Here is a 57,223-nt window from a genome sequence, read left to right as displayed (position 1 = left end):
CCCAGAGACCCGTCAAAAGCACGCCACACCCCGGGCGTGTCGGGCCGTGTGACCGACTTTCGCGCGTTTTATGACTCGAAACTCGGCCAGGCGAGATAAGGCCCGGTGGCGCGCGATATGCGCGGCACCAGGGGCAGTTCGACGCGCCGGGCTGCGCCGCACCACACCGCGAATCGACTAGTGATTCTCGCCGGGCGGAACGGAACGCACTCTCGCGCTCCCCCGCGGGAACCCACACTCACCGCGCCCGCTATCGCCTGGGGCGCCCGCTACAGCGGGCGCGATTCGCCACAGCGGGCGCGGCAAACGACGTGGCGAATGGTGCTGAGCGATTAAAGCGAAACGAGCGCCGCCGTGGAAACGGCGACGCTCGGTCGTTGTGGTTCAGGCCACGGCACACTGGGCACCGTGGCGCGAGGGTTACTCCACGAAGATGCCGGCGAGGGTCTTCTTGCCGCGGCGCAGCACGGCGTAACCGCCGGGAAGCACGGAACCCTCAACTGTCGCGTCGTCGGCGGTCACCTTCGCGTTGTTCAGGTAGACGCCACCCTGGGCAATGGACCGGCGCGCTTCGCTGAGGCTCGCGGTCAGGCCGGTGTCAACCAGGAGCTGGGCGATCGGTGCATTCGGCGCGGTCGTCGTGTTCGGCAGCTCCCGCAGGGCAGCTTCGAGCGTTGCAGGGTCAAGTTCGCTCAGTTCACCCTGGCCGAACAGTGCCTGGGCGGCGTTGATGGCGGCATCCGTTGCCTCTGTACCGTGCACGAGACTCGTGACCTCCCACGCGAGCGTGCGCTGGGCTTCACGACGGAACGGCTCGGAGGCGACCAGCGCCTCGAGGCGTTCGATCTCTGCGCGGCTCAGGAACGTGAAGACCTTGAGGCGCGAAATCACGTCTGAATCGTCGGTGTTCAGCCAGAACTGGTAGAAGGCGTACGGGCTGGTGAGCTTCGAGTCGAGCCAGACGGCGTTGCCCTCGCTCTTACCGAACTTGGTGCCGTCGCTGTTGGTGATGAGCGGAGTACCAATGGCGTGCACACTGGTTCCCTCTGCGCGGCGCACCAGGTCGGTGCCGCTGGTGAGGTTGCCCCACTGGTCACTGCCACCGGTCTGCAGCACGCAGCCGTAGGTGCGGAACAGCTCGAGGAAGTCGAGCCCCTGCAACACCTGGTAGCTGAACTCGGTGTAGCTGATGCCGGCATCCGAGTTGAGCCTGGCGCTGACGGCATCCTTCTTCAGCATGGTGCCGACACGGAAGTACTTACCGATGTCGCGCAGGAAGTCGATGGCAGACAGCGGTGCCGTCCAGTCGAGGTTGTTCACCAGGGTCACTGCGTTGTCACCCTCCGAGCTGAGGAAGCGCGAGACCTGCGCCTGCAGGTATCCCACCCACTCCGCGACAACATCCTTGGTGTTCAGGGTGCGCTCTGCGCTCGGGCGCGGGTCGCCGATCAGACCGGTCGAACCGCCGACGAGGCCGAGCGGGTGGTGTCCGGCCAGCTGCAAGCGGCGCATCAGCAGCAGCTGCACCAGGTTGCCGAGGTGCAGGCTGGGCGCCGTCGGGTCAAAGCCGCAGTAATAGGTGATCGGCTCCCCCGCGAGCAGGTCGCGTAGTTCGGTGGCGTCGGTGGAGACATGCACGAGGCCACGCCACGTGATTTCGTCCCACACACCATCGAAGGTCGGGTCGTTTGTTTGCTGGGCAATGATTACGGGGTCAGACACGTTGCCAGATTACCAGCGGAGCCCCGCCGCATCGGTGCGCAGGCCTGTGTGCTTCAGTGGGCCAATTAGACGCCGGCATTAATTTAGGCTTGAACCTAAGTAAGCATTGATTTAGTCTGTGGTCTAAATTAGAGTTCATGCAGGAGGGAGCCTGAACCCATGTTTGTCATCACCGCAGACCAGATCAACAGCCGCAACGACCGCGACCGCGCCGGCGAGCTCATCGCCGCCCTCGAAAGCGCGCACGGATCAGCCTTCGCGCTGCCGGCAGACCAGACGGCAGGCGACGAGATCCAGGTGATGGTGACGGATGCCGCCTCCGCACTCGACGCCATCTTCCTCATTCATCGCACCGGCTCCTGGAACACGGGGCTCGGCCTCGGGCCCGTGCGGTTCCCGCTGGCTGCGTCCACCCGGCAGTCGGCCGGCCCCGCGTTCATCGCCGCGCGCGATGCCGTCATCCGTTCGAAGAAAGCGGATGCCGGATTCGCGCTCGAGGTGCCAGCGGGCAGCGACACCGAGGCCAGCTCACCCCACGCGATCAGTGCCGCCGAGCTGGAGGCGCTCATCACCCTGACGCTTGCGATCCGGCAACGGCGAAGTCCGGCGGGGTGGGAGGTCATCGACCTGCTGACGGCCGGCCTCTCCCAGGTCGACATCGCGGCACGCCTCGGCATCTCAAGCGGCGCGGTGAGCCAGCGTCTGAAGACCACGCTCTGGAGGGTCGAAGAGTCGGCCAAGCCCGCACTCGTTAGGCTCATGGAGTCCCTCGAACGCGCAACAAGCGAAACGGAAGCTAGAAAATGACCTACACGGACGTCGTGACCTACCTCTACTGGATGCTGTTGTTGGTGGTCACCGCCGGCTCACTGGTCTGCGCAATCCTGGCATTCCGCCAGCAGAAGCGCGTCTACGCGATCGCGTCCGCCGGTGCACTTGCCGCCGCGCTCTTCATCGCAGCGGTGTCGTCTGGCGAGGTTCCCCCGGCGTTCGCCGTGCTGCTCGCCATGCTCGCTCTGGCCCTGGCCGTCATCGGCGGAGCGCCCATGGCCACCCTCGCGCTCAACCTGGCCATGAAGAACTCGTCGCCCGGCCAGAACGGCGGCATCCTGATCGCTGCCAACGCTGCGAACCCCGCCGCACCGAACGATCCGGCCACCGGAGCGCCCGTCACCTCGCCCGCGCTCGAAGTACTGCGGGGCGGCCTGACCATCGGAATTCTGGAACGGTTCGCCGCTGCCGGCGCGATTCTGCTCGGTTTCCCCGAGGCCATCGCCGTCGTCGTCGCCATCAAGGGCGTCGGCCGTTTCACGGAGCTGTCTGCACCGGAGTCCCGCGAGCGATTCATCATCGGCACGTTCGCCAGCCTCATCTGGGCGTGCGCCTGCGGCGCGCTGCTGCACATCGCCGTTTCGTAGCGGTTTCAGCGTCGCCAAAAAGTTTCATCGTCGCCAAAACAGGAACGTCGCCCGCAGAGAGCGCGATCCGTCCTGTTTTCGCTGACAAACGGTCGATTCATCCTGTTTTCGCGACGGAACGCCCGGCGCGGTTTCCGAGCGGACAACTTTCCAGCCTTCGGACCACACCATCACGCAGGTCCCTAAGCTGACCTCCATGCGTGCATTCGAGACAGTTCATGCGGAACCGCGCGACTCTGTTGAGTCGCCTGACTATCGCGTGAATTTTTGGCAGAAGTCTGGACAGGCATGGGCCCTGGACGCGTTCGTTCTGACTGACGTGGACGACCTCACCGAGGTACTCCGCTGGGTGGACGAGAACGCGCGCGGACGCCGGTTTGAAGTGTTCGCCGAAATGGACACGGAACCCGTCGGGCCTTTCCAGACCCCAAGAACGAGCGGTCTTGTTCGACTGCTCGGACGTAACCCCAACGAAGGTGTATCCGTTGTGATCGGCCTCTTCACTACAGACTAGGCAGGCCGTCTCGAGATCTGGCTCGTGCGGATTTCGAGACACTCGCTGGCGCTCGTTCCTCAATCAACGAGGTGGGGCATTTGCCTCGCAGACGCTCGCTAGCGCTTGCTCCTCGACCACCGGGAGGGATCCGCTAGGTGGTTAGTGGCGGCTGACGCTTCGGCGCGCTCTTCCGGTACGGGGAAACGGATGGCTCGCCAGGGATCCAGAATCGCCACGGGAACGCGGCCTCTCCCCCGGCGCCGCTGACGCCGGTGCGCGGGCCAGTCTCGTAGGCCACCGGCTGTGCGGGGAACGTGAAGTCGAACGGCGGCGCGTTCAGGTCGGCGCCGTCATCAGCCAGTGAGATGCCGAGCGCAACCGTGAGCCGAGCTGGTCCGCGGGCCAGGTCATGGTCGGAGCGCGATGTGGTGCGCCGACGCCTGGCCAGCTCGATCCCCTCGACGACCTCGCCGCCGCGAAGCAAGAGCCCGGAGGCGACGCCCGCCGGAGAGCAAACCATGTTGGCGCAGGTGTGCATGCCATACGTGAAGTAGGCGTACAGGTGACCGGGCTCGCCATACATGCTGGCGTTGCGGGCGGTGCGCCCGCGGAACGCATGGGAGCCGGGGTCAACGCCATCGCCGATGTACGCCTCCACCTCGGTGAGGCGAATCGAGACGCCAGCGTGGGTGAAGACCCCGCCGAGAACGACCGGGGCAAGCTCGAGCGAAGATCGCTCGAACCTGGCCCGGTCGAAACTCATTTCGTGAGGGTGTTCGCCAACGTGTTGGCGAGTCCACGCACGCGCTCAACCAGCGCTGCGCGCTGTTCAGCAACACGCACAGGAGCGGTTCCGCCCTGGCCGTCCCTGGCCTCGACCGATCCGCGGATGGTGAGAACTTCACGGACTGCCGGGGTGAGGTGCGGCGACAGCGCGGCCAGCGCAGCGTCGTCGACCTCATGCAGCTCGAGATCGTGGTCTTCGGCGTACTTCACCAGCGAACCGGTGATCTCGTGAGCGTCACGGAAGGTGACGTGCTGCTTGACGAGCCACTCTGCGACATCCGTTGCCAGCGAGAAGCCCTGTGGGGCCAGCTCTGCCATGCGGTCGGTGTGGAAACGGAGCGTCGCGATCATGCCGGTGAACGCCGGCAGCAGGATTTCGAGCGTCTCGATCGAGTCGAAGACGGGCTCTTTGTCCTCCTGCAGGTCGCGGTTGTACGCGAGCGGCAGGCCCTTGAGCGTGGCCAGCAGGCCAGCCAGGTTTCCGATCAACCGGCCAGACTTACCGCGAGCGAGCTCGGCGATGTCTGGGTTCTTCTTCTGCGGCATGATCGACGAACCCGTTGAGTACGCGTCATCGATGGTGATGAACCCGAATTCCTTCGTGTTCCACAGGATGATCTCCTCGGCCAGCCGCGAGATATCGATGCCCAGCTGGGCGGTGATGTACGCGAACTCCGCGGTGATGTCCCTGCTCGACGTACCGTCGATCGAGTTCTCCACCACAGCACCGAAACCGAGGTCGTCTGCGACGAGCCTGGCGTCGAGGCCGAGCGTGTTGCCGGCGAGAGCACCTGAGCCATAGGGCGAGAAGTTGGCGCGCTTCGACCAGTCGGCGAAGCGTTCCAGGTCGCGCACGAGCGGCCAGCAGTGCGCGAGCAGGTGGTGCGCGAGCAGCACCGGCTGGGCGTGCTGCAGGTGGGTGCGGCCGGGCATGATGGCGTCGGCGTGTGCCTCTGCCTGCGCGGCCAGCGCGTCGATCAGGTCGATGACGAGAGCCGAGATCGTGCTGGCGTGGTCACGGAGCAACAAGCGGATGAGCGTGGCGATCTGGTCGTTGCGGCTGCGACCAGCGCGCAACTTGCCACCGAGCTCTGCACCGGCGATGTCGATGAGACCGCGTTCGAGCGCTGAGTGCACGTCTTCGTCGCTGACCGCAGGAGCGAATCGTCCGTCGAGAACGGCCTGCTCCAGCGTGTTGAGCGCTGCGATCATGTCGGCGAGCTCGGCATCCGTCAAATAACCGGCAGCAGCCAGCGCCTTCGCGTGGGCACGAGACCCACGGATGTCGTACTCGGCCAGCTGCCAGTCGAAGTGAGTCGACTTGCTGAGACGCGCCAGCTCTGGCGAAGGCCCGCCGGCGAAGCGGCCACCCCAGAGGGCCCCAGCTTCACCGGCACGGTTTGCGACGTCGTCGCCAGACATACGGATACCTACTCGCCCGCGAGGTCGCGACGTGCCGAGATCTTGCTCGGCAGCGACCACAGGTCGATGAAGCCCTTGGCCAGCGACTGGTCGAAAGTGTCACCGGTGTCGTAGGTGGCGAGGCTGAAGTCGTACAGGCTCTGCGCCGACTTGCGGCCGGTGACGACAGCGGTGCCGCCCTGCAGCTTCAAGCGGATGTCGCCCGTGACGTACTTCTGCGAGTGGTCGATGAACGCATCGAGCGAACGCTTGAGACCGGAGAACCACAGGCCGTCGTAGACGAGCTCTGACCACTTGGACTCGATGGTGCGCTTGTAGCGGTTCTGGTCGCGCTCCAGGGTGAGGTTTTCGAGCTCTTCGTGCGCGGCGATCAGTGCGATGCCGGCCGGAGCCTCGTAGACCTCGCGGCTCTTGATGCCGATGAGGCGGTCTTCGACCATGTCGATGCGGCCAACGCCGTGCTTGCCGGCCAGCGCGTTCATCGCGACGACCATTTCGAGCGGCGTGTGAGCGACACCGTCGATGGCGACGGGAACACCCTGGTCGAACGTGATGGTGACCTCGTCGGCCTCGCGGTGCACGCTCGGGTCCTGGGTGTATTCGTACAGGTCTTCAATCGGTGCGTTCCACGGGTCTTCGAGGAAACCGGTCTCGACGGCGCGTCCCCAGACGTTCTTGTCGATCGAGTACGGGTTCTTCTTCGACTGCTGGATCGGCAGGTTGTGCTGCTCGGCGTAGATGATCGCCTTGTCGCGGGTGAGCGCGAGGTCGCGGACGGGCGCAATGCTGGTCAGGTCGGGTGCGAGGGCTGCAACAGCTGCCTCGAAACGGACCTGGTCGTTGCCCTTGCCGGTGCAACCGTGTGCGACGGAGTCTGCGCCGAGTTCCTTGGCGGTGGATGCCAGGTACTTGGCGATCAGTGGACGGCTGAGGGCCGAGACCAGCGGGTAGCGCTTCTGGTACAGGGCGTTGGCCTTGAGCGCCGGCACGATGTAGTCGTCGGCGAATTCGTTCTTGGCGTCAACGACGATGGACTCGACAGCGCCGCAGTCCAGGGCGCGCTGACGGATGTCGTCCATGTTCTCGCCCCCCTGTCCAACGTCAACGGCGAGGGCGACGACCTCTTTGCCGGTTGCATCCTTGAGCCAGCCGATGCCGACAGAGGTATCGAGTCCGCCCGAGTAGGCGAGGACGATGCGTTCAGCCATGGAATTTCTCCTTGAATCTTTCAGTTCCGAAAATTTGTTGTTGTGCAGCAGATCAGCGCCGGGGCGGCAATTACTGGTGTGCGGGTGCCGTGTTCTGCTTCAGCAGCCACACGAGAAGTGCCTTCTGGGCGTGCAGGCGGTTCTCCGCCTCGTCCCAGATGATGCTCTGCGGTCCGTCGATGACCTCGGCGGTGACCTCGTAGCCGCGGTCGGCTGGGAGGCAGTGCATGAACAGTGCGTCTGACTTGGCCTTGGCCATCAGGTTCTGGTCGACGCGGTACTCGCCGAAGGTGACCAGGCGTTCAGCCTTCTCGTCTTCCTTGCCCATCGACACCCAGGTGTCGGTGACGACGATGTCAACGCCGGCCACAGCCGCGACCGGGTCGGTGAAGACCTCGACGGATCCACCGGTTTCCGCGGCAATCGCGGCGGCATCCGCTACGACCTGCGCGTCTGGTGCGTACTCGGCGGGAGCTGCGACACGCACGTGCATGCCTGCTGTCGCGCCGGCGAGCAGGTACGAGTGCGCCATGTTGCACGCGCCGTCGCCCAGGAAGGTGAGGGTGAGGCCGGCCAGCTCGCCGCGGTGCTCACGAATGGTGAGCAGGTCGGCGAGCAGCTGGCAGGGGTGGAACTCGTCTGACAGGGCGTTGACGACGGGAACCGTGGTTCCATTCGCCATCTCTTCGAGGCCTGACTGCGCGAACGTGCGCCACACGATGGCCGCAACCTGACGCTCCATCACGCGCGCGGTGTCGGAGGCTGTCTCCTTACCGCCCAGCTGGCTGTTTGCCGTGGTGATGATGAGGGGGCTGCCACCGAGGTCGGCGATGCCGACGGCGAAGGACAACCGGGTGCGGGTGGACGACTTGTCGAAGATAACCGCGACGGTCTGCGGACCGGCGAGGGGCTTTGCCTGGAATCGGTCTCGCTTCAGTTCCAATGCCAGATCGAGGATCTCGGCCTGTTCGGCTGGAGAGAGGTCATCGTCGCGCAGGAAATGGCGGGTCACGGTATCACTTTCGCTTTCTTGTATGGTCTCTATAACTCTAGATGCTGGCGATGGCTGCCCCGAATCGGCGCCTGAACTCGGCCAATTCGTCGTCGCCGATGATGAGTGGGGGCGCGATCCGGATGGTGGATTCGTTCGCGGCGTTGATGATCAGGCCGGCCTCCATCGCGGCGGCGGCAAGTTTGAGTGCAACGGGTTCGGTCAAGCCGATTCCAATCAGGAGTCCGAGGCCGCGCACCTCCTCCACAAGCGGAGAGTTGAAGCTCTCGATGATGGCGCGCAGCTCGGCCCCGCGACGGGCCGCGTTCTCGACGAGATTCTCGTCTTCGATCACGGACAGCACCGCGTTCGACGTTGCCGTGACGAGGGGGTTGCCGCCGTAGGTTGAACCATGCTGGCCCCGCGTGAATAGATCGGATGCCGCGCCGAAGGTGACCAGCGCGCCGATAGGCACACCGCCGCCCAACCCCTTGGCCAGGGTGAGGGCATCCGGAACGATGCCGGCGTGCTCGTATGCGAACCAGCGGCCAGTGCGGCCAACGCCGGTCTGGATCTCGTCGAGGATGAGCAGCACACCGAACTCTGTGCAGAGCTCACGGGCACGGGCCAGGTAGCCCTGCGGCAGATCGAGCACTCCGGCTTCGCCCTTGACCGGTTCAAGGAACAGCGCAGCGACGGTGTGGTCGATGGCGGCTTCCAGCGCCTCAATGGTGCTGTCGATGTGTTCGACACCACCGGCGACGGGCTCGAACGGATCGCGCATGTGCGGCTTGCCGGTCAGCGCCAGCGCTCCCATGGTGCGGCCGTGGAACGCGTCGGTCAGTGCGAGGACGCGGGTGCGGGAGCCGTCGCCCTTGTTCAGCCTGGCGAGTTTGAGTGCGGCTTCGTTGGCTTCTGCCCCTGAGTTGCAGAAGTACACCCGGCCGGCGTCCCCCGCGCCGGTGAGGCGCTTGAGTCGCTCGGCAAGTTCGATCTGTGGAGCGGTGGCGAAGTAGTTGGAGACGTGCGCGAGCGTGCTGATCTGCTTCGTGACGGCGCCGACGATGGCTGGGTGCGCATGACCGAGGGAGTTGACGGCGATACCGGACAGGAAGTCGAGGTACTGCTTCCCCTCGTCGTCCCACACGTAGCAGCCCTCGCCGCGCTCCAGCAGGGCGAGCGGGGTGCCGAGAGTGCGCATCATTGCTGCGCCGTAGCGATCTTGCCAGGTTGTCATGCGGGTACTACCTCCGTGCCAATGCCGCTCTGCGTGAAGATCTCGAGCAGGATCGAGTGCGGCACTCGTCCGTCGATGATGGCGGCTTTCGCCACTCCCCCCTGGACGGCATCCAGGCAGGCGTTCATTTTGGGGATCATCCCTGATTCGAGCGTGGGCAGCAGCGCGGTGAGCTCGTCGACCTTGATCACGGAGACCAGCGAATCGCGGTTCGGCCAATCGCTGTACAGCCCGGCGACATCCGTCAGAATGACCAGCTTGGCCGCGTTCAGGGCGACAGCCAGTGCGGCAGCCGCGGCATCCGCGTTGATGTTGAGTGACTGGCCAGGCACATCTGAGTCCGGCGCGATCGACGAGATCACGGGAATACGGCCGGCATCCAGCTGCGCGAGCACTGCTTCAGGGTCGACGCCGACGACATCGCCGACGAGGCCGAGGTCAATCTCTTCACCGTCGATGATGACACCGCGACGTCGGCCGCGGAACAGCCCGGCATCTTCGCCGGAGAGGCCTGCGGCGAGCGGGCCATGCTCGTTGATGTGGCCGACGAGATCGCGGTTGATCTGGCCGGTGAGCACCATGCGCACCACAGCCATCGCCTCCGGCGTCGTCACCCGGTAGCCACCGCGGAACTCGCTTTCAATGCCCAGACGTTCGAGCATCGCCGAGATCTGCGGGCCACCGCCGTGCACGACGACGGGGCGGATGCCCGCATAACGCAGGTAGACCATGTCTTCGGCGAACGCGCGCTGCAGGTCTTCGCTCACCATGGCGTTGCCGCCGAACTTCACGACAACGATCTGGTCGTGAAAGCGCTTCAGCCACGGCAACGCCTCGATGAGGGTCGCTGCCTTGATCTCGGCTTCGGCTGTGGTGTTGTCCGGCAGGCCAGCTGCCCTCGTCTCACTCAACTTGAATACGCGCTGTTCTCTTCGACGTAGTCGTGCGTGAGGTCGTTGGTCCAGATCGTGGCCGTCTCTGATCCTGCATGCAGGTCGATCGTAACGGTCACGTCCCGCGGCTTCAGGTCGACGAGCTCGCGCGGCTGATCGGGTTCGCCGGCGGTGCAGACCTGCACCCCGTTGATGGCGACGTCGATGCCGTACGGGTCGAAGCGGGCATCCGTCGTGCCGACAGCGGCCAGAACGCGGCCCCAGTTGGGATCGTTGCCGTAGATGGCCGCCTTGAACAGGTTGCTGCGGGAGACGGCACGGGCGACGGTCACGGCCTCGTCTTCGGAGGCCGCGTTCAACACCTGGATTGCCACATCGTGGGCTGCGCCCTCTGCATCGCCCTGCAACTGAATGGTGAGGTCTGCGCAGAGCGCGGTGAGCGCATCCGTGAATTCGGTGAGGTCGGCCTCGATGCCGCTCGACCCTGAGGCGAGCAGGCTGACAGTGTCGTTCGTCGACATACAGCCGTCTGAGTCGAGGCGGTCGAAGGTGACGCGGGTGGCCTGGCGCAGGGCCACATCCAGTTGAGCGGATGTCAACACAGCGTCGGTCGTGATCACGACGAGCATGGTGGCAAGTCCTGGTGCCAGCATGCCGGCGCCCTTGGCCATGCCGCCGATGGTCCAGCCCACCTCGGCGCGGTGCACGGCCTGCTTCGGCCTGGTGTCGGTGGTCATGATGGCTTCGGCGGCAGCCTGCCCGGCCTCAGGGGACGAAGCGGATGCCGCGTCAGCGAATGAGGCGGTGGCGGCCAGGATTCCGACGGTCAGCTTGTCGAGGTCGAGCTGCTCACCGATGAGTCCCGTCGAGCAGACAAGGACGTCGCCCGCAGAGACACCGAGCTTCTCTGCGACCAGTTCGGCCGTGGCGTGGGTGGTCTGGAAGCCCTTGGCGCCCGTGTAGCAGTTCGCGCCGCCGGAGTTCAGCACGATGGCGCTGACCTGGCCATCGGCCATGACCTGCTTGCTCCAGAGCACCGGGTTGGCCTGGCATCGGTTGCTGGTGAAAACCGTGGCGGCCGCGGTCAGCGGTCCCAGGTTCTGCACAAGCGCCAGGTCGAGGCCGCCCGACTTCTTCAATCCGGCTTCGGTTCCGGCGGCGACGAAACCGGCTGGTGCAGTGACACTCACGGGATAACTCCATTCACGATGGTGTTCACAATGCGTCGTTCACACTGCGATGGTGTTCAGATGTGGGGTGGCAGTGGCTACGGAGCCACGCCGTTGATGCCGAGGCCTGTCGATTCCGGCAGCCCGAGCGCGATGTTGGTGGATTGGATTGCCGCGCCGGCGGTGCCCTTGACGAGATTGTCGACGGCGGTGATGGTGACCACCCGGCCGGCGGCTTCGTCGACGGCGAGGCCGATGAGGGCGGTGTTCGCCCCCAGGACGTCAGCGGTGCGCGGGAAATGCCCGTCGGGAAGCAACTGGACGAATCGCTCGCCCTCGTATGCCGCTTCCCAGGCGTCGCGCACCTGGCTGGCGCTGGTCCCCGGCACGATGCGTGCCGTTGAGGTGGCGAGGATCCCCCGCGACATCGGCACGATCACCGGGGTGAAAGAAATGGTGGGGGCGGTGGCGCCTGCCCAGCGGAGGCTCTGCTGGATCTCAGGGATGTGCCGGTGCACTCCCCCGATCGCGTACGGATTGGCGGAGCCGAGGATTTCGCTGGCCAGGTTGTTGACCTTGAGTGCCTTGCCTGCGCCAGACGGGCCAACTGCGAGAACGGCGACGAGGTCGCGTTCTTCGATGACACCGGCGTTGATGCCGGGGGCGAGAGCCAGGGCGACCGTGCTCGCATTGCAGCCAGGGGCGGCGATGCGCCTGGCTCCGATGAGGCGTTCGCGCTGCTTCTGGTCGCCGACCTGCAGCTCAGGCACGCCGTAGGTCCACGCGCCAAAGTAGTCTCCGCCGTAGAACGACGCCCAATCGGCTGCGCTCTCGAGGCGGTGGTCTGCACCGCAGTCCACGAGGAGCGTGTCATCAGAGAGCGTCGCGGCCAGCTCGCCTGATTTCCCGTGCGGCAGGGCGAAGAAAACCACGTCGTGGCCTGCCACATTCTCGGGCGTCGTGTCGCTGAGCGTGAGGTGCGCGAGCGAGCGCAGATGAGGCTGCGTGTCGACCAGGCGCTGGCCAGCGTTGCTGTGTGCGGTGACCGTTGTCACATCGAATTCTGGGTGATCGGCCAGCAAGCGCAGCAGCTCGCCGCCCGCATACCCGCTTGCGCCAACGACTGCTACCGAAAAAGCCATAGGACAAATCTACTCGCTGAGCACGCAGCCCGTTCCCAGCTGGCTCCCACCTGCCGCTCCGAACGCAGGAATGCCCGTTTCGGCAGGACTGCCGGGGCAAACCGGCAATCATGCGCCGAAACGGGCACTCGTGGCGAAACGACCAGCTACTCGCGGAGGGTTGCTCCGAAGCGGGCCGCGGCGACAGCAACGCCGGCCAGCTTCGCGTCGCTGGCCTCTGCGGCGGTCAACGTGCGATCCGGTGCGCGGAAGCGCAGCGCGAAGGTGAGCGACTTGAGTCCGCTCGGCACACCGGTGCCGCGGTAGTCGTCCACGAGCTCTGCGCTCTCGAGCAGTGCCCCAGCACCATCGATGACGGCCTGGCGCACATCGGCGGCGGGAACATCGGCTGCGACAACCAGCGACAGGTCCTGCGTAGCCGCCGGCTTCGTGCCGATGGGCGTTGCCACGATGTCGCGTCCGGCAGCGGCGAACACCGCGGAAAGGTCAATCTCGGCCACGCCGACCACCGAGGGCAGGTCGTACGAGCGTGCGACGACGGGCAGCAGTTCGCCGGCGTAACCGACGACCGTGTCACCGGCATCCGTTGTGACGACTAGCTCTGCCGTGCGGCCGGGGTGCATGGCCGCGTGGGATCCCTGGCGAACGTGGATCGCAACGCCGGTGGCCAGCGCGACCTGCTGCGCGGCGGCCAGTGCATCCTGCCAGCTGAACGCCACGGCGGGCAGCCCAGGCTGGTGACGCACCGCGTTGCCGGTGAGGACAACGCCGGCGTACAACGGCTGCGGCGGAATGCTTGCGTTCAGCGCTGTCTCGAGGTCGGCACTCGGACGGACAGCGGCCGGCGGAACGAGAGACGTGCCATACGTCACACCGGGAACCGGCCGGAAGACCAGGCCGATCTCGTAGATCGCGACGTCGGTGAGACCACGTGAGCGGTTACGGTGAGCCAGCTGCAGCAGGCCAGGCAGGATCGACGTGCGAAGGAACGGCGCTTCACCGTCGAGCGGGTTGGCCACCTTGATCTGCGGCACAGCCCCGGCTTCCGGAGAGCCGAACAGGTCGTTGGCGGCTTCGGAGACGAACGGGTATGCCAGCACCTCGGTGTGGCCGGTCGCGGCCAGCGTGCTTGCGACCGTGCGGCGGAGCGTCTGCGGCAGGGTGAGGCCGCGCCCTGGGGGCGCGACGGGCAGCAGAGATGGGATGCGGTCGTACCCGACGATGCGGGCCACTTCTTCGGCCAGCGTCCACTTGTCGGTGAGGTCTGGGCGCCAGCTCGGCGGCGTGACGAGCAGTCCGGACTCGGATTCGGTCATCGACGCACCGATTTCGGCCAGCGAGGTGCGCACCTCGTCTGCCGTGTATTCGAGGCCGATCAGGCCGGAGATGAAGCCGGTCGGCAATTCGATGGGCGTGGCATCCGGTGTGGTGTCGTGCAGTGAACCGAGGCCATCTGCGACTCCCCCGGCCAGCTCAACGAGCAGCTGCACGACGCGGGCCGCTGCCACAACGGCGACGGCGGGGTCGACGCCGCGCTCGAAGCGCTTGGACGCCTCACTCGGCAGCTTGTGACGGCGAGCGGTGCGCGCGATCGACACCGGGTCGAAGTTCGCGGCCTCGATGAGCACGTTCCTGGTGGAATCGCTGATCTCGGTGCTGCCACCGCCCATGACGCCGGCCAGGCCGATGGGGCCTGACTCGTCGGTGATAAGCAGGTCTTCTTCGCTCAATTTGCGCGTGACGTCGTCAAGCGTGGTCAGCTTCTCGCCCGGCGCAGCCCTGCGTACGATGATGCCGCCGGAGAGCGCGTCGAGGTCGTACGCGTGGGTCGGCTGGCCGAGTTCGAGCATCACGTAGTTGGTGATGTCGACGACCAGCGAGATCGAGCGGATGCCGGCCAGCTTCAACCGGGCGATCATCCACGCCGGGGTCTTGCGGCTCTGGTCGATGCCGGTCACCGTGCGGGTGACGAACACGCTGGCACCGATGCGGCCGCGGATGGGCGCCTGGTCATCGATGGTCACGGAGAACTCTGAGGCGGTGACGACGGGCGGCACCGACAGTGCTGGGTCGCGGAACACAGCGCCGGTGGCGTGCGAGTACTCGCGGGCAATGCCGCGAATCGAGAACGCGTATCCGCGGTCTGGGGTGACGTTGACCTCGACGGCCGCGTCATCCAGACCGAGCAAGCTAATGGCATCCGTGCCTATTTCTGGGTCGAGGCCCAGCGTGATGAGGCGCAGGATGCCGTCGTGCTCTTCGCCGAGGCCGAGCTCACGTGCGGAGGCGATCATGCCGTCTGACACGTGCCCGTATGTCTTGCGGGCGGCGATCGGGAACGGGCCGGGGAGCTCAGCGCCTGGCAGGGTCACGACGACCTTGTCGCCGACGACGAAGTTGTGGGCACCGCAGACGATGCCGTGCACGGCCGGGCCGCCATCCGCTGCGGTCTCATCGCCGGGCGCAACGCGCACCTGGCACCAGCGGATGGTCTTGCCGTTGGACTGCGGTTCTTCGTCGAACGAGAGCACCTCGCCGACCACGATCGGACCGCTCAACTCGAAACGGTGGATGTCTTCTTCTTCCAGGCCGACGCTGACGAGCGCGGCGTGGACATCTTCTGGGGTGGTACCAGGCTCAAGGTCGACGTACTCGCCGAGCCAGCTCAGGGGAACGCGCATCAGACGGCCATCCCATACTGCTGGCTGAACCGAATATCGCCTTCGACCATGTCGCGCATATCTTTCACATCGTTTCTGAACATCAGGGCGCGTTCGACGCCAACGCCGAATGCGAATCCGGAGTAGACATCGGGGTCGATTCCGGCTGAGCGGAGCACATTGGCATTGACCATGCCGCAGCCGCCCCACTCGATCCAGCGCGCGCCGCCCTTGAATGTCGGGTGCCACAGGTCGAGCTCGGCGCTCGGCTCCGTGAACGGGAAGTAGTTGGGGCGCAGGCGCACCTTGGCCTCGTCGCCGAACAGCGCCTTGACGAAGTGGTCGAGCGTGCCGCGCAGGTGAGCCATGGTGAGGCCCTTGTCGATGGCGATGCCCTCGATCTGGTTGAAGACAGGGGTGTGCGTGGCGTCAAGCTCGTCTGTGCGGTACACGCGGCCAGGGGCGACGACGTAGACGGGCAGTTCGCGGCTGAGCAACGCGCGCATCTGCACTGGTGAGGTGTGCGTGCGGAGGACGAGGTGGGCATCCGTCGGCTCGATGAAGAAGGTGTCCTGCATCGCGCGGGCGGGGTGGTCTTCGTCGAAGTTCAGCGCGTCGAAGTTGAACCACTCGCTCTCGAGCTCTGGGCCTTCTGCAACTTCCCAGCCCATGCCGACGAACACATCGGTGACGCGGTCCTGCAGCAGGGTGAGCGGATGACGCGCTCCTGGCTGCCAGGTCGAGGCCGCGGCTGTGACATCGACGGTCTCCGCCGCGAGCTGCGCCGTGGCCTCTGCTTCGAGGATCTCGGTCTCGCGCGCGGTGAGCGCCTGGGTGACACGGGCCCTGGCCTGGCCGACGATCTTGCCGGCGGCGGCCTTCTGGTCGCCGGGCACCGTGCGCATCAGCGCATTGAACTTGGCCAGGGGCGAGCCCTCTCCGGCGTGTTCGGTGCGCACAGTTTTGAGTGCGGCGGAATCGTTCGCGGCGGCGATGGCCGCGAGCGCGGCGTCGACGGCCGCGTGGACGGCTGGTTCGGTGATTTCAGTGGGGTCAGACACGAGTCACAAGTTTAGCCTCACCGTGTGCCGCGGGCTTCTGCCGCACACCACGAGATTTCACGGTCTCGGTTCCGGCCGTAGGCCCCGGTGTCGGGTCTCGGATCTCGGGTCTCGGGTCTCGGGTCTCGGGTGTCGGGTCTCGGGTCTTGGGTCTCGGCACAGCAGCACCCCGCTCGTGTATTTCTGCATAACTCCTGCAGCTGGCGATCGCGCCGCACGGCATCCTCGGAAAGTCGCGGTCACGCAGCCCGGCTGCTCAAACCAGCAGGAGTTGTGCACCTATCGGGCAACCCGTACGAGCTGTTGGGCAGATACCGACCGATGACGATCCTGCGATGAAACTCCTCCGATGACACCCCCATCCCCTCCAATTGCACCCGTCCGCTGACGGATCCCGGGTTCGGATACACCGGGTTTCACCTGCATAACTCCTGCTACTTCGCGCAAGGCAAGGGATGGTGCCTTGATTTCGGCGGCCTCTGGTCTGGGATCGACTCGCGGAGCAGGAGTTATGCACAACGGGTGTCGCTGCGAGCTGCCCCTCCACAGTCTCGGGGATGCCACGCCCCACGGAGGGCGGCTGCGCGCGAATGTAGGAGCGCGTCGTGTCGATGTCGGTCACCGCAGCTACAGGACTTCGTTCACCCTGAGCTCGACCTTCTCAACGTCGACCGGCTTCGACACGCGGATGCTTCGGCGACTGCGAATCTCGACCCACTTCGCCACCGCGGAGAGCAGCAGGCAGAGGATGACGTAGATGGAGCCGAAGACCAGCGTCGCCGGGATGATGGGCGAGCCGTATGTCACCTGTGATCCGTAGAACTTCGCCAGGTACAGCAGCTCGTTGAAGGTGACGATGAACCCGAGCGCCGTGTCCTTCAGCACCACGACCAGCTGGGAGATGATCACGGGCATCATCGCCCTGATCGCCTGCGGATACAGCACCAGCCGCATGACCCCGCTCTTCCGGAGCCCGATGGCGTACGCGGCTTCCTTCTGTCCGTTCGGCAGTGACTCGACGCCAGCCCGGAACACCTCGGCGAGGACTGACCCGTTGTACAGGGTGAGCGCCGTCACCACCGCGACGAGCGGAGTGATGAACGTCACCCCCAGCGGCGGCAGCCCGTAGTACATGATCATCATCAGGATCAGCACCGGGATAGCGCGGAACAGCTCAATGATCGCCGTGACCGGGATCCGGATCCAGCCGTGCGAGGAGAGTCGACCAATCGACAGCACCAGGCCAAGCACCAGGCTGAAGACAGCCGCGAGGCCGAACGCGGTAAGCGTCGAGATCGTGGCATTCACGATGGCCTGTTGCACCAGCGGGAAGGTGAAGATCCGCCACTTCTCCGGCGCGAACTGACCAGACTCCGCGAACCGATAAACGATGAAGGCCAGAATCCCCAGGACGATGAGTATCGTCACGACCCCGAGGATCAGATTGCGGCGGTTGGCGCGAGGCCCAGGCACGTCGTACAGCACGCTACTCATCGCAACACCTTCCATCGGCGCTCAAGATATCGCTGCAGGAGCGAGAGGAATCCGACCAGCACCACGAAGATGGCGGCGACCCAGAGCAGCACAACGATGGCCGGCTCACCCCGCTCCGACAGGTTCGCCCTGATGGCGCCGGCCTCCGCCACCGAGAACCCGGCAGCAACCGTCGTGTTCTTCAGCAGCGCGATGAACACGCTCATCATGGGTGGGATGACCGCGCGTATCGCCTGCGGCATGATCACCAGCGTCATGGTCTGCGTGAAGGGCAATCCGATTGCGCGCGCTGCCTCAGCCTGGCCGACGGGCACGGTATTGAACCCAGAGCGCAGCACCTCTGCCACGTAGGTCGCCGTGTAGAGACTCAGCGCAATGATCGCAAGCACCTCGTACGGCCATTGCACGAGCCCGAGCTTCGGGTAGCCGAAGGCGAAGAAGAACATGATCAGCGTCAGGGGCGTATTGCGCACCAGATTGACGTAGAGAGTGCCGACTCCCCGCATGACGGGCACTGGCGATACCCGCATCGCCCCGACGATGACGCCGAGGATCAGGGCGAAGATCGCCGAGAAGAAGAACAGGATCAGCGTGTTTCGAAACCCAGCCACAAACAGGTCCAGGTTATTGATCAGGGTGTCCATGCCGGATGCTCCTCACTCCCGCTCGACGTAGCGCTCACGTGCGACGGATGCCGGTCACGCGTCGATCGACGCGGTGGCAGCCCCACCACTGTGGAGCTGCCACCGCGTGCTATCACTGTTAGTACTGGTCGACCGCCGGCTGCTCGACCGTGGTGCCCGACTGGCCCAGTGTGGAGTCGTAAATGGCAGTCCAGGTGTCGCCACCGTTGGTGAACATCTCATTGATGAAGGTGCGGAGTGCGTCGTCGCCCTTCGGGAGGCCGACACCGTACTGCTCAACGGTGAATGGCTCTCCGACCACCTTGAGGGTGTCCGGCGACTGTGATGCATAGCCGATGAGGATGGCGGCATCCGTTGTGACCGCGTCGACCTGGCCATCGTTCAGCGCCTCGACACACTGCGAGTACGTGTCGAACTCGACGGTCTTGGTGTCAGGGAAGTTGTCCTTGATGTTCTGGATCGGTGTTGACCCGGTGGCCGAACAGACAGTCTTGCCCGCCAGGTCGTTCTCGCTCGTGATGTCGGTGTTGTCAGCGGCAACCAGCAATCCCTGGCCGGTCACGAAGTACGGACCGGCGAAGTCGACCTGCTCCTTACGCTTGTCGGTGATCGAATAGGTGCCGACGTAGTAGTCGATGTCACCGTTCACGAGCGCGGCTTCACGGTTCGCACTCGGGATGGCGACGAACTCAATCTGATCCTCAGAGAATCCGAGGGAGGCTGCAATCCAGCGCGCGATCTCAATGTCGAAACCCGTGCGTTCGCCGGTCGCCGCGTCAAGGTAACCGAGGCCCGGCTGGTCTTCCTTCACCCCGACCTGCACAGAGCCACGCTCCGTCATGGCGTCAAACGTGGGGCTGCCAGTCAGGCTGACGTCGGTGGCCACCTCAAAGAGCGCGTCGCTCGAGGTGCTCCCCGCATCTGTTGAACCGGCATCCGTTCCATCGCCGGACCCCGAACATCCGGAGAGGGCAAGCGCTGCAACGGCCACCGTGGCCAGGAGAGTCATTCTCTTTCGCATTTTCGTCCCTTTCGTGGTGCGAGGCGGTACAACTGCCCCGGCTTGATTGCTCGCAAACAGCCTGCTGCCGGCCTAGTGCGAGAGCAGTTTCGACAAGAACTCTTTCGCTCTCGTGCTCTGGGGAGTGGTGAAGAAATCTTCGGGGGTTGCCTCTTCGACAATTTCGCCGTCGGCCATGAAGATGACCCGGTCGGCGGCCTTGCGCGCGAAGCCCATCTCGTGTGTGACGACGATCATCGTCATGCCGTCGTTGGCGAGGTCGATCATGACCTCGAGCACCTCGTTGATCATCTCCGGATCGAGCGCGCTGGTCGGCTCGTCGAGGAGGATGACCTTCGGGTCCATCGCCAGGGCGCGGGCAATAGCCACGCGCTGCTGCTGGCCGCCCGATAACTGGGCAGGCAGCTTCTGCGCCTGGTTGGCGACGCCAACGCGTTCCAGTAATTCCATGGCACGGGTATCGGCATCACGCCTCGAGATGCCACGCACCTTGGTCGGGCCAAGGGTGACGTTCTCGAGCACCGTCTTGTGCGCGAAGAGGTTGAACGACTGGAAGACCATGCCGACGTCGGCCCTGAGGTGCGCCAGCGCCTTGCCCTCGGCCGGAAGGACTTTGCCGTCGATGGTGATGACGCCGTCGTCGATCGTCTCCAGGCGGTTGATGGCCCTGCAGAGCGTCGATTTACCAGAACCACTCGGCCCGATGACAACGACAACCTCGCCGCGATTGACCTGCGCGTTGATGTTCTTCAGAACGTGCAGATCACCGAAGTGCTTGTTGACGTTGGTCACGACTACGAGCGGTTCACCACGGCGCACACTGATGTTCGACGTGGCGGGCGACGGCTCAGTAGGCTCCATACCCCTCAACTTAGGGTAGGACCATTCGTCTGCCCTAGGGGTATCCGCCTACGGTTACCTATTCGTAACACGCCCGCCACACGCCAACACCACAACGCACAAACGCCTGCCAGCGCACGAATGTGCTGGCAGGCGTTGAGGTGGCGCAGATTAGCTGCGCTGTGCGAAAGCACTTTCGTACAGGCAAACGGATGCTGCCGTCGCCAGGTTCATCGACTCTGCGTGACCGTAGATGGGCACAGAGACCGACTTGTCGGTGAGCAGCAAGTCGTCGTCCGTCAGGCCGCGAGCCTCGTTGCCGAACAGCCATGCGGTGGGACGAGCGAGAACACCCTCGTTGCGGGCGACCAGCAGGTCGTCACCCTTGATGTCGGCGGCCAGAATCTGGAGGCCGGCGGCGCGGGCGCGGTCACGCACGTCTGACAGGGTCGCACCCACCGCGACGGGAAGGTGGAAGATCGACCCGGTCGATGAACGGACGACCTTGGGGTTGTACAGGTCGACGCTGCGACCGGTGAGGATGACGGCATCCGCTCCGGCAGCGTCAGCCGCACGGATGATGGTGCCGGCGTTACCCGGGTCGCGCACCTCTTCGAGGATGGCGATGAGCTTCGGTTCGTTGTTGAAGATGTCCTTCACGGAAACCGGGAACTGGCGGCACACGGCCACGAAGCCCTGGGGGGTGACCGTGTCGGCCATGGACTCGAGGACGGCTTCGGTGACGAATTCGATCTCGATGTCGGCATCCGTCGCGGCCTGGGCGATATCGGTGTAGCGCTCAAGCGCTGTGGGCGTCGCGAACAGTTCGACGACAAGTTCGGGGCGGAACGTCAGTGCCTCTGCGACGGCCTGCGGGCCCTCAAGGAGGAACAGTCCGGTCTCAAGGCGAGCGGCGCGCTTTTCGAGTTTGGCGACAGCGCGGACGCGGGGGGAACGGGGGTTATCAAGCATGGTTCCCAGCTTACGTGTCGCGCGCCGGGCTGTGCGGCAGGCCCGCCGCGGATCCCAGGGGCCTGGCGCGTGGTCTCGTGGCGGGTTAAACACAGAACGGGAGCAGACGACGAATCGTCTGCTCCCGTTCTGGCAAGTGCGTGCGAACCTACGCGGCGACCTTCGGTGCCGAGGTGTCGGCCGGAAGGGCCTTCTTCGCGGACTCAACGAGTGCCGCGAAGGTGGCGGGCTCGTTGACGGCCAGCTCAGCCAGCATGCGACGGTCAACCTTGATGTCTGCAAGGCCAAGGCCCTGGATCAGACGGTTGTAGGTGAGGCCGTTGGCGCGTGATGCAGCGTTGATGCGCTGGATCCACAGGCGACGGAAGTCACCCTTGCGGGCGCGGCGGTCACGGTAGCTGTAGACCAGCGAGTGTGTGACCTGCTCCTTGGCCTTGCGGTACAGACGTGAACGCTGTCCGCGGTAACCCGAGGCGCGCTCAAGAATGACGCGACGCTTCTTGTGGGCGTTGACGGCCCTCTTTACTCTTGCCATTTTTCTAGTTCCTTACGAGATACGGGGGTCTTAGTGACCGAGAAGCTTCTTGGCGGTCTTGGTGTCGGCCTTTGACAGAACCTGGTCCTGGTTCAGGCGGGCCTTGCGGCCTGGGGACTTGACCTCCAGGTTGTGACGCATTCCGGCCTGCTGCTTCATGATCTTTCCGCTGCCGGTGACCTTGAAGCGCTTCTTGGCCCCGGAGTGGGTCTTCTGCTTAGGCATTCTTTTCCTCCTGTTTCGCTGCTTTATCAGCAGCACGATGTGCGAGGGCCTCGCCCTTGACCTCTGACTTGTTCTTCAGAGGACCAATGACCATGACCATGTTTCGACCGTCGATGGTGGGGGTCGATTCCACAGAACCGAACTCCGCCACATCCTCGGCAAATTTTTGGAGCAGACGTACGCCCTGGTCTGGACGGGACTGCTCACGACCACGGAACAAAATCATGGCCTTGACCTTGTCGCCGGCCTTCAAGAAGCCTTCGGCGCGCTTGCGCTTCGTCTCGTAGTCGTGCTTGTCAATCTTGAGGCGGAAACGAACCTCTTTCAGGATCGTGTTCGCCTGGTTGCGCCTGGCTTCCTTGGCCTTCTGCGCAGCCTCGTACTTGAACTTGCCGTAGTCCATGATCTTGGCAACCGGCGGCTTGGACGTAGGCGCAACTTCGACGAGGTCGAGGTCAGCTTCCTGTGCCATGCGCAGGGCAACATCAATCGCCACGACCCCGATCTGCTCACCGGCGGGGCCGACGAGACGAACTTCTGGGACGCGGATACGGTCATTTGTTCGGGGATCGCTGATGCGTGTCTCCTCTTACTCAAACTTCGTGGTTATAAACACAGGTGACGGATGTCGCCTGGAGACGAAGGAGGAGAAAACGTGCACGTTGTTCGCGAAATTCTTCGCGCTTTCTACACACGACACCCTAACTACCACTGCGATGCTGAAGTTCAGCGCCACAACGGCGGAGTGCAATCAACCCGGTAACCTATATGAAGCGGTCAAGCGCGGGTGGGAGTTTCTCCACTTTCGTACCGAGACTTTCATCTCGGGCCCGGACGAGTCTAGCAGAGGAATGGCAGTGAGTAACAGTACGACGCCCAACACAGCAGAAAATCAGGCCGATCAGGCCACCCGCGACATCGCAGACGTCGCCGCCGTGGAGATTATCACCACCACTGCCGTGCACCTCATGAGCGCAGCAGCCGTCAAGTGCGGCCTGGCTGACAACCCCGATGAGCAGACCGATCTCGACGAGGCGCGGAAGCTCATCACCGCCCTGGCCGGCCTGGTGACGGCATCCGCTCCCGATATCTCAGACATGCACGCTCGCAGCCTGCGCGATGGTCTGCGTTCGCTGCAGCTCGCGTTCCGTGAGGCGTCGTCGATCCCAGACCCGATCGGCAAGGGTCCTGGCGAGAAGTACACCGGGCCGGTCAACTAGCCGCACGATTCATTGATGAGCAGGTCACCGAGGTGGCCTGCTCATTCTTGTATCTGCCGTCCGCTGTCACGCCGCCGTCATGTTTGACAGTGCGGGCACCAGTAGGTGATCCGCAATTCCAGGTCGGTGCGGCCGAGCTCCCCGCGAAGGATGCGGGTACCGCAGCGTCGGCATGGCTGGCCGTCGCGGGAGAACACCCAGCTGGCCGCTCCCGTCCTGGTGTCGCCGGTCGTCGTGCGCCGGTCACGGTCACGGTTGGCCTCGATCAGGCGTTTGGCCAGGGCGATCATCGCCGGCAGGTCGGTCACCTCACCGACTGGTCTGGTGGGGAGGACGCCGCGCAGGAAGCACAGTTCGTTGACGTATTCGTTGCCGAGGCCGGCGAGATTGCGCTGGTCGGCGAGCGCGACGGCTATCGGGCGCTCCGGATGTTGCTGCAGTCGACGCAGCGCCTCGTCGGCGTCCCAGTCGTCGCCGAGCAGGTCAGGGCCCAGATAGTCGAGCGCCTGCGCCTCGTCGGCGAGTGGGAGCACCTCCAGGATGCCGAGGTCGAAGCCCACCGCCACCCAGTCATCCGTTTCAAGAACGGCCCGCGCCTGCCAGGCCGGTCTTCTCCAGCGGCTGCCGGGCCGGTACAGGTGCCAGGAGCCCTCCATTTTCAAGTGCGAGTGGATGCTGGTCTCCCCCACCCTGATCAGCAGATGCTTGCCGCGGCTCGCGACCTCGTGCACGGTCTCGCCGGCCAGGTTCACCGTTGCGAATTTCGGCACGCGGAAGTCGCTGCGCGTCAGCACGGCACCACGGAGAGCAGCGTCGAGGCTTCTGGCCGTGCGGAAGACGGTGTCGCCCTCAGGCATGCGAGTTCCCCACCCCTTAGCTCCTCATCTTCAACCCGCGTGGGATCGCAGCGAAACCAACGGCCTGTAGTGCGTGGCCGAGCTGTGTGCCGAGGATGAACTGGCCGTTCACCGTTTCAACCCCGAGCTGCGCCACTCCCCTGCGGGCGACCAGCCCGGCCACGGCCGCCGCGGCTGCGGACACGACCTGGTCGTCGTCGCTGAACGCCAGGATCGACTTGCCTCCGCGCTCGATGTAGAGCACCAGCTCGCCGTCGACGATGACGACGAGCGCGCCGGCCTTGCGCCCTGGGCGGTGGCTGGTGCCCTCAGGCAGCGGCGGCCAGGCCAATGCCGCGCCGAACGGATTCGCCGGGTCTGTCGCCGCGATGACCACCACGTCGAACCGCCCTGCCTCCCGCCTGCGCTCCTGCTCAGACGGTGTGGGCACCGACGCACGCAGCCGGTCGATGGCCCCGCCGGTAGCGAACTGGGCGGCACCGAGTCCGTCGACGAAGTAGCCACGGCGGGCGCGCCCGAGTTCTTCGAAGCCGGAGAGCGTGCGATAGACGAGCGCGAACCCGCCCGTGATTCCCTCGTTCATCACGGCGCCGCGGGTGACCACTCCGTAGCGTTCGAGGAGCGTCTCCCCCAGTGCATGAGCCCTGACCGTTGGCGATTGCTCGGCCAACGGCACAATTGACCAGCGCCCTGCGACGGTCGGCGGCCCGGTTCTGCTTGGCATCGTCGGCCGGGGCATCGCTCGTCCCCTGTGCAGCCGGGAGCGTGGCGTCGACCTGGCCTGGCGGTGAGCGGTGTGCCCCCCAGCGATGAGCGCACGGATGGGCGCGAAGGTGTCGTTGTTCACCAGGCCGGCCCACACGAGATCCCAGAGCGCCGTGACAAGTTCGGTGTCGTCCTGGCTGCCAACCGCATCGGCGAGCTGGCGGAAGAAGAAGGCTCCTCCGCCGCCAAGCGTGGCCAGTATCTCGCGCTGCAGGGGCGTGGTCTCGCCGTCCGGCAGCAACGGCAAGCTGAGCGGGGCGGTCTCGGCCAGGTGCAGGCTCACCCAGCCGTCATTGCCCGCGAGGGTGCCTGCCCCTGCCCACAGCACCTCGCCGGTGGCGGTCAGTTCGTCGAGCATCGTGGGCGAATAGTCGGACACGCGCGACGGCAACACCAGGGATTCCCACGCTGAGGCCGGGATGCGCACGCCCTCGAGTTGCTCAATGACGGATGCCACGCCGTCGATTCCTGTCAGCTTGCCTCCCACATGTTGCCAGGCCGGCAGGAAGCGTGCGATTGCCACCTGGTCGACGGGTTCCACCTCGTGCCGGAGCGCGGCCAACGAGCGGCGGCGGAGCCTCCGCAACACCTCGCTATCGCACCACTCCGCGCCGCTCCCTGTCGGACGGAACTCGCCCTCGATGACGCGGCGCGCGCCCGCGAGTCGGTGCAGCGCCACATCGGCCACCGCCGCACCCAGACCGAATCGTAGGGCGACCTCTGTGCTGGTGAACGGCCCATGGGTGCGTGCGTACCGACTGACGAGGTCGCCGAGCGGATCGGGCACCGGTTCGGTGAAGGCTTCTGGCACGCCGAGCGGCAGCGGAACGCCCAGCGCATCCCGCAGTCGGCTGGCGTCTTCGATCGCGGCCCACCAGTCACTGCCGGCGAACCGCACCTGGATCGCCCGTTTCGTGGCCACGAGCTGGTGCAGGTGGTCGTCGGCCTCCGCAGGGCTCTCCAGCCGCTCTGCAACCTCCGCGCCTGTCAGCGGCCCGAGGCCGCGCAGCAGATCGATGGCTCCTTCGAGCCCGCGCGCCTTGCGATCGGGGGCGAGCCGCTGGAGTTCCAGCTCCGTCTCATCTGTCACCGCGGGGTCGAGCAGCTCCCGCAGCTCGACCCTGCCCAGCAGTTCGGCCAGCAGCGTCGAATCGATCGACAGCGCCGTCGCCCTGCGTTCGGCCAGCGGGGAGTCACCCTCGTACATGAACGCCGCCACGTAGCCGAACAGCAGGGTGCTCGCGAACGGGCTGGCGACATCCGTTGTGGTTTCGACAATGCGTACAGAACGCGCGGCGATCTGCCGGGCGAGCTCGGTGAGCGCCGGGAGGTCGTAGACGTCCTGCAGGCATTCGCGCACGGTCTCCAGAATGATGGGGAACGTCGGGAACTCTCGGGCGACATCCAGCAGCTGCGATGCCTTCTGCCGCTGCTGCCAGAGCGGCGACCGGCGGCCAGGGTTGTACCGCGGCAACAGCAGGGCACGCGCCGCGCACTCCCTGAACCGGGAGGCGAACAGCGCGGAGCCGCCGACCTCGTCGGTCACCAGCTGTTCCAATTCATCGGGGTCGAAGACGAAGAGTTCTGCGCCTGGCGGCTCGTTCTCGGTGTCTGGAATGCGCACCACGATGCCGTCGTCGCTCGCCATGCAACTGCCGTCGATGCCGAAGCGCTCGCGCACCCGCGCCCCGATGGCCAGCGCCCACGGCGCGTGCACCTGCATGCCGAACGGTGAGTGCAGCACGACTCGCCAGTCGCCCAGTTCGTCCCTGAAGCGTTCGACGACGAGTGTGCGATCGGTGGGCAGGTGCCCGGTGGCCACGCGCTGCTCCTCGAGGAAGGCGAGCAGGTTGTTGACCGCGCGTTCGTCGAGCCCTCCTGCTGCGCATCGCGCCTGTGCGTCTGTGGGGGTAGCGGATGCCAACTCCCGCACATACTCGCCGATCGCCCTTCCCAGCTCCACAGGGCGGCCCAGCCCGTCGCCCTTCCAGAATGGCAATCGGCCCGGCTGTCCGAAGGCGGGGACAACGTGCACTCGGTCGTGGGTGATTTCCTGGATGCGCCAGCTCGTCGTGCCGAGCGCGAAGACATCGCCGACCCGCGATTCGTAGACCATCTCCTCGTCGAGCTCGCCGACCCTGCGGCCCTGGCTGGTCGCCGAGTCCGTCGCGCCGACCATGAACACACCGAACAGGCCGCGGTCGGGGATTGTGCCTCCGCTCGTGACAGCGAGTCGTTGCGCGCCTGGCCGACCGGTCAACGTGCCGGTGTCGCGATCCCAGATGATGCGGGGGCGCAACTCGGCGAACTGGTCTGAGGGATACCGTCCGGCGAGCAGGTCGAGGGTGGCCTCATAGGCGGAGCGGGGCAGCGTCTGGAACGGCGCGCTGCGCCGCAGCGTCACGAACCATTCCTCGGCGTCGATCGGTTCGAGCGCGCAGGCTGCCACCGTTTGCTGCGCGAGGATGTCGAGTGGGTTGGCTGGGACGGCAATGGACTCGATCATGCCTGCTGTCATCCGCTCGGCTGCGACAGCAGAATGAATGAGGTCTGCCCTGTGCTTCGGGTAGATGATGCCGCGGGAGATCTCTCCCACCTGGTGACCGGCTCGCCCCACCCGCTGCAGGCCGCTGGCCACGGAGGGCGGCGATTCCACCTGCACGACCAGGTCGACGGCGCCCATGTCGATGCCGAGCTCCAGGCTGGACGTGGCCACCACGCACCGCAGCTGGCCGGATTTCAGATCGTCTTCGATCTGGGCCCGCTGCTCCTTGCTGACCGAACCGTGGTGGGCACGGGCGAGCAGTGGGTCGGCGCCGGATGTCTGCCCGGCCGCCCCCATCAGTTCAGCCGGCGGGCGTGAGTTTTCGGCTGGAACACCGACGGCAACCAGCTCGTGTCGTTCGGCGTAGATCTCGTTGAATCGGGCGGTCAGGCGCTCGGCGAGCCGCCGGGAGTTCGCGAACACGATCGCCGACGAGTGCGTCAGGATCTGGTCGACGATCGCCTCTTCAACGTGCGGCCAGATGGAGCCGGCCTGCGGAGCGGATGCCGCGGCGCTGCCCTCCCGCTCGGCCGGCGGTGCGATCTGGCTCATGTCGTCGACCGGCACGACGACGGAGAGGTCAAAGCGCTTCCCGCTGGGCGGGGCGACAATCTCCACCGGCGCACTCGCAGAGAGGAAGCGGGCGACCTCGCCGGGCGGCCGCACGGTGGCAGAGAGGCCGATCCGCTGCGCCGGCCGTTCGAGCATGGCGTCGAGGCGTTCCAGCGACACCGCCAGGTGCGCGCCGCGCTTCGTCGCGGCGACGGCGTGGATCTCGTCGATGATCACGGTGTCGACGGTGCGCAGGGTCTCACGCGCCGCCGACGTCAGCATGAGGAAGAGCGACTCAGGGGTCGTGATCAGGATGTCTGGCGGAGTCTTAACCAGCCGCCTCCGCTCGGCACTCGGGGTATCGCCCGAGCGGAGGCCGACGGTGACGAGCGGGGGTTCGTCGCCCAGTCGGCGTGCGGCCTGTCCGATGCCGACCAGCGGTGCCCGCAGATTGCGTTCGACATCGACGCCGAGCGCCTTGAGCGGAGAGATGTACAGTACCCGGGTGCCAGGCGTGGCGGGGGCCGGCGCGAGCTGAGCTGAGCCGACCTGAGCGGAGCCGGCCGCAGAGGCGTCGCTGCCCCGCTGTGCCGCGCTGGCCCGCGCAGCGAGCCGGTCGATCGCCCAGAGGAATGCCGCCAGGGTCTTCCCTGAGCCGGTGGGGGCAACGACCAGGGCATGCGATCCGCGGGAAATGGCATCCCAGGCACCGAGCTGCACGTCGGTGGGAGCGGCGAACGCCTCGCCGAACCATGCCAGGGTCGCAGGCGAGAATCGGCCGGTGATCGGGTCCATGTCACCATCCTGAACGACTCCCCTGACATTCCCTAAGGATTACACCGAGGAGATCAGCTGCACCTTCAGCGAGTCAACGCCGGTTGCAATGGCGTCGTCGGCAGCCCACCGGCTGGCCAGTCGCGCGAGCACGGTATCCAGCTCCACCTGCGTGAGCCCCTGCACCAGTTCGAGTCGCACGATCAGTTCAGGGCCGGCAAGCCGGGCATCCGGGTCGCCGGCAACGAGTTCGACCCCCAGGACGGCGAGTTCAGATGCCACCGATTCCCGGAACGCGTTCGAGACAGCGATGCTCGCATAGCTCGGTGTCCAGGGCTTGGACTGGGCGATCGCCCAGAGCGCCGGCCGCCGGATCACGAACTCGGTCTCCGTCGTCGGGTCGAGCACGACAACGTCGGTGTTCTCCTGCGCAGCGGCCAACGCGACCGTCACCCCATTGGAGGGCACCGGCCTGGCAGCTGGGTCCCATGCCTGCATGGCGGCAGCGGAGGAGAAGACCGGAAGCACATTGCGCCCGTCTGGCCCCGCGACCGTGATGATCGAGAGCTCCTGGGTCTTGTCGATCATGTGGCCATGCTCGCCGACGCCCGCTTCGCCCAGTTCGGCGATCAGCGGGATCAGCAGGCGAGACTCACGGATCGCGTCGATGACACTCTCTTCGCCGGCTTCGCGGGAGCGAAACGCGAGGATGGCTGACACCAGCTGCGCCGGTGCGCTGCCATCGTCGTCGGCGTGAGTATTCGGCGTGAATTCGCGGCCGGCCCACGGCTGGCCGGCCGAATCGGCCGGACCGGCCGAACCGTCTGGGCCGCCGGGGGCTCCCGTCGAGCCGAGATTACGAGCCGGAGACATCCAGCGCCTGGCCGAGCGTGAATGCGCCAGCGTAGAGTGCCTTGCCGACGATGGCGCCCTCGAGTCCCTGCGGAACCAGTTCGCGCAGTGCCACGAGGTCGTCGAGGCTGGAGATACCACCGGACGCGATGACCGGGCGGTGCGTGCGGTCCATCACCTGGCGCAGCAGGTCGATGTTCGGGCCCTGCAGGGTGCCGTCCTTGGTGACGTCTGTGACGACGTAGCGCGCGCATCCGGCTTCTTCGAGGCGGTCCATGACCTGCCAGATGTCGCCGCCGTCTTTGGTCCAGCCGCGTGCCGCGAGGGTGGTGCCGCGCACGTCGAGCCCGACGGCGACCGCCTCACCGTACTGGGCGATGACGCTGGCAGCCCATTCGGGGTTCTCGAGCGCTGCCGTGCCGAGGTTGATGCGCTTGACGCCCGTGCTGAACGCCGCTTCGAGCGAGGCGTCGTCACGGATACCGCCGGACAACTCCACGTTCACGCCGCGAACCTGCTTGATGACCTTCTTCAGGACAGACGTGTTGTTTCCTCGACCGAACGCTGCATCCAGGTCGACCAGGTGAATCCACTCGGCGCCCTGGGCTGCCCAGTCGGCTGCCGCGTCAACGGGATCGCCGTAGCTGGTCTCTGTGCCTGCTTCGCCCTGCGTCAGGCGCACTGCCTTGCCGCCGGCTACGTCAACGGCCGGAAGCAGAACGAGACGCGGGGTTTTGTTGAACTCACTCATTGGATTTCCTTGATTGTGGGGTGCCGCTGGCGCGACCAGACGAACTCTCGATACTACCGTTTGAGCGATCCGAGCCAGTTCGTGAGCAAGCGGATGCCGGCTTCGCCCGACTTCTCCGGGTGGAACTGCGTGGCGGTGAGCGGTCCATTTTCGACGGCAGCCAGGAAGGGCCCGCCGTGGTCTGCCCAGGTCAACTGCGGAATCGGGAACGGAGGCATGACCTCGAGCGACCATTCCTGCGCGGCGTAGGAGTGCACGAAGTAGAACCGCTCGTCGGCGATTCCACGGAAAAGAACGGAATCGGCATCCGGCGTGACGGTGTTCCAGCCCATGTGCGGCAGAACGGGCGCCTTCAGCTCTGTGACGGTACCCGGCCATTCGCCGAGGCCGTCAGAATTGACGCCGCGCTCGACGCCGTGCTCGAAGAGGATCTGCATACCAACGCAGATGCCGAGCACCGGGCGTCCGCCCGACAGTCGGCGGTCAATGATCTCGTCGCCGCCGACCGCCTTCAGAGCGTCAACGACGGCGCTGAAGGCACCGACGCCGGGAACCAGCAGCCCATCCGCTTCGAGGGCGAGCTTCCGGTTCGACGTCAGCGTGACATCGGCACCGGCCAATTCCAGAGCCTTCACCGCGGAGTGGACATTGCCCGTTCCGTAGTCAAAGACGACAACGTTGGTCATAATGCACCCTTGGTGGACGGGACACCGACGACAAGCGGGTCGAGGGCCTTCGCCTGGCGGAATGCTCGCGCGAACGCCTTGAACTCCGCCTCGGCGATGTGGTGGGGGTCGCGGCCGCCCTGCACGGTGACGTGCACGGTCAGGCCGGCGTTGTAGGTAATGGCCTCGAAGACGTGGCGCACCATCGACCCGGTGAAGTGCCCACCGATGAGGTGGAATTCGAACCCGGCAGGCTCGCCGGTGTGCACGAGGTATGGACGGCCGGAGATGTCGACGACGGCCTGCACGAGCGCCTCATCGAGGGGAACCAGTGCGTCGCCGTAGCGGGAGATGCCTGCCTTGTCCCCGAGGGCCTGCTTGATGGCCTGGCCGAGCACGATGCCGATGTCTTCCACGGTGTGGTGCACGTCGATGTCGGTGTCGCCATTCGCTGTCACGGTGAGGTCGGTCAGCGAGTGCTTCGCGAAGGCGGTCAGCAGGTGGTCGTAGAACGGCACAGACGTGTGAATGTCACTGACACCCGTTCCGTCGAGGTCGATCGAGAGAACGATGCTGGACTCGCTCGTCTTCCGCTGCAGGGTAGCGGTGCGGTGCGAGGCGACAGGAAGTGAGCTCATGTCGCTAGTTTATTGGGCTTCGGGCGCGTCGACACGCGCGATTGCGTCCAGGAAGGCAGATGACTCCGCCTCGGTCCCCGCCGTCACCCGCAGGTGGTTCGGGATTCCCACGTCACGAATCAGGATGCCCTCATCCAAGAGCGCGAGGAACGTCGCGTGCGGGTCCTTCACACCACCGAACAGCACGAAGTTGCTCCAGCTGCGGTGCGGCGCATACCCGAGCTTCTCCAGCTCAACGACCAGGCGGTCGCGCTGTCCCCTGATCTCGTCGACCATGGCGAGCATCTCGCCGGAGTGGGCGAGCGCGGCATTCGCGGCAGCCTGCGTGAGCGCGGACAGGTGGTACGGCAGGCGCACCAGGCGGAGCGCATCGGCGACGGCCGGATCGGCGGCCAGATAGCCGACGCGAGCACCGGCAAATGCGAACGCCTTGCTCATCGTGCGAGACACCAACAGGCGCTCCCGGCCCGGCAACAGTGTCAACGCACTGGCCGCACCGACCGGCGCGAACTCTGCATAGGCCTCATCAACCACGACGATGCCGGTGGTGGCGTTGTAGACCGCTTCGATGGTGTCGAGAGAAAGCGGGGTACCCGTCGGGTTGTTCGGCGAGCACAGGAACACCAGATCGGGATTCGTGCGCTGCACCCAGTCGGCAGCAGTCTCAGGAGAGAGCTCGAAATCGGCATCGCGGTCGCCGGCTACCCAGCGGGTGCCGGTGCCCGACGCGAGAATCGAGTACATCGAATAGGTGGGAGCGAAGCCGAGCACCGTTCGCCCAGGCCCGCCGAACGCCTGCAGCACCTGCTGGAGAACCTCGTTGGAGCCGTTCGCCGCCCAGATGTTGTCGCGGGTGAGTCCGTGACCGAGGTAGCGAGCCAGACCGTCCCGCAGTTCGGTGAACTCGCGGTCTGGGTAACGATTGACCGTCAGGATCGCACGGGCCAGTGACGCGACGATGTCATGCGCGACAGCCTCTGGGATGGGGTGCGTGTTCTCGTTGACGTTGAGGGCAACGGGGACGCTCTTCTGCGGAGCGCCGTATGGGGTCTGACCACGGAGGTCATCGCGAAGGGGAAGGTCATCGAGGCTGGTCACTCGCCCAACTTTACCGTTGGGAGGTGAGAGCACCTCTCAGCTAAGCGTGGCGGCGCACCAGGCGATGCCGCCCGGCGAAACGTCGCGCCTAGAAGGACGCAGGCAGAGCCAGCCGCTGGCCGGGCTGCACGTCTTCACTCGCCAGTTGGTTGAGGTTGACGATGTCGGCAATGACGTCACGCGGGTCGGCGGCGGGTGCCAGTGATTCGGCAACTTCCCAGAGGGTCTCCCCCGCGGAGATCGTGATGTAGGCGAAGTCGGCCGCACCGGAGGCCGTGCCGGCCCCTGAGGCCTCTGCAACGCCACCGCTCAGGGCAAGGAAGAATGCCGCCGCAACAAGAGGAGCGGCTGCGAGCGTCGTGAAGACGACGCGACCCCGCCGCGTCAGACGCAGGCGAGTTGTCGCCACGGCGGGACGTGGGGTTGTGGCTGGTGTGATTGGTGTTGCTGTGGGTACCCCGCCAAAGGGCGAGACGGTGGAACGTGTTCCGATGCACACTACTGCGTTCATGTCGAACCTCCAGGTAAGGACGTACCCGGCTCTCGGCCGGGAGAGCCAGGTACGAATCTATGTTCCGAATATATATTCGATTATTCGAACAATCAAGCATGTGTGCGGTTGTTACCAAAAAGAAATGTGCGACACACTCGAACAAACGTTTGCCGAATAGGGGTGTGCCAGATACAGTTTCGATTGTTCGGTTGTACTCAACCAGACACCACCGACATTCAAGCGGACGTGCCATTCGCACAGCGCACCACAGGCATGAGAGGCGAGGACAGTGACGCAAGACACCAGCAGTTCACGCAACAAGAACGACAAGGTTGGCGCGAGCGGCACCAGGCGACGGAAGAGCCTGAGCGAGAAGCAGCTGGCTATCCTCGACTTCATCCAGCGCTCAGTGAGCCAGCGCGGCTACCCGCCGAGCATGCGCGAGATCGGCGATGCCGTCGGACTCGCGTCGCTGTCGAGCGTGACGCACCAGCTCAACCAGCTGGAGCTCAGCGGATACCTCCGCCGTGACCCGAACCGTCCTCGCGCCCTCGAGATTTTGATCGAGATCCCGCAGGCGCCGGAAGACGCGACCATCGCCGAGCAGGAGGGCTTCCCCAGCGCCCAGATCGGTGACGCCGCAATGGTGCCGCTCGTCGGCCGCATTGCTGCCGGCATCCCCATCACAGCCGACCAGCAGATCGACGAGATCTTCCCGCTCCCCCGCCAGCTGGTGGGCAAGGGCGACTTGTTCATGCTCAAGGTCGTCGGCGAATCAATGATCGACGCCGCCATCTGCGACGGCGACTGGGTTGTCGTGCGCCAGCAGAAGACTGCAGAGAATGGCGAGATCGTCGCCGCCATGCTCGACAATGAGGCAACGGTCAAGGTCTTCAGGCAGCGCGACGGCCACACCTGGCTACTCCCCCGCAACAGCAACTTCGAGCCCATCGTCGGTGACTTCGCCGAGATCCTCGGCAAGGTCGTCGCGGTACTCCGCTCCGTCTAATCCCGCTGCTGCCTAATACCGCTGCTTCTGGAGGCCCGCCAGGGCCGTCTCGAAACCAGCACCGGCGAGGTCTCGAGACACCCGCTGACGCTCGCTCCTCGACCAACGACACATGGTCCCGGCTGGAATTCCAGCCGGGACCATTTCCATGTGTGGCCGCGCCACCGCCGCGATTACGCGGAGACAGCGACCTCTGACGCGGCGCGCACGGCGCGCGTCGCCTCCAGGATGTTGCGGAGCGAGTCGACCGTCTCGTCGTAGCCGCGGGTCTTCAGGCCGCAGTCAGGGTTGATCCAGACCTGTCGGCCGGGGATCGACTCCAGCGCCCGATTGATCAACTCAGTGACCTCTGTCACGCTCGGCACGCGCGGCGAGTGGATGTCGTACACGCCAGGGCCGATGCCGTGGTCGAATCCGCTGCTCTGGATGTCACTGACGACCTCCATGCGCGACCGGGCGGCCTCGATGCTGGTGACATCGGCATCCAGGTTGCGGATGGCATCGATGACGACCCCGAACTCCGAGTAACAGAGGTGCGTGTGGATCTGCGTGACGGCAGCCACACCGGCGGTCGCCAACTTGAAGGAGCCCACAGACCAGTCAAGGTAGTCGGCCTGGTTCTTCTTCTTGAGCGGGAGCAGCTCGCGCAGTGCAGGCTCATCCACCTGCACAATCTTGATGCCGGCGGCCTCGAGATCACCGATCTCGTCGCGGAGGGCCAATGCCACCTGACGGGCCGTCTCGCCGAGGGGCTGGTCGTCGCGCACAAAGGACCACGCCAGGATGGTCACCGGTCCGGTCAGCATTCCCTTGACGGGCTTCTCGGTGAGCGACTGCGTGTAGACCGACCAGTCGACGGTGATCGGCTTCGGGCGCGACACGTCGCCCCAGAGGATCGACGGGCGCGTGCAGCGGCTGCCGTACGACTGCACCCAACCGTTCTGGGTGACAGCGAAGCCATCGAGGTTCTCAGCGAAGTACTGCACCATGTCGTTGCGCTCCGGCTCTCCGTGCACGAGAACATCGAGGCCGATCTCCTCCTGCAGCTCGACGACCCTGACGATCTCTGCACGCATGAGGGCGGTGTACTCCTCGAGGGTCAGCTCGCCCTTGTTCAACTGGGCCCTGGCGCGCCGAATCTCTCCGGTCTGCGGGAACGACCCGATGGTGGTGGTCGGCAGGAACGGCAGCCCGAGAGCCGCGTCCTGTGCCGCGACCCTCGCGGCGTAGTCGCCGCGGTTGAAGTCCGCGTCCGTCAGGCCGGCTGCGCGGGTGCGCACGGCACCGTCACGCACGCCAGGGGCGGCAAGGCGGGCGGCCAGGGCAGCGGATGCCGCATCCAACTCAGCCTGAATCGCCGCCGTGCCGTCGGCGAGGCCCCGCGCCAGGGTGGCCACCTGCGCCACCTTCTGGTCGGCGAAGGCCAGCCAGCTGCTGAGGTCGTCGCCGAGCTCTGACTCGTCTTCAACGTCGTGCGGCACGTGCAGCAGCGACGTCGAGGTGGACACGGCGACGCGCGGGCTGAGCTCGGCAACAGCGGCCACCGTGTTGAAAGCTGCGGCGAGGTCGCCCCGCCAGATGTTGTGACCGTCGATCACACCGGCGACAAGTACCTTGTCGGCCAGGCCTGCCACGGCTTCCGGCACCTGCCCGCGAACGAGGTCGAGGCCGATCGCCTCGATGGGGGCCGCTGCGAGCACGGGGAGGGCGTCGTCGAGGCTGCCATACGGCGCGGCCACGAAGATCGCGGGGCGCTGTTCCAGTCGTCCGAGCACCGAGTAGGCGAACTGGGCGGCCCCGTACACCTCACTGCTGGGAACCTCGATGCTCTCGCTGACGAGAGCCGGCTCGTCGAGCTGCACCCACTGTGCACCGGCATCCGCCAGACGGGCGAGCAGCGCGGCGTAGACCGGGATCAGGTCGTCGAGTCGCGAGAGCGGCACGAAGCCCTTTGGGGCGTCGTCGCTCGGCTTACTGAGGGCCAGCAGCGTGACCGGGCCGACGATGACGGGCCTGGTCAGGTAACCGGCGGCGGCTGCCTCCTCGAATTCACGCACGATCCGATCGCTCGCGAGGGTGAAGTTGGTCTCAGGGCCAATCTCCGGCACCAGGTAGTGATAGTTCGAGTCGAACCATTTGGTCATTTCGAGCGGCAGGTTGTCGCCCTCACCGCGTGCCAGCGTGAAGTAACCGGCGAGGTCGATGCGGCCGTCTGCGTCGACCAACCCAGCGAAGCGGGCGGGGACGGCGCCCACTGTCACTGCGGCATCCAGCACCTGGTCGTAGTACGAGAATGACTCGGGGATCGAGGAGTCATCCCGGCCGAGACCCAGTGCAACGAGGCGGGCGCGCGTGGCCTCGCGGAGGTCAGCCGCGGTCTGCTCGAGGGTGGCCTCGTCGATGCGACCGGCCCAGAAGGCTTCAACAGCCTTCTTCAGCTCGCGGCGGCGGCCGATGCGCGGGTATCCGAGGATGGTGCCTGTCGGGAATGCGGGAGTGGTTGTCATGCTGGTTCCTTGACTGTTGAGGCAGATACTGCGGTGGTGGGCTGTCGGTCAGATGGCTGGTAGTTGGTGGGGAGGGCCCCGGCCCGTTCGAGCACCGAGAGCACCGTGCGGTGCTGGTTGAACGCGTACAGGTGCAAGCCGGGGGCGCCGCCGGCCACGAGCTCCTGCGCAAGGGCGGCGGCGTGCTGGACGCCGATCTCTCGTTTGCCCTCGTCGGTCGGCTCGATCTCCAGCTGGATGGAGAGCTCAGAGGGCAGCTCCTCGCCGGAGAGCTGCAGGATGCGCGTGAGCCTGGCCGGGCTGGTCACCGGCATGATGCCGGGCAGGATGGGGAATTCAACGCCAGCTTCCCTAGCCCGCTGGATGAAGCTCAGGTAGTGATCGGCGTGGAAGAACAACTGCGTGATGGCCAGGTTCGCTCCCGCCGCTTGCTTGGCAAGGAGCGTGTCGATGTCCTGCGAGGTGGAGCGGGAGCGCGGGTGACCGTTGGGGAACGCGGCGACGGCGACACGCACCTTGTCGCGCTCCGACTTCACCGCCCTGGCGCCAGGGAGCCCTGGGATGACGCTCTCGCTGTATGGCACCCGCTCTGCCTGTACACGGTGGATGAGCTGCACGAGCTCCCCTGCGCTCTTCAGATCGCCAAGGAAGGGCTCTCCGTCGACGGTGCCCTCAGGGGCGTCGCCGCGGAGGGCCAGGAAGCTGCGGACGCCGGCATCCAGAAATTCGCGAATGAGCTGGCTGGCCTCTGCGTGCGACGAGCCGACGCAGGTGAGGTGGGCCATCGGTTCGACGCCGGTGGCATGCAGGATGTAACTCAGGACTTCGAGAGACGCGGTGCGGGACGAACCGTTGGCGCCGTACGTCACGGAGATGAAGTCTGGCCTGGCCGCCGCCAGCCTGTCGATCGTCTCAGTGAGAGCGGTCGCTGCGGCATCCGTTCGCGGCGGGTAGAGCTCGAACGACACCGGAACGCGGCGAGGACAGTCAGGGTCCGTCGTCGTAGTCATAAAACCTCATTCGGCATAAGCGCTGCCGCGGCCGGGCAGCCGCGGTCCACCAGCGAAATGCTGGTGAATTGTCGCGGGCGGGTGCCGGGCTCGGCTGTCGCTCCATGCCGATCGGATTGGTCCGGTCGGCAACGATTGGAGCGACTCTAACAACACCGAAGTCGAATGAAAAAGGGTGTGACAGATTGTTTCGCGCGGAGTACCGCGGGGCTGAATCTGGACGTGCGGGCGCGCCGAAGCAGCCCCGCGGGTCAAGCGCAGCTACGCGGTAGCTGCAGCACCAGCGAAGCTGCGGGCGACCCGCGCAGCGCGGTCACGCCGGGGGAAGCCGGGCGTGATGGCGCCGGCTAGGCCGTGATGGCCTCTACGCGCGCAAACGGCGCGAACTGTGGCTGGATCTCCGGGGTGACCATCGCCCGCACCTGGGTGCCGGCCTCCGCGTACTCGGTGGAGAGCACCTTGCCCTGGTCGTGCAGGAGAGCGATGAGGTCGCCGCGCTCGTACGGGATGAGGAGGTCGAGTTCGATGCCGGGTCTCGGCAGCAGCGTCGCGATGGCTTCGAGCAGTTCCTCGACGCCCTCTCCGGTGCGTGCAGAGACGAAGATGGCCTTCGGCTCCAGCCCGCGCAGTACGAGGCGGTCGTCGTCGCTCACCAGGTCGCTCTTGTTGAACACGACGAGTTCGGGGATGTCTCTGGCACCGACTTCGCCAATGACGTCGCGCACCGTGGTGAGCTGGCTGGCCGGGTCTGGGTGCGACCCGTCGACAACGTGCACGATGACGTCGGAGTCGGCGACCTCTTCGAGCGTGGAGCGGAACGCCTCCACCAACTGGTGAGGCAGGTTGCGAACGAAGCCCACGGTATCCGTGAAGGTGTACTGGCGGCCGTCGGCCGTCACTGACTTTCGCACCGTGGCATCCAGCGTCGCGAAGAGCGAGTTCTCGACCAGCAGGCCAGCCTTCGTGATGCGGTTCAGCAGGCTGGACTTGCCGGCGTTCGTGTACCCGACGATGGCAACGGATGGCACGGAGTTGCGCTTGCGGTTCGCCCGCTTGGCCTCGCGTGCCGGCTTCATCTCGACCATCTGCTTGCGAAGCTTTGACATCCGGGTGTGAATGCGGCGGCGGTCGAGTTCGATCTTCGTCTCACCGGGTCCACGGGACCCCATGCCTGCACCGGCGCCACCCACCTGGCCACCGGCCTGGCGGGACATCGAGTCACCCCATCCGCGCAAGCGCGGAAGCAGGTATTCCAGCTGCGCCAGCTCAACCTGGGCTTTACCCTCGCGACTCTTGGCGTGCTGGCTGAAAATGTCGAGGATGACAGCAGTGCGGTCGATGACCTTCACCTTGACGAGGTCCTCAAGGGCACGTCGCTGGCTCGGGGCCAGCTCGGTGTCGGCAATCACGGTGTCGGCGCCGAGCGCCTGGACGAGTCCTGCAAGCTCCTGCACCTTGCCCTTACCGAGGTAGGTGCTGGGGTCGGGAGTCGCCCTGCGCTGCAGCAGCCCATCGAGCACGGTGGCACCGGCCGTCTCGGCCAGTGCGGCAAGCTCGCGCATCGAGTTCTCGGCGTCTGCCGTCGTGCCGTGGGTGTACAGGCCGATCAGGATGACGTTCTCCAGGCGCAGCTGGCGGTACTCGACCTCGGTGACGTCTTCGAGTTCGGTGGAGAGACCAGCGACGCGGCGGAGCGCATTGCGGTCCTGGCGGTCGAACTGGTCACCGTCGCGCTCTGCGTCGGTCGAGGCACTCGCGTCGGTCTGCAAAGCTTGCGCTGAGCCCCCGAAAACGGCATATCCGGATGAGCGGCTCTCGGCGTTTGCCAGCACACGTGCGACGACATCGTCTTCGTGGGGCGTCTGTGGTTCAGTCATTGCTTTAACCCTAGTTCCTCTAATTCCGGTAAGTTCCCTCTATGGCACCCGAGCACTATTTCTCTTCGGCGCCCGACAGCGAACTTAAACTGCGACAGATTTCCGTGCAGCTGGCCGGCCAAAAACACACTGTGACGACCGCGAATGCGGTGTTCAGTCCCGAGCATGTCGATACCGGCACGGAGGTGTTGCTGAACAATACCCCGCCTCCACCGCCCGGCGGCGATTTCCTCGACCTGGGCTGTGGGTGGGGACCCATCAGCTTGCACCTGGCCCTGCTTTCTCCGCACGCAACGATCTGGGCCGTTGACGTCAACGAGCGCGCCCTCGATCTGGTGCGCCGCAATGCAGAGCGTCTCGGCCTCACCAACATCAACGCCGTGCTCGCCGCGGATGTTCCCGACGACATCCGTTTCCGCACGATCCTGTCGAATCCGCCGATTCGCGTTGGAAAGGCCGTCTTGCACGACCTCATGACGACCTGGCTGCCACGGCTTGCCCCTGAGTCGGATGCCTGGCTCGTTGTGCAGCGCAACCTGGGTTCTGACTCGCTCCAGCGTTGGCTGGACGGCGAACTGTCTGACGACTTCACCACCACGAGGGAAACCACCAGCAAGGGCTTCCGCGTGCTGCGGGTGCACCGCAGGGGTCTCCCGGACGAACCGGACCTGGGCTAACGACTTAGCCGAGGTTCAGCACCCCGTCGAAGACGAGTTCTGCCGGACCGGACAACGAGACGTGCTCGCCGTCTTCGGTGGGGAACATCCGCACGCCAAGCACACCGCCTGGCACCTGGACGCGCCACTGGTGAGGTGCTGAGGCACCCGCCCAGTGTCGGGTCGCCAGTGCCGCTGCCACGGCGCCTGTGCCGCAGGAGAGCGTTTCTCCGCTGCCGCGCTCGTGCACGCGCATGCGGATGTGGCCGACGCCGTCGACGACGAGCGGATCGCCTGGCACCACGAACTCGACGTTCGCGCCGGCGGGCAATTCTGGTTCCAGCTGCGGGATGAAGGTGAGGTCGACAGAGTCGAGCTCGTCGTCATCGGCCACGGCAACGACGACGTGCGGGTTGCCAACGTTGATGCCGAGTCCTGGGCGTGCGACGGGCAGGTTCTTGGCGCGCACCAGCGGTTCGCCGCCCGCGAAGCTCCAGCGACCGAGGTCTGCCTGGAAGCCGGTGCGGTTCACCTGAACGTCGCGCACACCGGCCCGGGTGCCGATGGCGATGGTGTCGCCTGGGGCCAGCTCGATGAGGCCGTTGTCGGTGAGGAAGCGGGTGAAGACACGGATGCCGTTGCCGCACATCTCTGAGACGGTGCCGTCAGCGTTCCAGTAGTCCATGAACCACACGGCCGCGTCGTCTTCAGCAAGGGAGGCTGCGCCCTCCGGCAGGTTCGCCGATTTGACGGCACGGATCACTCCATCGGCGCCAACGCCGAATCGGCGATCGCAGACGGCCCTGATCTGTTCGGGTGTGAGTGCCATCTCACCGTCTGGGTCGGAGAAGAGAACGAAGTCGTTGCCGGTGCCCTGGCCCTTGGTGAAGTGCAGCTCAATACCCATCAGGCCAGTGTAGTTTGCACCGCACCCAGGGCCTGGCCCACCCGATCCTCTGACTGGTAGTCGATCCACGTCGTGTGCGCGTAGCGCTTGAACCAGCTGACCTGGCGACGCGCGAACCGCCGCGTCAGCTGTTGGGTCTGCTCGATGGCTTCCGCCTCTGTCAGCTCTCCTCGGATCTGACCGAGCGCCTGGGCATAGCCGATAGCGCGGCTCGCTGTCACGCCGTGTTCAATACCGGCGGGGATGAGCGAGCGCACTTCCTCGACGAGGCCGGCGGCCCACATGCCGTCGACCCGGGCATCGAGCCTCATCGTGAGTTCTTCGCGCGGCGCGCGCAGCCCGATGAGCGTCGTCGGCAACCAGTAGACGGGTTCGTCCGGCAGCGCTGCAGCGTGCGGCAATCCGGTCATGGTGACGACTTCGAGGGCGCGCACGAGACGTCGGCCGTTGCTGGCGCCGATCCGCTCTGCGGCACCCGGATCGACGGCTTTCAAGCGCGCGTAGATGGCGCCTGGGCCGTGCGCTGTCAGTTCGCCCTCGAGTTCTGCACGGAGCTCAGGGTCGGTTCCGGGGAACTGGAAGTCGAAGACCACGGCGGAGATGTAGAGCCCCGAGCCTCCCACCAGGATCGGCACGGCCCCACGAGAGCGGATGCCGTCGATGGCGTGCCTGGCGTCCCGCTGGAAGTTAGCCACCGTCGCTTCGGCCGTCACCGGGAGCACATCGAGCATGTGGTGGGGTATCCCCCGCCGCTCCTCGACGGACAGCTTTGCCGTGCCGATGTCCATGCCGCGATACAACTGCATCGCGTCGGCATTGACGATCTCGGCCGGTTGGCCGACGCGTGCCAGTCGTTCGGCGATCTCGAGGGACAGTTCAGACTTGCCGGTGCCGGTCGAGCCGACGACCGTAATCAGCTCTGAGTGACTCACCGGTGTCAGCGCTGCCCGTCGGAGGGATCGTAGATGGGGATCGTGGTCGATCCGCCGCGGAGCCGCAGTGACGGGAGGCCGAGGGACACGGGGCCAGCGCCGCTGGAGGAGCTTCCTGCCGGTGTTGGAACACCGCAGGAGTCAGCCTGGGCACGATCCCACGCGTCGCCGGCGATGGTGCGCCGAATGCGCAGTGGAGCGCCGTCGCCGGAGTCGGCGATGAGGTGGAAGGGGGCGGCCTCCGTGACGGTCACGGTGACCATGTCGCCGGGGCGCGGAATCTCTGAACCTGCCGGAACATCGAAGTGCACGAGCCGGCTGTCAGCGGCGCGCCCGCTCAACCGGTGCGTGTCTGAGTCCTTGCGACCCTCACCGTTCGCGACCAGCAGTTCGACCTCGCGGCCGATGACGGCCTGGTTCTCTTCCCAGGAGATGCGTTCTTGCAGCGCCATGAGTCGCTCGTAGCGCTCCTGCACGACGGCCTTCGGAATCTGGTCTGGCAGGGTCGCTGCTGGCGTGCCAGGGCGAATGGAGTACTGGAAGGTGAACGCGGTGGCGAAGCGAGCTTCTTCCACAACGCGCAGGGTCTCCTGGAAGTCTTCCTCTGTCTCGCCGGGGAAGCCGACGATGATGTCGGTGCTGATCGCGGCATGCGGCATCTGTGCGCGTACCCGCTCGAGGATGCCGAGGAACTTCGCCGACCGGTATGAGCGGCGCATGGCCTTGAGGATGCGATCCGAACCGGATTGCAACGGCATGTGCAGCTGTGGCATCACGGCGGGAGTCTCTGCCATGGCGTCGATGACGTCGTCAGTGAATGCCGCAGGGTGCGGGCTGGTGAAGCGGATGCGCTCCAGTCCCGCGATCTGGCCGGCTGCGCGCAGCAGCTTGCCGAATGCAAGACGGTCACCGAACTCGACCCCGTATGAGTTGACGTTCTGGCCGAGGAGCGTGACTTCGACGGCGCCATCGTCGACAAGGGCCTGGATCTCGGCGAGGATTTCGCCCGGACGGCGATCCTTTTCCTTGCCTCTGAGGGACGGAACGATGCAGAACGTGCAGGTGTTGTTGCAGCCCACCGAGATGGAGACCCAGCCGCTGTAGCTGGAGTCTCGTTTCGTGGGAAGAGTGGAGGGGAAGGTCTCCAGGGACTCGAGGATCTCGAGCTGCGCCTCGCCGTTGTGTCTGGCGCGTTCGAGCAGGCTCGGCAGCGCACCCATGTTGTGCGTGCCGAACACGACATCGACCCAGGGGGCCTTCTTCAGGATGGTGTTCTTGTCCTTCTGGGCGAGGCAACCGCCGACGGCAATCTGCATGCCGTCATGCCGACGCTTCACCGAGGCAAGATGACCCAGGTTGCCGTACAGCTTGTTGTCGGCGTTCTCTCGCACTGCGCAGGTGTTGATGACGACAACGTCGGCCTCTGCACCGTTGGCGGGAACGTAGCCGGCCGCTTCGAGCGACCCGCTCAACCGCTCTGAGTCGTGGACATTCATCTGGCACCCGAACGTCCGAACCTCGTACGTGCGCACGCGCCCGGCCGCATCGACGGCTGCATCAGAGGGCTCGATCACTGTCGGGGCTTCCAGGATGTCGTGGCTCGTGCTGGTCATACTGCTCATAATCCGTCTAGCTTACGTTCTGCCCGGCAGGAGTTACCGCCGCGGCAACGGAAAGCACCGGGACGGTACACAGCACGACCAGGAAAGCACAGCTACTGGAAACGCACCGTTGAGGCACGCCCGGAACCGAGTCGGGTGGCCAACGCCGTTTTCACCGCTGCACGCACAGACGCCGACGAATAGCCCTTGCGCTGCAGGAATGCGGTCAATCGGCGGTCGGCCGTTTGGTCATCGAACCTGGACAGCTGGCGCACCCGGGTGAGTGCGAGCTCAGTTGCGCGCTCCAGTTCTTCGTCTGGAAGCTCATCGAGCTTCTCCATGATGACGAATGGATCGAGCTTGCGGCGCCGCATCTCCGCCTCAACACCGCTGCGACCGAGGCCCTTGCGCGCGTGGTGGGTGTGGATGATCTGATCAGCCAGCTTGTTGTCGTCGAGGTACGCGAGCTCGGTGAAGTGCGCGAGGATCTCGTCAATGTCTTCGGGAGAGACATCCGTTGCCCCGAGCACAGCCGTGGCCTCCTGGACAGACAGCGATCGACTGCGCAGGCGGCCAAGGAGCAGCGCCTCAGCGTGTTCGCGTTCGGCCACCGGGTCGAATTCCTCTTCAGCGGCCTCATCATCGGCCGCCGCGTCGTCGAACTCCGCGGTGTCAAAGTGGGCGGTGCCAAAGTGGGCGATGCCGGCCGCGTCGTCATCATCTGAGTGGCCGAATCGGGCGCCATGAGCGCTGCGGGTATCAGCGTCAAAACCGGCACTCGAGCGGGTCAGGCCCGCGTCGCCCGGCTTCGCCCACCCCTCGTCGTGTGCACTGTCATCGGGCGCACTGTCGTCGGGCGCACTGTCGTCGGGCGCCGGCGAATCGACGGCTCGTGAGATGCTCCGCGGTGCCCTCATCCGCTTGGGGGCGATGCTTGTGACCGGCGCGTGAGTTTCAGGTGCGCCAGATGCCGGTGTATCGGATGCCGACATGTCGGATGCCTGCATGTCGGATGCCGCCGGGATTGTGTCTGGGCCGGTCAACCGCCGGAGCGCTGCCCTGGCCAGTGCGACAGGATCTGCATCACTGCCTCTAGCCTCGCCCGTTGCGCCGGGGAGGTAGGCCACGGGAGCCACCGAGTTGTCGCGAGCTGCCCTGCCACGACGGACCGCTTTGGCGCCGCCTGCTGCCGTGTCGCCGCGTGCTGCTGTCTCATCAGCGGGTTCGAAGTGAACCATCCTGTGACCTGCCGCTTTCGTTAGTCGATCGTGTCCGGTACCGAGCGCCACGCTCATGGCGCTCGGTACCGATCAGTGCTGAGGCCCTACGCGCTCTTGCGCACCGGAGCCTTCGCCGGGACGAGGCTGCCGTCGCCCGCAGCGGCGGTAGCCGCAGCCGTGGCCGCCGCTTCTGCCGCCATCGTGGCAGCCTTCGCCGCTGCGCCTTCAGCGCCGATGCCCAGCTTGTTCAGGATCTTGGTTTCGATCTCGTTGGCGATATCGGGGTTCTTGAGCAGGAAGTTGCGGGAGTTCTCCTTGCCCTGTCCCAGCTGGTCACCGTCGTACGTGTACCAGGCACCCGACTTCTTGACAATGGCGTGCTCGACGCCGAAGTCGATGAGGCTACCTTCGCGCGAGATGCCGATGCCGTAGATGATGTCGAACTCCGCCTGCTTGAAGGGCGGCGCCATCTTGTTCTTGACGACCTTGACCCTGGTGCGGTTACCCACAGCTTCGGTGCCGTCTTTCAACGTCTCAATACGACGGATGTCGAGGCGAACCGACGCGTAGAACTTGAGCGCCTTTCCACCCGCGGTGGTCTCGGGGCTACCGAAGAAGACACCGATCTTTTCACGCAGCTGGTTGATGAAGATCATGGTGGTGTTCGTCTGGCTGAGGCCACCGGTGAGCTTACGAAGGGCCTGCGACATGAGCCTGGCCTGCAGGCCGACGTGGGTGTCACCCATCTCGCCTTCGATTTCCGCGCGCGGCACGAGGGCCGCAACGGAGTCGATGACGATGAGGTCGATGGACCCGCTTCGCACGAGCATGTCGGCGATTTCGAGCGCCTGCTCACCGGTGTCGGGCTGCGACACCAGGAGGGCGTCGATGTCAACGCCGAGCTTCTTGGCGTACTCGGGGTCGAGAGCGTGCTCTGCGTCGATGAAGGCTGCGATGCCACCGTTGCGCTGGGCGTTTGCGATGGCGTGCAGGGTGAGTGTGGTCTTACCGGAGGACTCAGGACCGTAGATCTCTACGATGCGGCCGCGGGGCAATCCTCCGACGCCCAACGCGACGTCGAGTGCGATGGAACCCGTGGAGATGACCTCGACGGGCGCGCGATCGTCGCTGCCCAGGCGCATGACCGAACCCTTACCGAACTGCTTGTCGATCTGGGCAAGAGCTGTCTCGAGTGATCTTTCGCGATCGGCTGCTGATGGCATTTCGGTCTCCTTCGGTCATGCATTCTGGCGCCTATAGGCTGTCGGTGCACCGGGCGGGAAACCCCCGCACAGCACGTTCGACAAGGCATTGAGCTGTCGGTTGTCGACGATTCAGACTGTACGCCGACCCCCCGACACTGGCCGGAGGATGCAACAACAGGGAAGAGACCGCCTTCGACTTCTGCTGTTGAGGAGCCTATCAAGATACGAACAGGTATTCGATACGTTTTACGAGATTCTCGACGCGTGTCGCATCGCGCCGTCCATTGACGAAAGGTTGACGAGAGCCGAGAGCGTGACGGAAAACGCAGCGTGAACGCATGCTGCCGCAGGGCGAACGCGCACCAGGTGCCGCATTCGTTGGAGGGGTTCAGCCTCGTGGAGTTCGACCTACTTGGGAGCCCTTGGGAGGCCAGCGCCATAGCGGCGATGTTCGGGAACATCCACTTCTACGCAGAGTGCCATCCAGACGTCGCGGGCTGGGATGCCGGCGGAAAGCGCCTGATCGGCCGTGCGACCGTAGGCCGGAAGAACCAGATCGCGCGTCACCACGCGTCCGTAGCCGTCACCAAACTCATCTTTAATCGCTTGGCGGAACTCACTCAGACGCATGCTTCAACGCTAACCGATTGAGAACAGGTCGCGCGACGGACCATGTCCGCGCGCTCCCCTGCTTCGCTTCTCAATCTGACGAATATCTCGTGTGCGAACCGTGCCGTGTTCGAGAAACCGACCTAGCGCACCATGAGGCCGGCGTCGAAATCGACGACGAACTCTTCTGGGACGGTGTCGGGGAATCGATCGATTCCCTCGATCACCGCAAGACGGTCGCCCACCTCGCGCATGATTACTGAAATCGGAGTGTCAAGCGCATCTGCCACCGAAGCAAGGATCTCCGAAGAGGCTTCCTTCTGGCCACGTTCCACTTCGCTCAAGTATCCGAGGGCCACACTGGCCTTGCTCGCTACCTGGCGCAGGGTGCGGCCTTTCTGCAGGCGGAAGTCCCTGAGCACATCGCCGATTTCCTGACGAACAAGAATCATCGGAACCTCCCTCTCATGCCTGTCAACTGCTAATAATCGCGGGATTACTCCCTGTCCGATGGCCAACCTTACTACGACCAACGCACGTTGAGACTATCGACGATGACTGGACTTTACTTGTGAATCTTGTGTCTGTAACCGGCACCCCTCAGGAGCTATTCCGCGAGGTGTTCCACAATCAGCTGGTTCACAGCTTTCACCGCGTGGTCGACTGTTTGCCTGCGTATCGAATCGCGATCGCCTTCCAAGTGCAAAGCGATCGCGAACGACCGCATGCCCATCGAGAGACCGAGGAACACGGTACCCGGAAGCTGGCCGTCCTGGGGTTCCGGACCTGCGACGCCGGTGGTGGCGATGCCGACATCCGCTCGCCTGCCATTGACGGCTAACCGGGTGCGCACCCCGCTCGCCATTTCCATGGCGACTGCTGCGTGTACGGGGCCGTGCGCCGCGAGCAGCGCCGCATCGACGCCCAGCATCGAGTGCTTCAGTTCGGTGTTGTACGCCACGAGACCGCCGTTGACCACCTGTGAGGCGCCGGGGATGCGGATGAACTCGGCCGTCAACAGCCCGCCGGTGAGCGACTCTGCGACGGCCAGCGTCAGGTGCCGCCCGGTGAGGTGCGCGATGACGCCCGCCGTGAGGTCACCCACGAGTTCGGACGTCACATCTGCGGTGGCGTCAGGCATCGCGCTGCTTTGATCGGTTCTCCCGCCAAGCGGCTCTCAAGTAATCGATGCCGGTGATCACCGTCATGATGAGCGCCGCCGCCATCACGATGGCGTTCAGCCAGTGCACCCAATCGCCGAACACGAGCCAGAGCGGCACGAGATAGAGCGAAATGGCCACCGATTGCAGGATGGTCTTCAGCTTGCCGCCGCGCGATGCAGGGATGACCCTGTCGCTCAGCATGGCGAACCGGAAGATGGTGATGCCGACCTCGCGGACGAGAATGACGATGGTCACCCACCACCACAGCTCCCCCAAAATGGACAGCGCGATGAGGGCAGCACCGGTGAGGATCTTGTCGGCGATGGGGTCGAGGAGCTTCCCCAGGTCGGTGACCAGGTTGTACTTGCGGGCGATCGCACCGTCGACGCCGTCCGTGGCGATCGCGACGATAAAGAGGGCCGCAGCCCACCAGCGCAATGCGCCGTCTGCGCCGTTGTCAGCCAGCAGCATCCACATGAACAGCGGAGCCAGGAGAATTCGCACCACCGTGATGATGTTGGGCAGGTTCCAGTTGCTCGCCTTCGCGGGAGTTCCGGGAGTGGCGTCGTGCGTTGACATCGGTTCAGTCCCTGTCGGTCAGTTGCCAGGCGTCTTCATCAGAGTCGCCTTCGATTTCAGGATAGCTCTCGGTCATCTTGGCGACCGGGTCGTCTGCGTATCGCGGATCGACCGGTTCTGGCCGATGCACAGGCTGGGCGGCGGCCACCTGCGCGGCGTGCTCAGCGTCTGAGCCGCGCAGCTTGGCAAGCACGGCCGGAATCTGCTCAGCGTTCACCAGCACGTCCCTGGCCTTGGAGCCTTCTGACGGGCCGACGATGTCCCTCGACTCGAGGAGGTCCATCAGGCGGCCTGCCTTGGCGAAGCCCACCCGGAGCTTGCGCTGCAGCATCGAGGTGGAGCCGAACTGCGTGGAGACCACGAGCTCAGCGGCTGCGAGCAGCAGTTCGAGGTCGTCGCCGATGTCGGAGTCGATCTCCTTGCGGGGCGCTTCCATGGCGACATCCGGCCGGTAGTCAGGCCTGGCCTGCCGGGTGACGTGCTTGACGACCTTCTCGATCTCGGCCTCGTTGACCCAGGCGCCCTGCACACGGACAGCCTTGGAGGCGCCCATCGGGAGGAACAGCGCGTCGCCCTGGCCGATCAGCTTGTCGGCCCCCGGCTGGTCGAGGATGACTCGGGAGTCGGTGACGCTGGTGACCGCGAAGGCCATGCGTGACGGCACGTTGGCCTTGATCAGACCGGTGACCACGTCGACGCTGGGGCGCTGGGTGGCAAGCACGAGGTGGATGCCGGAGGCGCGAGCCAACTGGGTGATGCGCACGATCGAGTCTTCGACGTCGCGCGGCGCAACCATCATGAGGTCGGCGAGCTCATCGACGACGACCAAGAGGTAGGGGTACGGCTTGAGCTTCCGCTCGCTGCCCTGCGGCAGCACGATCTCGTTGTTCGTGACGGCCTTGTTGAAGTCGTCGATGTGGCGGAACCCGAAGCTGGCGAGGTCGTCGTACCGCATGTCCATCTCCTTCACGACCCACTGCAGCGCTTCCGCTGCCTTCTTCGGGTTCGTGATGATGGGCGTGATGAGGTGCGGGACGCCGGCGTACGGTGCCAGCTCGACCCGCTTGGGGTCGATGAGTACCATGCGAACTTCGCTCGGCTTCGCGCGCATGAGGAGGCTCGTGATCATCGAGTTCACGAAGACCGACTTACCCGACCCCGTCGAACCGGCGACCAGGAGGTGAGGCATCTTGGCGAGGTTGGCCACGACATATCCGCCGCCGACATCCTTGCCGACGCCGATCGTCATCGGGTGCGAACTGCTGGTGGCTGCGCCGGAGCGAAGCACATCTCCGAGAGTGACGATCTCACGGTCGGTATTGGGAATCTCGATACCGATGGCGCTCTTGCCAGGGATCGGGGACAGAATGCGGACCTCGTTGGATGCCACGGCGTAGGACAGGTTCTTGCTGAGCGCGGTGACGCGCTCCACCTTGACGCCAGGGCCGAGTTCGATCTCGTACTGAGTGACGGTCGGCCCCCGCGAGAAGCCGGTGACGCGTGCGTCGACGTTGAACTGGCTGAGCACCTCTGTGATCGACTTCACGATGTCGTCGTTGGCCGATGAGCGAGCCTTCGCCGGTGGTCCGGCGACCAGGGTGGATGCCGCCGGCAGCACGTATGGCGCGGTCGGTTGCGGCTCAAGGTCGGCGCTCGGATAGGCGGCGGTGGCGTCGTCGAGCTCGTCGAAACCGGGGAGCACCTCGGTGAGGCCTGTTGCGTCATCCGCCTGCAGGCTCGTTGAACTGGCGTGCACGTCGATCTCACCGGTGAACTGCTTGATCGCATCTTCGGCGCGTTGCAGGTCTTCGAGCACCTCAGTGCCGTAGTGATCCTGGACAGGCTCTGCTGCAGCCTTCATAGCATCCGCTGCGCCAGCACCGCCCGCGCCTGGCGGGGTGGCGATGGGCGTGTCGAACGCGCCGTGCGAGGAATCGTGCCCGATGCCGCCCAGCAGTTCCGTCATGGCGTCGATGCCACTCGAGTCGGCGTCGTGGGAGTCAACGCTCATCGCGCTGCCGAAATCGGGGTCTTCTTCGCGCTTGCTGTTGTTGCGACGCCACCACGGGAGCGCGCCGGCGTCTTCGTTGTTCTCGTCGCCGTCATCAAGACCGTCGAGTTCGACCTGCTTAGTCTTCTCCACCTTGGCCATCTTGGCCGCTTCGCGCTCGTCGGGGTCGGGCAGCTGGGTACCGAACAGCCAGGCGTAGAGCTCGCGCGAACGCTCCCCCACCTTGTTCGGCGGCGTCTTCGTGATGATGAACAGGCTGAGCACTAGGAGCAGGATGACGACGATCGACGCGCCAACTGATGTGGTCAGGAAGATGAGCGGTGCCGCGATCATCCAGCCGATGACGCCGCCGGAGAGCGCGAGGACGTTCATGCCCTCTTCAGGGTTTGGCTGTCCACCAAAGATGTGACAGAGCCCCGAAACCGAGACCAGGAGCAGCGAGAGTCCGATGCCGATGCGACCGTTGTCGTGCACGGAGCTCGGATTGCGGAAGAGCCAGACCGCGAACAGCAACATGATCACCGGCAGGGCGAACGCAACACGGCCGAAGAGTCCGCCGAAGGTCCAGGCGTCAAATGTTTGAGCGACGGAGTCGTTGATCAGGAACCATTCGACGACGGCCCCCGCAATGGCAAGAAGTACCAGGAAGAACGGCAGGCCATCCCTGCGTTCTTCTTTGGAGAGCTGCTCTGGGCTGAGGGCGCGAGCAGCGCCACCTGTGACGTGGGCCAGGCCCATCCACATGCGAACGAGTACGGGGGGCTTCGGCTCCATGGCCGGAAATTTCACCGTTTTCTGAGCTGAAGTCTTCTGGGCCGCGGTCCGTTGGGCAGCTGTCTTGGCTGCGGGCTTCTTCGCGGCGGTACCGCGAGCGGGCGTGCCTGAGGCACGACCGGTTGACTGAGTGCGCGTAGCCATGGTCCAACGCTACCGCCGACCGGCGACGTTGCCCATGAGCCCACGCCCAGTTCGCCCAGCTCAGGCCGCCTTCTGCTTCTTGGCGGACACCGGCCGTTCCGGTTTGCCAGCTGGGATTCCACGAGAAAAGAGGAGTGAGGCAAGGGCGATGACGGTCAGGGCAAAGAATGACAGGCGCAGCGAAGACACCTGCGACTCGCTATAGATCTGGGTGAGGGTCGTCCCATCGCTGGCCGAGAGCCCGGCTTGCTCGACGATCTCATCGACGCTGGAGACGGGCACGATTCCGATTCCAGATGAGCTCTGTTCGGCGACCGTTGACTTGACGTCGGAGGGCAGTGAACTGGCGTCTACCGCGCTGACGAACGAGGTGCCGAGCGACGCGATGAGCACTGAGCCGATCACTGCGGTACCGAGCGACGAACCAAGGTTCTGGAACACGCCTTGCAGTCCGCCGACCTCGCTGGTTTCTGCCGCAGAGACGCTCGACATGTTCACGTTACCGAGCTGGGACGCCAACAGCCCGAGCGCGGCACCGGCGAAGAACAGCCCGGTGCCGAACAGCCACCCACGAAGGTCCAGCGAGACCGAGCCCATGAGAAGCAACGAGGAGACGATGAGGATGTATTGCCCAAGCAGCACGATGGCCTTGGGCGACCAGAACGCAGAGAGCCGCGTACCCACAATGGAGAACAGGATCAGGGACACGGACAGCGGGAAAATCCTGACGCCCGTCTCCAGGGCATCGAGGCCGAGCGTCATCTGCAGGTAGATCGGGATCATGAAGAAGATCCCGCCTGTGATCGCGTACTGCGCTCCCAGCACGCTCAAGCCGCTGCGCAGCTGCCGGATCCCGAACATCGACACGTGCACGAGCGGATTCCGGGACCGGGCGACGAGTTGCTCCTGGCGCACGAAGAACCACCACAGCAGCACGCAACCGATGAGAACCAGGTATGCCGTCGGCGAGATGCCCAGCGGCGCGATGGTGACGCCGTTGATGACGGGCGGGTGCAACGGGCGCACCCAGCCCCAGGTCTTGCTCTGCAGCATCCCGAAGACAACGAGAACGAGCCCGAAGGCCGACAGGAGCACGCTCAGGACGTCGATGCTGATGCGCTGCGGGGTACTGGTGTCTGCGACCTTCCGCACCAGGAGCAGCACGATGATCATGATCACGACCTCGCCGGCGAACACGTAGCGCCAGCTGAGATAGGTGGTGAGGAACCCACCGATCAGCGGCCCAGCAGCGACCGCAGCGCCAGAGATCGCGCCGATGATGGCGTACGCGCTGATGCGGTCCTTGCCCGCGTAGTTGCTGGCGACGAGTGCGGCGATCGCGGGGATCACCAGCACAGCGCCGAGGCCTTCGACCACTGACCAGCCGATGAACAGCGTGGCGAAGTTCGGGCTGAGCGCGGTGGTGAGCGAGCCGAGCGCGTAGATGATCGAGCCGATCACGAAAGCGCGGCGCCGCCCCCACACATCTCCGAGCTTCGCGCCGAGCAGCATCACGGCGGCCATCGTCAGCGTGTAGAACGTGATCGCGCTCTGCATGGCGGACACTGTGGTGTCCAGATCTTTGACGACTGTGGAGATGGACACGTTCATCACGGTGCTGTCGAGCACCATCACGAACTGGGCCGCGCCCAGGATGCTCACTGCTGTCCACTTTTTCACGCTGGCCCCCGCACTGTGTCGCACGTCGTCTGAGGTGAACGTAGCAGCTTGCGCAGGCGCGCAGTGAGAAAAACTCGCCTGGCCGGCTTGGGCGTCGTCAGTTTCGCGCGTCGTGAACTAGCGGAGTGTGCGCACCATGGTCTCGCGGGTTCCCACAGAGTCGATGTGGAAGAACCCGGCTGTACGGTACAGGTTGATTGCGTAGTTGCCGCGTTCAACGCTCAGGCTGATGCGTGCGTGCCCCGCGCTCCGCGCCTGCGCGGCAACGGCGTCCAGGAGAGCCCGGCCGACGCCCTGCGCGCGCCAGACCGGATTCACTCCGAGAATCAGTTCAGGCACGCCGGTGCCGACGAAGCCGTGGCCGGGATCGTTCGCAGCGAAGAGCCGATACCAGCAGGCACCGACGGACGAATTGTCGTCGCCTTCTGCGATGCACCCGCCATCGCCTGGCTTCTGCCAGCCAGAGACGTAGCGTGAGAAGTCTCTGTCGGCCAGCACGGCCACCCGCGGCCTTGACTGGCGCCAGTTCCAGTTCGCGGCCTCCACCAGCATGTCGGTGAGCACCCTGGCATCACCGGTTGAAGCGTCACGTACGCGAAAGCCGTCCATGAACTGACGATAATTCACCGTTGTTTCGGCCAGATTTCGAGTGGTGGCTGGGGGTGTAAATCCCTGTTTCGCGAGGGCAGGCGCTAGTAGCGGATGGCTTCAATCACCTTCACGCGCACGGCGACGAGTGCGGGCAACAGGCCGGCCAGCGCGCCGACTGCTGTTGCTGCAACGAGCCCGATGATGGCCGCATCAACAGGGAACGGCGGGAAATCGGTGATCATGCCCTGGCCGATGAAGTCCTCGACCAGCGGGTTCTTCACGATCAAGACTGCCACCATGACACCGATGACCCCGGCCACGACGGTGGCGACGACGCTCTCCATCATCACGGCGAAGAACACGCGGTTCGCGGTGGCGCCAAAGCTCCGCCGGATACCGATCTCGCGAATCCGCTGTTTGAGCGAGACCAGTGCGATGTTCACCAGGCCAAGGGCGCCGAGCAGAAGCACCAGCCCTGCTATTCCGCCGATCACCAGTTTCATGGACAGGTAGGGGTCGCTGCCGTCGTTATACGCCAGATAGTCCGACCGGCTGACGGACACGTTCGACCCGCTGCCCAGCGCTCCCTTGATGTCGCGCTGCAGGGCCTCGGTGAGCGGCACCGCGAGATCAGGCGGAACCCACACCTCGTACGTCGGCGGCTGCCCACCGAAACCGTACATGTCAGAGCTCTGGTCGCTTGGACTGCTGGGGGCAGCTGGGAGGGCCTGAAGCGCGTCGGTCAACATGTACATCGCCGGTTCAGTGTCCCACTGGCTCGCCGGGAAAACCCCGGTGACCACGGCCGTTGTGCTCTGCTGCCCGATCAGCGAGGTGGTCGGATGACTGGCCAGGTCTGGACTGCCCAGACGCTCGTAATAGATGCTGTTCACGATGACGGCAGGAGCAAGCCGCTCTGCATCCTCTGGCGTGAACCAGCCGCCGTCGGTGAGACGAACGCGGTGCATGTCGCCGTACGCCTGGTCGACGCCCGTGGTCTGCACATTCGACGCCCCATCTGCGAATTGCACCTGAAGGAGAGACGTGACATTTCGACTGGAGAATGTGATGTCGTAGCGGTCAAGCGCACTCGTCCATGCCTCGTTCATCAGAGAAGCATCCGGGGTGGATCCATCAGCGTTCGTGGCATACACCTGCAGGTTCGCCGGTCGGCCGCCATACTTCTCGTTCTGTTCCTGCTGGACCTGGCCCAGGATCCCGCCAAGGCCAACCACTGTGGTGATCGCGCACACCGCGACGGCCACGCCGACAAGGGAGAGCATCACGCGTGTCTTGTGGATGCGCACTTCCTGCCAGGCCTCAACGAGCGAGCCAACGATGTTGCTTGCCATCCGCTTCATGTCGTCACCGCCAACGTGTCTGCGCTGTCGTTTGCGACGTCAGCCTGCGCGGCCGCCCGCGCTCGCACAGCTGTGTTCTCGGTCGCAGAGGTCACCAACGCAGCTGCCGCAACGGCTGCGTCAAACGGGGTCAGGATGCCGCGATCCAGCCGGTAGTGCGTCGTTGACAGTGCAGCGATGGCCGGGTCGTGGGTGATCGTCACGAGCGCCGCGCCCGACGCGGTGGCCACCTCGTCCAGCAGCGCCATGACAGAGGCACCCGTCTCGAGGTCGAGTGCGCCCGTGGGCTCGTCGGCCAGGATCAACCTCGGCCCGCGCACCAGCGACCTGGCAATAGCCACGCGCTGCTGTTCACCGCCAGACAGCTTGTCAGGCATGGCGCTCAGCCGTTGGCCGAGTCCGACGCGGTCGAGCATCTCTGCCGCAATCGTGCTGCGCTTCCAGAATTGGCGGCCCTCTGCATAAAGCAGCGGGGTCATCACATTCTCCAGGGCCGTGCGCCCCTGCAGGAGATTGAACTGTTGGAAGATGAAGCCGACATCCCGGCCGCGTACGCGATCGCGCTTGGAGCTCGACATGGACGAGACGTCCTTGTCGTCGAATTCCATCCGCCCAGACGTCGGGTTGTCGAGTAGGCCAAGCAGATTGAGCAGGGTGGACTTGCCAGAGCCGGAGCGGCCGACAATCGACACCCGGTCACCGACGGCGACCTCGAGGTTGACGCCGTCGAGGATGGTCAGGGGCAGCGCGTCGATGAGCTGGACGGTTCGGGTCACGCCCTCTAGTCGCAACAGCATCAGTGCGCGCTCACCATGCCATTGCACTCCATACTGCCGTCTGGCATGGCGATGCAGCCGTTCGCGTCTGGCACCAGGGCGCCAGGCACGAACTGGTTGATCAATTCGCCTTCTGCGAGCCCCGACACGACCTCCACGTTGGTGCCATCGCTCATGCCGAGCGTCACGGAGCGATCTTCAACGGTTCCATCCGGCAACACCACACCGACGATTCCCGTCTCCGCAGAGCCCTTCACAGCGGTGGTCGGCACCACGATCACGTTCTCCGCCTTGCCCCCTGCGATGGTGATTGTTGCGGCCAGGCCGGGGAAGACCGTCACCGAAGACGGAATGGCACAGCTGACCGTCGTGCTGGTTCCGCCGCTGGCGCCCGCACTCGTTCCGGCGCCTGATCCTGCACTGGAGCCTCCCCCTGAGCCGCCTTCGGCGCCGGCCAGCGGGGTCGTGATGCTGAGTCCTGTGCACGTGAACGGAGCTGGACCGTTGGTGATGGCGATGGATGCCTCAGTCGGCTTGGTGACCAGGCGGTACTGCTGCTCGGGGCTCAGCGACCCGGTCACGGAGAACGTCGGTGGCGCGACCTGGCCGCTGGTCTCGCCGACGGCCACTGACTGACCGTGAATCACGGTCAGCGAACTCAGCACGCCAGTGATGGGTGCGAGCACCTTCTCAAACGTGACGGATGGCTTGGGCTGGGTGATGGAAATGTTGCCGGCGGCATCCGTCGTTTCAACGGGATCACGCACCGTCTCAACCTTGATGTCGAACAATTTGTCGCCGGCGTTCACGGTTTGACCGGTGCTGGCGAAGACCTCGTCGACGGTGCCGATGGCGGTGGCTCGAACGGGCACAGCCGCGTCGGCGTTAATGGTGCCAGGCAGGGTCACATCGTTCGTGATGGTTCCCAGGGCAACAGGGATCTGCGGCTCGACGACCTGGCCGGTCGGCTGGGCCGGATCGTTCGCTTCTGCACTGTCAGGGAAGAAAGCGATCTTCACCAGTGCGACAGCGATCGCGACGATCACGACCAACCTGATAATCGGAAAGATCCATTTACGAGCGACGTTCATCGGTACCCCATCCGATCGACAACAATTCTCTGAGCCTAGGGGGCCGTCGTCACAGAAACAGCGCCTGAGCAGCAAAATACCTCTACAGGATGAGACCAGTCACCCGTCGGGGGGACAATCCGATTCGTCGTCACGGCTGCCAGCCGTCGCGCGAACGCACGACCAAACGCACGCAACCCAAACCCGCGCAACCCAAACCCACGGCGGGCACACAAAAGCGGGATGAGCATGATGCTCATCCCGCTGTCGTTGTGCGTGTTGTGGCTTACGCCTCGATGACCAGTGGAACGATCATCGGACGGCGGCGCAGGCTGCCGGACACCCAGCGACCGACGATGCGACGGATGACCTGCGACAGCGCGTGCGAGTCGTGG

At 65.1% G+C, this 57,223-nt stretch carries 52 protein-coding genes (1 of these 52 only partly in view); 6 read left to right on the top strand and 46 right to left on the bottom strand.

The features are described from left to right. Window positions 1-420: 420 nt before the first annotated feature. Window positions 421-1,722: a tyrosine--tRNA ligase gene (gene tyrS, locus AC25Z0_RS14290; RefSeq protein WP_488133625.1), complete on the bottom strand. Its 1,302-nt coding sequence runs from the start codon at window positions 1,720-1,722 to the stop codon at window positions 421-423. A gap of 159 nt (window positions 1,723-1,881) precedes the next feature. Between tyrS and AC25Z0_RS14285 the strand changes: the two genes are divergently transcribed. The 3 genes from AC25Z0_RS14285 (at window position 1,882) to AC25Z0_RS14275 (ending at window position 3,654) form a co-directional block, all read left to right on the top strand. Next, the gene (locus AC25Z0_RS14285) at window positions 1,882-2,529 is read left to right on the top strand and encodes a winged helix-turn-helix transcriptional regulator (RefSeq protein ID WP_488133624.1); all 648 of its coding nucleotides are present in this window, start codon (window positions 1,882-1,884) and stop codon (window positions 2,527-2,529) included. Next, complete coding sequence (locus tag AC25Z0_RS14280) at window positions 2,526-3,140, top strand: hypothetical protein (RefSeq protein WP_488120316.1); 615 nt, start codon at window positions 2,526-2,528, stop codon at window positions 3,138-3,140. The genes AC25Z0_RS14285 and AC25Z0_RS14280 overlap by 4 nt, the downstream gene beginning before the upstream one ends. A gap of 259 nt (window positions 3,141-3,399) precedes the next feature. Then, a complete protein-coding gene (locus AC25Z0_RS14275; protein ID WP_488133623.1) occupies window positions 3,400-3,654 on the top strand; it encodes a hypothetical protein in 255 nt (84 codons plus the stop codon). 133 nt (window positions 3,655-3,787) lie between these two features. Here the strand turns inward: AC25Z0_RS14275 and AC25Z0_RS14270 are convergent, their stop codons facing one another. The 18 genes from AC25Z0_RS14270 to infC form a co-directional block, all read right to left on the bottom strand. Next, window positions 3,788-4,399 carry a DNA-3-methyladenine glycosylase gene (locus tag AC25Z0_RS14270; protein ID WP_488120315.1) on the bottom strand — a complete coding sequence of 204 codons (612 nt, stop codon included), beginning with the start codon at window positions 4,397-4,399 and terminating at the stop codon, window positions 3,788-3,790. Beyond that, window positions 4,396-5,844, bottom strand: coding sequence for an argininosuccinate lyase (argH, locus tag AC25Z0_RS14265; protein ID WP_488120314.1), 1,449 nt, complete (start codon window positions 5,842-5,844; stop codon window positions 4,396-4,398). The genes AC25Z0_RS14270 and argH overlap by 4 nt, the downstream gene beginning before the upstream one ends. A gap of 8 nt (window positions 5,845-5,852) precedes the next feature. Beyond that, on the bottom strand, window positions 5,853-7,052 hold the full coding sequence (locus tag AC25Z0_RS14260; protein WP_488120313.1) for an argininosuccinate synthase: 1,200 nt from the start codon (window positions 7,050-7,052) through the stop codon (window positions 5,853-5,855). Window positions 7,053-7,122: 70 nt separating this feature from the next. After that, window positions 7,123-8,064 carry an ornithine carbamoyltransferase gene (gene argF, locus AC25Z0_RS14255; protein WP_488120312.1) on the bottom strand — a complete coding sequence of 314 codons (942 nt, stop codon included), beginning with the start codon at window positions 8,062-8,064 and terminating at the stop codon, window positions 7,123-7,125. 37 nt (window positions 8,065-8,101) lie between these two features. Continuing rightward, complete coding sequence (locus AC25Z0_RS14250; RefSeq protein ID WP_488133622.1) at window positions 8,102-9,280, bottom strand: acetylornithine transaminase; 1,179 nt, start codon at window positions 9,278-9,280, stop codon at window positions 8,102-8,104. Further along, window positions 9,277-10,191 (bottom strand): acetylglutamate kinase, encoded by a 915-nt coding sequence (gene argB / locus AC25Z0_RS14245; RefSeq protein ID WP_488133621.1) that lies wholly within the window; start codon window positions 10,189-10,191, stop codon window positions 9,277-9,279. The genes AC25Z0_RS14250 and argB overlap by 4 nt, the downstream gene beginning before the upstream one ends. Next, a complete protein-coding gene (argJ, locus tag AC25Z0_RS14240; protein WP_488133620.1) occupies window positions 10,188-11,363 on the bottom strand; it encodes a bifunctional glutamate N-acetyltransferase/amino-acid acetyltransferase ArgJ in 1,176 nt (391 codons plus the stop codon). Before argJ ends, argB begins: the two co-directional genes overlap by 4 nt. Before the next feature lie 77 nt (window positions 11,364-11,440). Next, a complete protein-coding gene (gene argC / locus AC25Z0_RS14235; protein WP_488133619.1) occupies window positions 11,441-12,484 on the bottom strand; it encodes an N-acetyl-gamma-glutamyl-phosphate reductase in 1,044 nt (347 codons plus the stop codon). 146 nt (window positions 12,485-12,630) lie between these two features. Next, the gene (pheT, locus tag AC25Z0_RS14230; protein ID WP_488133618.1) at window positions 12,631-15,165 is read right to left on the bottom strand and encodes a phenylalanine--tRNA ligase subunit beta; all 2,535 of its coding nucleotides are present in this window, start codon (window positions 15,163-15,165) and stop codon (window positions 12,631-12,633) included. Continuing rightward, window positions 15,165-16,205 (bottom strand): phenylalanine--tRNA ligase subunit alpha, encoded by a 1,041-nt coding sequence (gene pheS / locus AC25Z0_RS14225; RefSeq protein WP_488133617.1) that lies wholly within the window; start codon window positions 16,203-16,205, stop codon window positions 15,165-15,167. Before pheS ends, pheT begins: the two co-directional genes overlap by 1 nt. Before the next feature lie 627 nt (window positions 16,206-16,832). Next, window positions 16,833-17,699 carry an amino acid ABC transporter permease gene (locus AC25Z0_RS14220; RefSeq protein ID WP_488133616.1) on the bottom strand — a complete coding sequence of 289 codons (867 nt, stop codon included), beginning with the start codon at window positions 17,697-17,699 and terminating at the stop codon, window positions 16,833-16,835. Continuing rightward, window positions 17,696-18,343 carry an amino acid ABC transporter permease gene (locus tag AC25Z0_RS14215; protein WP_488133615.1) on the bottom strand — a complete coding sequence of 216 codons (648 nt, stop codon included), beginning with the start codon at window positions 18,341-18,343 and terminating at the stop codon, window positions 17,696-17,698. Before AC25Z0_RS14215 ends, AC25Z0_RS14220 begins: the two co-directional genes overlap by 4 nt. A gap of 118 nt (window positions 18,344-18,461) precedes the next feature. Continuing rightward, window positions 18,462-19,364: a glutamate ABC transporter substrate-binding protein gene (locus AC25Z0_RS14210; RefSeq protein ID WP_488133614.1), complete on the bottom strand. Its 903-nt coding sequence runs from the start codon at window positions 19,362-19,364 to the stop codon at window positions 18,462-18,464. Window positions 19,365-19,436: 72 nt separating this feature from the next. Continuing rightward, the gene (locus tag AC25Z0_RS14205) at window positions 19,437-20,225 is read right to left on the bottom strand and encodes an amino acid ABC transporter ATP-binding protein (RefSeq protein ID WP_488120302.1); all 789 of its coding nucleotides are present in this window, start codon (window positions 20,223-20,225) and stop codon (window positions 19,437-19,439) included. Between the two features lie 150 nt (window positions 20,226-20,375). Beyond that, complete coding sequence (locus AC25Z0_RS14200; protein WP_488120301.1) at window positions 20,376-21,176, bottom strand: TrmH family RNA methyltransferase; 801 nt, start codon at window positions 21,174-21,176, stop codon at window positions 20,376-20,378. A gap of 148 nt (window positions 21,177-21,324) precedes the next feature. Beyond that, window positions 21,325-21,711 carry a 50S ribosomal protein L20 gene (gene rplT / locus AC25Z0_RS14195; protein WP_345069103.1) on the bottom strand — a complete coding sequence of 129 codons (387 nt, stop codon included), beginning with the start codon at window positions 21,709-21,711 and terminating at the stop codon, window positions 21,325-21,327. Between the two features lie 30 nt (window positions 21,712-21,741). Next, the gene (gene rpmI / locus AC25Z0_RS14190) at window positions 21,742-21,936 is read right to left on the bottom strand and encodes a 50S ribosomal protein L35 (RefSeq protein ID WP_488120300.1); all 195 of its coding nucleotides are present in this window, start codon (window positions 21,934-21,936) and stop codon (window positions 21,742-21,744) included. Then, complete coding sequence (gene infC / locus AC25Z0_RS14185) at window positions 21,929-22,513, bottom strand: translation initiation factor IF-3 (RefSeq protein ID WP_179580416.1); 585 nt, start codon at window positions 22,511-22,513, stop codon at window positions 21,929-21,931. The genes rpmI and infC overlap by 8 nt, the downstream gene beginning before the upstream one ends. A 274-nt stretch (window positions 22,514-22,787) precedes the next feature. On the opposite strand from infC, the gene AC25Z0_RS14180 reads away from it, so the two are divergent. Further along, complete coding sequence (locus tag AC25Z0_RS14180) at window positions 22,788-23,156, top strand: DUF1844 domain-containing protein (protein ID WP_488133613.1); 369 nt, start codon at window positions 22,788-22,790, stop codon at window positions 23,154-23,156. Between the two features lie 77 nt (window positions 23,157-23,233). On the opposite strand, the gene AC25Z0_RS14175 is transcribed toward AC25Z0_RS14180, so the two are convergent. From AC25Z0_RS14175 to AC25Z0_RS14140, 8 genes are all read right to left on the bottom strand, one after another. Then, a complete protein-coding gene (locus tag AC25Z0_RS14175; RefSeq protein WP_488120298.1) occupies window positions 23,234-24,013 on the bottom strand; it encodes a DNA-formamidopyrimidine glycosylase family protein in 780 nt (259 codons plus the stop codon). Between the two features lie 16 nt (window positions 24,014-24,029). After that, window positions 24,030-28,670, bottom strand: a complete 4,641-nt coding sequence (locus tag AC25Z0_RS14170; protein ID WP_488133612.1) for an ATP-dependent helicase — start codon at window positions 28,668-28,670, stop codon at window positions 24,030-24,032. A gap of 39 nt (window positions 28,671-28,709) precedes the next feature. Beyond that, a complete protein-coding gene (locus AC25Z0_RS14165) occupies window positions 28,710-29,522 on the bottom strand; it encodes an SseB family protein (RefSeq protein WP_488133611.1) in 813 nt (270 codons plus the stop codon). Beyond that, window positions 29,506-30,252: a bifunctional 1-(5-phosphoribosyl)-5-((5-phosphoribosylamino)methylideneamino)imidazole-4-carboxamide isomerase/phosphoribosylanthranilate isomerase PriA gene (priA, locus tag AC25Z0_RS14160; RefSeq protein ID WP_488120295.1), complete on the bottom strand. Its 747-nt coding sequence runs from the start codon at window positions 30,250-30,252 to the stop codon at window positions 29,506-29,508. Before priA ends, AC25Z0_RS14165 begins: the two co-directional genes overlap by 17 nt. 53 nt (window positions 30,253-30,305) lie before the next feature. Further along, window positions 30,306-30,938, bottom strand: coding sequence for an imidazole glycerol phosphate synthase subunit HisH (gene hisH / locus AC25Z0_RS14155; protein WP_488120294.1), 633 nt, complete (start codon window positions 30,936-30,938; stop codon window positions 30,306-30,308). Continuing rightward, on the bottom strand, window positions 30,935-31,555 hold the full coding sequence (gene hisB / locus AC25Z0_RS14150) for an imidazoleglycerol-phosphate dehydratase HisB (RefSeq protein WP_488133610.1): 621 nt from the start codon (window positions 31,553-31,555) through the stop codon (window positions 30,935-30,937). Before hisB ends, hisH begins: the two co-directional genes overlap by 4 nt. 9 nt (window positions 31,556-31,564) lie before the next feature. Beyond that, window positions 31,565-32,653, bottom strand: a complete 1,089-nt coding sequence (locus AC25Z0_RS14145) for a histidinol-phosphate transaminase (protein WP_488133609.1) — start codon at window positions 32,651-32,653, stop codon at window positions 31,565-31,567. Window positions 32,654-32,741: 88 nt separating this feature from the next. Next, window positions 32,742-33,062, bottom strand: a complete 321-nt coding sequence (locus AC25Z0_RS14140) for a LysM peptidoglycan-binding domain-containing protein (protein WP_488120291.1) — start codon at window positions 33,060-33,062, stop codon at window positions 32,742-32,744. A 373-nt stretch (window positions 33,063-33,435) separates the two neighbouring features. Here AC25Z0_RS14140 and lexA point away from each other — a divergent pair, with 373 nt between their 5' ends. Then, window positions 33,436-34,155 (top strand): transcriptional repressor LexA, encoded by a 720-nt coding sequence (gene lexA, locus AC25Z0_RS14135; RefSeq protein WP_488120290.1) that lies wholly within the window; start codon window positions 33,436-33,438, stop codon window positions 34,153-34,155. A 173-nt stretch (window positions 34,156-34,328) separates the two neighbouring features. On the opposite strand, the gene metE is transcribed toward lexA, so the two are convergent. The 3 genes from metE to hflX form a co-directional block, all read right to left on the bottom strand. After that, a complete protein-coding gene (metE, locus tag AC25Z0_RS14130; RefSeq protein ID WP_488133608.1) occupies window positions 34,329-36,662 on the bottom strand; it encodes a 5-methyltetrahydropteroyltriglutamate--homocysteine S-methyltransferase in 2,334 nt (777 codons plus the stop codon). Continuing rightward, a complete protein-coding gene (locus tag AC25Z0_RS14125) occupies window positions 36,659-37,672 on the bottom strand; it encodes a methylenetetrahydrofolate reductase (protein ID WP_488120288.1) in 1,014 nt (337 codons plus the stop codon). Before AC25Z0_RS14125 ends, metE begins: the two co-directional genes overlap by 4 nt. Window positions 37,673-38,019: 347 nt before the next feature. Then, complete coding sequence (hflX, locus tag AC25Z0_RS14120) at window positions 38,020-39,549, bottom strand: GTPase HflX (protein WP_488133607.1); 1,530 nt, start codon at window positions 39,547-39,549, stop codon at window positions 38,020-38,022. Window positions 39,550-39,590: 41 nt separating this feature from the next. On the opposite strand from hflX, the gene AC25Z0_RS14115 reads away from it, so the two are divergent. Further along, the gene (locus tag AC25Z0_RS14115; protein ID WP_488120286.1) at window positions 39,591-40,226 is read left to right on the top strand and encodes a class I SAM-dependent methyltransferase; all 636 of its coding nucleotides are present in this window, start codon (window positions 39,591-39,593) and stop codon (window positions 40,224-40,226) included. Between the two features lie 4 nt (window positions 40,227-40,230). Here the strand turns inward: AC25Z0_RS14115 and dapF are convergent, their stop codons facing one another. From dapF to AC25Z0_RS14035, 16 genes are all read right to left on the bottom strand, one after another. Then, window positions 40,231-41,112 carry a diaminopimelate epimerase gene (dapF, locus tag AC25Z0_RS14110; RefSeq protein WP_488133606.1) on the bottom strand — a complete coding sequence of 294 codons (882 nt, stop codon included), beginning with the start codon at window positions 41,110-41,112 and terminating at the stop codon, window positions 40,231-40,233. Next, window positions 41,112-42,044, bottom strand: coding sequence for a tRNA (adenosine(37)-N6)-dimethylallyltransferase MiaA (gene miaA, locus AC25Z0_RS14105; RefSeq protein WP_488133605.1), 933 nt, complete (start codon window positions 42,042-42,044; stop codon window positions 41,112-41,114). Before miaA ends, dapF begins: the two co-directional genes overlap by 1 nt. Before the next feature lie 5 nt (window positions 42,045-42,049). After that, window positions 42,050-43,666, bottom strand: a complete 1,617-nt coding sequence (miaB, locus tag AC25Z0_RS14100) for a tRNA (N6-isopentenyl adenosine(37)-C2)-methylthiotransferase MiaB (protein ID WP_488133604.1) — start codon at window positions 43,664-43,666, stop codon at window positions 42,050-42,052. Window positions 43,667-43,758: 92 nt separating this feature from the next. Further along, window positions 43,759-44,883 (bottom strand): regulatory protein RecX, encoded by a 1,125-nt coding sequence (locus AC25Z0_RS14095; RefSeq protein WP_488133603.1) that lies wholly within the window; start codon window positions 44,881-44,883, stop codon window positions 43,759-43,761. An 86-nt stretch (window positions 44,884-44,969) separates the two neighbouring features. Next, on the bottom strand, window positions 44,970-46,088 hold the full coding sequence (gene recA / locus AC25Z0_RS14090; RefSeq protein ID WP_488133602.1) for a recombinase RecA: 1,119 nt from the start codon (window positions 46,086-46,088) through the stop codon (window positions 44,970-44,972). Window positions 46,089-46,478: 390 nt separating this feature from the next. Then, a complete protein-coding gene (locus AC25Z0_RS14085) occupies window positions 46,479-46,700 on the bottom strand; it encodes a DUF3046 domain-containing protein (RefSeq protein ID WP_488120280.1) in 222 nt (73 codons plus the stop codon). A 122-nt stretch (window positions 46,701-46,822) separates the two neighbouring features. Beyond that, entirely contained in the window at window positions 46,823-47,131 is a 309-nt protein-coding gene (locus tag AC25Z0_RS14080; RefSeq protein WP_488120279.1) for a helix-turn-helix domain-containing protein, read from the bottom strand. 155 nt (window positions 47,132-47,286) lie between these two features. Then, window positions 47,287-47,820 (bottom strand): CinA family protein, encoded by a 534-nt coding sequence (locus AC25Z0_RS14075; protein WP_488133601.1) that lies wholly within the window; start codon window positions 47,818-47,820, stop codon window positions 47,287-47,289. Then, window positions 47,813-48,421 (bottom strand): CDP-diacylglycerol--glycerol-3-phosphate 3-phosphatidyltransferase, encoded by a 609-nt coding sequence (gene pgsA, locus AC25Z0_RS14070; protein WP_488120277.1) that lies wholly within the window; start codon window positions 48,419-48,421, stop codon window positions 47,813-47,815. The genes AC25Z0_RS14075 and pgsA overlap by 8 nt, the downstream gene beginning before the upstream one ends. 4 nt (window positions 48,422-48,425) lie before the next feature. Then, window positions 48,426-51,350 (bottom strand): FtsK/SpoIIIE family DNA translocase, encoded by a 2,925-nt coding sequence (locus tag AC25Z0_RS14065; protein ID WP_488133600.1) that lies wholly within the window; start codon window positions 51,348-51,350, stop codon window positions 48,426-48,428. Between the two features lie 60 nt (window positions 51,351-51,410). Further along, on the bottom strand, window positions 51,411-53,012 hold the full coding sequence (locus AC25Z0_RS14060) for an MFS transporter (protein ID WP_488133599.1): 1,602 nt from the start codon (window positions 53,010-53,012) through the stop codon (window positions 51,411-51,413). Window positions 53,013-53,147: 135 nt separating this feature from the next. Beyond that, window positions 53,148-53,639, bottom strand: coding sequence for an N-acetyltransferase family protein (locus tag AC25Z0_RS14055; RefSeq protein ID WP_488133598.1), 492 nt, complete (start codon window positions 53,637-53,639; stop codon window positions 53,148-53,150). 83 nt (window positions 53,640-53,722) lie between these two features. Further along, complete coding sequence (locus AC25Z0_RS14050) at window positions 53,723-54,982, bottom strand: ABC transporter permease (RefSeq protein WP_488133597.1); 1,260 nt, start codon at window positions 54,980-54,982, stop codon at window positions 53,723-53,725. Beyond that, entirely contained in the window at window positions 54,979-55,782 is an 804-nt protein-coding gene (locus AC25Z0_RS14045) for an ABC transporter ATP-binding protein (RefSeq protein WP_488133645.1), read from the bottom strand. Before AC25Z0_RS14045 ends, AC25Z0_RS14050 begins: the two co-directional genes overlap by 4 nt. Beyond that, on the bottom strand, window positions 55,779-56,849 hold the full coding sequence (locus tag AC25Z0_RS14040; RefSeq protein ID WP_488133596.1) for an efflux RND transporter periplasmic adaptor subunit: 1,071 nt from the start codon (window positions 56,847-56,849) through the stop codon (window positions 55,779-55,781). Before AC25Z0_RS14040 ends, AC25Z0_RS14045 begins: the two co-directional genes overlap by 4 nt. 265 nt (window positions 56,850-57,114) lie before the next feature. Beyond that, window positions 57,115-57,223, bottom strand: the 3' portion of a protein-coding gene (locus AC25Z0_RS14035) for a ribonuclease J (RefSeq protein ID WP_488120271.1). Its footprint extends 1,568 nt past the window's final position; only the last 109 of its 1,677 coding nucleotides appear in the window; its start codon lies beyond the right edge, outside the window — the gene reads right to left on this strand; it ends in the stop codon at window positions 57,115-57,117.

The organism is Leifsonia sp. Y862, from assembly GCF_057669585.1.
The sequence above is the reverse complement of the archived record's forward strand: the minus strand, read 5'-3'. Positions and strand labels throughout refer to the sequence as shown.

Coding starts and splice junctions, on each gene's coding strand:
- AC25Z0_RS14280 (WP_488120316.1), top strand. CDS start 2,526: ATGACCTACACGGACGTCGTGACCTACCTCTACTGGATGCTGTTGTTG.
- dapF (WP_488133606.1), bottom strand. CDS start 41,112: ATGGGTATTGAGCTGCACTTCACCAAGGGCCAGGGCACCGGCAACGAC.
- priA (WP_488120295.1), bottom strand. CDS start 30,252: ATGAGTGAGTTCAACAAAACCCCGCGTCTCGTTCTGCTTCCGGCCGTT.
- AC25Z0_RS14270 (WP_488120315.1), bottom strand. CDS start 4,399: ATGAGTTTCGACCGGGCCAGGTTCGAGCGATCTTCGCTCGAGCTTGCC.
- argC (WP_488133619.1), bottom strand. CDS start 12,484: ATGGCTTTTTCGGTAGCAGTCGTTGGCGCAAGCGGGTATGCGGGCGGC.
- AC25Z0_RS14200 (WP_488120301.1), bottom strand. CDS start 21,176: ATGCTTGATAACCCCCGTTCCCCCCGCGTCCGCGCTGTCGCCAAACTC.
- pheT (WP_488133618.1), bottom strand. CDS start 15,165: ATGCGCGTTCCCCTGAGCTGGCTCGGCGAGTACGTCGACCTTGAGCCT.
- AC25Z0_RS14170 (WP_488133612.1), bottom strand. CDS start 28,670: ATGGACCCGATCACCGGCCGATTCTCGCCTGCGACCCTGGCATGGTTC.
- AC25Z0_RS14260 (WP_488120313.1), bottom strand. CDS start 7,052: ATGGCTGAACGCATCGTCCTCGCCTACTCGGGCGGACTCGATACCTCT.
- argH (WP_488120314.1), bottom strand. CDS start 5,844: ATGTCTGGCGACGACGTCGCAAACCGTGCCGGTGAAGCTGGGGCCCTC.
- pgsA (WP_488120277.1), bottom strand. CDS start 48,421: ATGTCAACGCACGACGCCACTCCCGGAACTCCCGCGAAGGCGAGCAAC.
- AC25Z0_RS14075 (WP_488133601.1), bottom strand. CDS start 47,820: ATGCCTGACGCCACCGCAGATGTGACGTCCGAACTCGTGGGTGACCTC.
- AC25Z0_RS14125 (WP_488120288.1), bottom strand. CDS start 37,672: ATGACTACGACGACGGACCCTGACTGTCCTCGCCGCGTTCCGGTGTCG.
- AC25Z0_RS14180 (WP_488133613.1), top strand. CDS start 22,788: ATGGCAGTGAGTAACAGTACGACGCCCAACACAGCAGAAAATCAGGCC.
- metE (WP_488133608.1), bottom strand. CDS start 36,662: ATGACAACCACTCCCGCATTCCCGACAGGCACCATCCTCGGATACCCG.
- miaB (WP_488133604.1), bottom strand. CDS start 43,666: ATGAGCAGTATGACCAGCACGAGCCACGACATCCTGGAAGCCCCGACA.
- AC25Z0_RS14205 (WP_488120302.1), bottom strand. CDS start 20,225: ATGGAGCCTACTGAGCCGTCGCCCGCCACGTCGAACATCAGTGTGCGC.
- hisB (WP_488133610.1), bottom strand. CDS start 31,555: ATGAGCTCACTTCCTGTCGCCTCGCACCGCACCGCTACCCTGCAGCGG.
- AC25Z0_RS14115 (WP_488120286.1), top strand. CDS start 39,591: ATGGCACCCGAGCACTATTTCTCTTCGGCGCCCGACAGCGAACTTAAA.
- AC25Z0_RS14215 (WP_488133615.1), bottom strand. CDS start 18,343: ATGGACACCCTGATCAATAACCTGGACCTGTTTGTGGCTGGGTTTCGA.
- AC25Z0_RS14285 (WP_488133624.1), top strand. CDS start 1,882: ATGTTTGTCATCACCGCAGACCAGATCAACAGCCGCAACGACCGCGAC.
- AC25Z0_RS14080 (WP_488120279.1), bottom strand. CDS start 47,131: ATGATTCTTGTTCGTCAGGAAATCGGCGATGTGCTCAGGGACTTCCGC.
- rpmI (WP_488120300.1), bottom strand. CDS start 21,936: ATGCCTAAGCAGAAGACCCACTCCGGGGCCAAGAAGCGCTTCAAGGTC.
- AC25Z0_RS14220 (WP_488133616.1), bottom strand. CDS start 17,699: ATGAGTAGCGTGCTGTACGACGTGCCTGGGCCTCGCGCCAACCGCCGC.
- AC25Z0_RS14165 (WP_488133611.1), bottom strand. CDS start 29,522: ATGTCTCCGGCTCGTAATCTCGGCTCGACGGGAGCCCCCGGCGGCCCA.
- rplT (WP_345069103.1), bottom strand. CDS start 21,711: ATGGCAAGAGTAAAGAGGGCCGTCAACGCCCACAAGAAGCGTCGCGTC.
- AC25Z0_RS14175 (WP_488120298.1), bottom strand. CDS start 24,013: ATGCCTGAGGGCGACACCGTCTTCCGCACGGCCAGAAGCCTCGACGCT.
- recA (WP_488133602.1), bottom strand. CDS start 46,088: ATGCCATCAGCAGCCGATCGCGAAAGATCACTCGAGACAGCTCTTGCC.
- AC25Z0_RS14040 (WP_488133596.1), bottom strand. CDS start 56,849: ATGAACGTCGCTCGTAAATGGATCTTTCCGATTATCAGGTTGGTCGTG.
- AC25Z0_RS14210 (WP_488133614.1), bottom strand. CDS start 19,364: ATGCGAAAGAGAATGACTCTCCTGGCCACGGTGGCCGTTGCAGCGCTT.
- hflX (WP_488133607.1), bottom strand. CDS start 39,549: ATGACTGAACCACAGACGCCCCACGAAGACGATGTCGTCGCACGTGTG.
- AC25Z0_RS14250 (WP_488133622.1), bottom strand. CDS start 9,280: ATGACAACCTGGCAAGATCGCTACGGCGCAGCAATGATGCGCACTCTC.
- AC25Z0_RS14055 (WP_488133598.1), bottom strand. CDS start 53,639: ATGGACGGCTTTCGCGTACGTGACGCTTCAACCGGTGATGCCAGGGTG.
- AC25Z0_RS14085 (WP_488120280.1), bottom strand. CDS start 46,700: ATGCGTCTGAGTGAGTTCCGCCAAGCGATTAAAGATGAGTTTGGTGAC.
- AC25Z0_RS14050 (WP_488133597.1), bottom strand. CDS start 54,982: ATGAAGCGGATGGCAAGCAACATCGTTGGCTCGCTCGTTGAGGCCTGG.
- hisH (WP_488120294.1), bottom strand. CDS start 30,938: ATGACCAACGTTGTCGTCTTTGACTACGGAACGGGCAATGTCCACTCC.
- AC25Z0_RS14065 (WP_488133600.1), bottom strand. CDS start 51,350: ATGGCTACGCGCACTCAGTCAACCGGTCGTGCCTCAGGCACGCCCGCT.
- AC25Z0_RS14095 (WP_488133603.1), bottom strand. CDS start 44,883: ATGGTTCACTTCGAACCCGCTGATGAGACAGCAGCACGCGGCGACACG.